The 57671-nt window shown below is 33.4% G+C and carries 47 protein-coding genes (1 of these 47 running past the window's edge); 5 read left to right on the top strand and 42 right to left on the bottom strand.

Annotated features, from left to right (window positions below):
- Together DOS84_RS17180 and DOS84_RS17185 are read right to left on the bottom strand one after the other, a co-directional pair.
- A partial coding sequence (locus tag DOS84_RS17180; protein WP_124020658.1) for a VWA domain-containing protein occupies positions 1 to 3058 on the bottom strand: 3058 nt, incomplete at its 3' end.
- Between the two features lie 57 nt (positions 3059 to 3115).
- Positions 3116 to 3694, bottom strand: coding sequence for a hypothetical protein (locus DOS84_RS17185; RefSeq protein WP_124020659.1), 579 nt, complete (start codon positions 3692 to 3694; stop codon positions 3116 to 3118).
- 1221 nt (positions 3695 to 4915) lie between these two features.
- On the opposite strand from DOS84_RS17185, the gene DOS84_RS17190 reads away from it, so the two are divergent.
- The 4 genes from DOS84_RS17190 (at position 4916) to DOS84_RS17205 (ending at position 9301) form a co-directional block, all read left to right on the top strand.
- Positions 4916 to 5416, top strand: coding sequence for a CAP domain-containing protein (locus DOS84_RS17190; RefSeq protein WP_111411339.1), 501 nt, complete (start codon positions 4916 to 4918; stop codon positions 5414 to 5416).
- Positions 5417 to 5790: 374 nt separating this feature from the next.
- Positions 5791 to 6276 carry a SixA phosphatase family protein gene (locus DOS84_RS17195; RefSeq protein WP_111411340.1) on the top strand — a complete coding sequence of 162 codons (486 nt, stop codon included), beginning with the start codon at positions 5791 to 5793 and terminating at the stop codon, positions 6274 to 6276.
- A gap of 6 nt (positions 6277 to 6282) precedes the next feature.
- A complete protein-coding gene (gene ppk1, locus DOS84_RS17200) occupies positions 6283 to 8358 on the top strand; it encodes a polyphosphate kinase 1 (protein WP_165830461.1) in 2076 nt (691 codons plus the stop codon).
- Positions 8359 to 8410: 52 nt separating this feature from the next.
- On the top strand, positions 8411 to 9301 hold the full coding sequence (locus DOS84_RS17205) for a Ppx/GppA phosphatase family protein (protein ID WP_111411342.1): 891 nt from the start codon (positions 8411 to 8413) through the stop codon (positions 9299 to 9301).
- 99 nt (positions 9302 to 9400) lie between these two features.
- On the opposite strand, the gene DOS84_RS17210 is transcribed toward DOS84_RS17205, so the two are convergent.
- From DOS84_RS17210 to DOS84_RS17325, 25 genes are all read right to left on the bottom strand, one after another.
- Complete coding sequence (locus tag DOS84_RS17210; protein ID WP_207802073.1) at positions 9401 to 10570, bottom strand: OFA family MFS transporter; 1170 nt, start codon at positions 10568 to 10570, stop codon at positions 9401 to 9403.
- Between the two features lie 29 nt (positions 10571 to 10599).
- On the bottom strand, positions 10600 to 11382 hold the full coding sequence (pflA, locus tag DOS84_RS17215; RefSeq protein WP_111411344.1) for a pyruvate formate-lyase-activating protein: 783 nt from the start codon (positions 11380 to 11382) through the stop codon (positions 10600 to 10602).
- A gap of 104 nt (positions 11383 to 11486) precedes the next feature.
- Complete coding sequence (gene pflB / locus DOS84_RS17220) at positions 11487 to 13721, bottom strand: formate C-acetyltransferase (protein ID WP_111411345.1); 2235 nt, start codon at positions 13719 to 13721, stop codon at positions 11487 to 11489.
- Between the two features lie 347 nt (positions 13722 to 14068).
- A complete protein-coding gene (locus tag DOS84_RS17225; protein WP_111411346.1) occupies positions 14069 to 14512 on the bottom strand; it encodes a DinB family protein in 444 nt (147 codons plus the stop codon).
- 2 nt (positions 14513 to 14514) lie between these two features.
- The gene (locus DOS84_RS17230) at positions 14515 to 14988 is read right to left on the bottom strand and encodes a nuclear transport factor 2 family protein (protein WP_111411347.1); all 474 of its coding nucleotides are present in this window, start codon (positions 14986 to 14988) and stop codon (positions 14515 to 14517) included.
- A 185-nt stretch (positions 14989 to 15173) separates the two neighbouring features.
- A complete protein-coding gene (locus DOS84_RS17235; protein WP_111411348.1) occupies positions 15174 to 16868 on the bottom strand; it encodes an Ig-like domain-containing protein in 1695 nt (564 codons plus the stop codon).
- 200 nt (positions 16869 to 17068) lie between these two features.
- A complete protein-coding gene (locus DOS84_RS17240) occupies positions 17069 to 17335 on the bottom strand; it encodes a hypothetical protein (protein WP_111411349.1) in 267 nt (88 codons plus the stop codon).
- Between the two features lie 156 nt (positions 17336 to 17491).
- Entirely contained in the window at positions 17492 to 17758 is a 267-nt protein-coding gene (locus DOS84_RS17245) for a YtxH domain-containing protein (RefSeq protein ID WP_111411350.1), read from the bottom strand.
- Between the two features lie 157 nt (positions 17759 to 17915).
- Positions 17916 to 18071: a lmo0937 family membrane protein gene (locus DOS84_RS17250; RefSeq protein WP_111411351.1), complete on the bottom strand. Its 156-nt coding sequence runs from the start codon at positions 18069 to 18071 to the stop codon at positions 17916 to 17918.
- 69 nt (positions 18072 to 18140) lie between these two features.
- Positions 18141 to 18605: a sll1863 family stress response protein gene (locus tag DOS84_RS17255; protein ID WP_111411352.1), complete on the bottom strand. Its 465-nt coding sequence runs from the start codon at positions 18603 to 18605 to the stop codon at positions 18141 to 18143.
- Positions 18606 to 18697: 92 nt separating this feature from the next.
- A complete protein-coding gene (locus DOS84_RS17260; protein WP_111411353.1) occupies positions 18698 to 18883 on the bottom strand; it encodes a CsbD family protein in 186 nt (61 codons plus the stop codon).
- Between the two features lie 140 nt (positions 18884 to 19023).
- The gene (locus DOS84_RS17265; RefSeq protein ID WP_111411354.1) at positions 19024 to 19470 is read right to left on the bottom strand and encodes a low affinity iron permease family protein; all 447 of its coding nucleotides are present in this window, start codon (positions 19468 to 19470) and stop codon (positions 19024 to 19026) included.
- Positions 19471 to 19569: 99 nt separating this feature from the next.
- Positions 19570 to 19977, bottom strand: coding sequence for a hypothetical protein (locus tag DOS84_RS17270; protein WP_111411431.1), 408 nt, complete (start codon positions 19975 to 19977; stop codon positions 19570 to 19572).
- 15 nt (positions 19978 to 19992) lie between these two features.
- Positions 19993 to 20217, bottom strand: coding sequence for a hypothetical protein (locus tag DOS84_RS17275; protein WP_111411355.1), 225 nt, complete (start codon positions 20215 to 20217; stop codon positions 19993 to 19995).
- A 9-nt stretch (positions 20218 to 20226) separates the two neighbouring features.
- Positions 20227 to 20715 (bottom strand): hypothetical protein, encoded by a 489-nt coding sequence (locus DOS84_RS17280; protein ID WP_111411356.1) that lies wholly within the window; start codon positions 20713 to 20715, stop codon positions 20227 to 20229.
- Positions 20716 to 20849: 134 nt separating this feature from the next.
- Positions 20850 to 21617: an MlaD family protein gene (locus DOS84_RS17285; RefSeq protein ID WP_111411357.1), complete on the bottom strand. Its 768-nt coding sequence runs from the start codon at positions 21615 to 21617 to the stop codon at positions 20850 to 20852.
- Positions 21618 to 21637: 20 nt separating this feature from the next.
- Positions 21638 to 22414: an ABC transporter ATP-binding protein gene (locus DOS84_RS17290; RefSeq protein ID WP_111411358.1), complete on the bottom strand. Its 777-nt coding sequence runs from the start codon at positions 22412 to 22414 to the stop codon at positions 21638 to 21640.
- 3 nt (positions 22415 to 22417) lie between these two features.
- Positions 22418 to 23212, bottom strand: coding sequence for an MlaE family ABC transporter permease (locus tag DOS84_RS17295; RefSeq protein ID WP_111411359.1), 795 nt, complete (start codon positions 23210 to 23212; stop codon positions 22418 to 22420).
- 49 nt (positions 23213 to 23261) lie between these two features.
- Positions 23262 to 23747: a PA2169 family four-helix-bundle protein gene (locus tag DOS84_RS17300; protein WP_111411360.1), complete on the bottom strand. Its 486-nt coding sequence runs from the start codon at positions 23745 to 23747 to the stop codon at positions 23262 to 23264.
- Between the two features lie 147 nt (positions 23748 to 23894).
- Positions 23895 to 26288 (bottom strand): glycosyltransferase, encoded by a 2394-nt coding sequence (locus DOS84_RS17305; protein ID WP_111411361.1) that lies wholly within the window; start codon positions 26286 to 26288, stop codon positions 23895 to 23897.
- A 438-nt stretch (positions 26289 to 26726) separates the two neighbouring features.
- A complete protein-coding gene (locus DOS84_RS19415) occupies positions 26727 to 28181 on the bottom strand; it encodes an OmpA family protein (protein WP_111411362.1) in 1455 nt (484 codons plus the stop codon).
- A gap of 254 nt (positions 28182 to 28435) precedes the next feature.
- Positions 28436 to 29506, bottom strand: coding sequence for an OmpA family protein (locus tag DOS84_RS17315; RefSeq protein WP_111411363.1), 1071 nt, complete (start codon positions 29504 to 29506; stop codon positions 28436 to 28438).
- Positions 29507 to 29673: 167 nt separating this feature from the next.
- Entirely contained in the window at positions 29674 to 30753 is a 1080-nt protein-coding gene (locus tag DOS84_RS17320) for an AI-2E family transporter (protein WP_111411364.1), read from the bottom strand.
- Positions 30750 to 30893 (bottom strand): hypothetical protein, encoded by a 144-nt coding sequence (locus DOS84_RS19145; protein ID WP_165830462.1) that lies wholly within the window; start codon positions 30891 to 30893, stop codon positions 30750 to 30752. The genes DOS84_RS17320 and DOS84_RS19145 overlap by 4 nt, the downstream gene beginning before the upstream one ends.
- A gap of 15 nt (positions 30894 to 30908) precedes the next feature.
- Positions 30909 to 31382: a Dps family protein gene (locus DOS84_RS17325; RefSeq protein ID WP_111411365.1), complete on the bottom strand. Its 474-nt coding sequence runs from the start codon at positions 31380 to 31382 to the stop codon at positions 30909 to 30911.
- Between the two features lie 368 nt (positions 31383 to 31750).
- Here DOS84_RS17325 and DOS84_RS17330 point away from each other — a divergent pair, with 368 nt between their 5' ends.
- Complete coding sequence (locus DOS84_RS17330; RefSeq protein ID WP_111411366.1) at positions 31751 to 31969, top strand: hypothetical protein; 219 nt, start codon at positions 31751 to 31753, stop codon at positions 31967 to 31969.
- 278 nt (positions 31970 to 32247) lie between these two features.
- Here DOS84_RS17330 and DOS84_RS17335 read toward each other — a convergent pair whose 3' ends face one another.
- The 15 genes from DOS84_RS17335 to ggt (DOS84_RS17405) all read right to left on the bottom strand — a co-directional run.
- The gene (locus DOS84_RS17335; protein WP_111411367.1) at positions 32248 to 32442 is read right to left on the bottom strand and encodes a hypothetical protein; all 195 of its coding nucleotides are present in this window, start codon (positions 32440 to 32442) and stop codon (positions 32248 to 32250) included.
- Between the two features lie 91 nt (positions 32443 to 32533).
- The gene (locus tag DOS84_RS17340) at positions 32534 to 32968 is read right to left on the bottom strand and encodes a response regulator (RefSeq protein WP_111411368.1); all 435 of its coding nucleotides are present in this window, start codon (positions 32966 to 32968) and stop codon (positions 32534 to 32536) included.
- Positions 32965 to 35730, bottom strand: coding sequence for an ATP-binding protein (locus DOS84_RS17345; RefSeq protein WP_111411369.1), 2766 nt, complete (start codon positions 35728 to 35730; stop codon positions 32965 to 32967). Before DOS84_RS17345 ends, DOS84_RS17340 begins: the two co-directional genes overlap by 4 nt.
- A gap of 58 nt (positions 35731 to 35788) precedes the next feature.
- On the bottom strand, positions 35789 to 36334 hold the full coding sequence (locus DOS84_RS17350) for a helix-turn-helix domain-containing protein (RefSeq protein ID WP_111411370.1): 546 nt from the start codon (positions 36332 to 36334) through the stop codon (positions 35789 to 35791).
- A gap of 174 nt (positions 36335 to 36508) precedes the next feature.
- Positions 36509 to 40852: a CheR family methyltransferase gene (locus DOS84_RS17355; RefSeq protein WP_111411371.1), complete on the bottom strand. Its 4344-nt coding sequence runs from the start codon at positions 40850 to 40852 to the stop codon at positions 36509 to 36511.
- Positions 40853 to 41118: 266 nt separating this feature from the next.
- Positions 41119 to 41796 (bottom strand): peptidoglycan DD-metalloendopeptidase family protein, encoded by a 678-nt coding sequence (locus DOS84_RS17360; RefSeq protein ID WP_111411372.1) that lies wholly within the window; start codon positions 41794 to 41796, stop codon positions 41119 to 41121.
- 86 nt (positions 41797 to 41882) lie between these two features.
- A complete protein-coding gene (locus DOS84_RS17365; protein ID WP_111411373.1) occupies positions 41883 to 44291 on the bottom strand; it encodes an alpha-ketoacid dehydrogenase subunit alpha/beta in 2409 nt (802 codons plus the stop codon).
- Between the two features lie 187 nt (positions 44292 to 44478).
- On the bottom strand, positions 44479 to 47304 hold the full coding sequence (locus tag DOS84_RS17370; RefSeq protein ID WP_341537937.1) for a gluzincin family metallopeptidase: 2826 nt from the start codon (positions 47302 to 47304) through the stop codon (positions 44479 to 44481).
- 152 nt (positions 47305 to 47456) lie between these two features.
- Complete coding sequence (locus DOS84_RS17375) at positions 47457 to 48185, bottom strand: LOG family protein (RefSeq protein WP_111411375.1); 729 nt, start codon at positions 48183 to 48185, stop codon at positions 47457 to 47459.
- Between the two features lie 204 nt (positions 48186 to 48389).
- Positions 48390 to 51221 carry an excinuclease ABC subunit UvrA gene (gene uvrA / locus DOS84_RS17380; protein ID WP_111411376.1) on the bottom strand — a complete coding sequence of 944 codons (2832 nt, stop codon included), beginning with the start codon at positions 51219 to 51221 and terminating at the stop codon, positions 48390 to 48392.
- Between the two features lie 285 nt (positions 51222 to 51506).
- A complete protein-coding gene (locus tag DOS84_RS17385; RefSeq protein WP_111411377.1) occupies positions 51507 to 53300 on the bottom strand; it encodes a chloride channel protein in 1794 nt (597 codons plus the stop codon).
- A 57-nt stretch (positions 53301 to 53357) separates the two neighbouring features.
- Complete coding sequence (locus tag DOS84_RS17390; protein ID WP_111411378.1) at positions 53358 to 54518, bottom strand: S1 family peptidase; 1161 nt, start codon at positions 54516 to 54518, stop codon at positions 53358 to 53360.
- Between the two features lie 219 nt (positions 54519 to 54737).
- Positions 54738 to 55406, bottom strand: a complete 669-nt coding sequence (locus DOS84_RS17395; protein ID WP_111411379.1) for a DNA alkylation repair protein — start codon at positions 55404 to 55406, stop codon at positions 54738 to 54740.
- 110 nt (positions 55407 to 55516) lie between these two features.
- On the bottom strand, positions 55517 to 57196 hold the full coding sequence (gene ggt, locus DOS84_RS17400) for a gamma-glutamyltransferase (RefSeq protein WP_111411380.1): 1680 nt from the start codon (positions 57194 to 57196) through the stop codon (positions 55517 to 55519).
- Positions 57197 to 57209: 13 nt separating this feature from the next.
- Positions 57210 to 57671 carry the 3' end of a gamma-glutamyltransferase gene (ggt, locus tag DOS84_RS17405; protein WP_111411381.1) on the bottom strand. The gene runs 1224 nt beyond the window's last position, so 462 of the gene's 1686 nt are visible here — the last part of the coding sequence; its start codon lies off the right edge, out of view — the gene reads right to left on this strand; it ends in the stop codon at positions 57210 to 57212.

Raw genomic sequence — 57671 nt, forward strand, 5'->3', positions numbered from 1 at the left:
TGCAGGACAACACGTCAGGTTGTGTGATTGTGATTTCGCATGTGGTTTTACAGCCTTTGGAGTCTGTAACCGTAACGCTGTGTAATCCCGCGTTAAGAGCCGTTGCTTGTTGTGTAGTTTCGCCATTATCCCATAGGTAAGTGTAACCTCCGTTACCACCTATTGGAGTAACAGTTGCTTGCCCATCGCTTAGCCCATTTGAAGAGACGGCTTTGTCTTGGGCTATTGAACAGGTTAGCACTGTTTCTGGTTGTCCAATTGTTACATTACAAGTTGTTTTATATCCTAATTTGTCAGTTACTGTAACGATATGTGAACCTGCGTTTAAACCAACGGCTTGTGCAGTGGTTTCTCCATTATCCCATAAGTAGGTGTAATTCCCGTTTCCGCCAATGGCAGTAACGGTTGCCACACCATTGCTATCACCATAACACTTGGCTGGAGCATTTTGTATAATACTGCAGGACAACACATCAGGTTGTGTGATTGTGATTTCGCATGTGGTTTTACAGCCTTTGGAGTCTGTAACCGTAACGCTGTGTAATCCCGCGTTAAGAGCCGATGCTTGTTGTGTAGTTTCGCCATTATCCCATAGGTAAGTGTAACCTCCGTTACCACCTATTGCAGTAACGGTTGCTTGCCCATCGCTTAGCCCATTTGAAGAGACAGCTTTGTCTTGGGCTATTGAACAGGTTAATGCAGAATTCGGTTGAGTGATTGTGATTGATTTGGTCGCCTTACAATCTTTATCATCGGTTACGGTTACTTCATATGTTCCGGCACCGATTCCAGATAAATCTTGGGTGGTGGCAGCTATTGCGTTTCCGTCTTTTTTCCAGGTATAAGTATAAGGAGAAGTTCCTCCGGAGACAGTCAAATCTATTGCTCCAGTAGTATCATTATAGCATTTAACATCGGTTTGCGAAGTTAATGCAATACTTAAACCAGCACTCGGTTGATTTATTGTGATTGATTTAGTCGCCTTGCAACCTTTGTCGTCGGTTACGGTTACTTCATATGTTCCGGCGCCGATTCCAGATAAATCTTGGGTGGTGGCAACTATTGCGTTTCCGTCTTTTTTCCAGCTATAAGTATAAGGAGAAGTTCCACCGGAGATAGTCAAATCTATGGCTCCAGTAGTATCGTTATAGCATTTAACATCGGTTTGCGAAGTTACCGCAATACTCAAGCCAGCACTCGGTTGAGTGATTGTGATTGATTTAGTCGCCTTGCAACCTTTGTCGTCGGTTACGGTTACTTCATATGTTCCGGCACCAATTCCAGATAAATCTTGGGTGGTGGCAGCTATTGCGTTTCCGTCTTTTTTCCAGCTATAAGTATAAGGAGAAGTTCCTCCGGAGACAGCCAAATCTATTGCTCCAGTAGTATCGTTATAGCATTTAACATCGGTTTGCGAAGTTACTGCAATACTTAATCCGGCGTTTGGCTGATTTATTGTGATTGATTTAGTCGCCTTACAACCTTTATCATCGGTTACGGTTACTTCATATGTTCCGGCACCAATTCCAGATAAATCTTGTGTGGTGGCAGCGATTGCGTTTCCGTCTTTTTTCCAGGTATAAGTATAAGGAGAAGTTCCACCGGAGATAGTCAAATCTATGGCTCCAGTAGTATCATTATAGCACTTAACATCGGTTTGCGAATTTAATGCAATGCTTAAAGCGGCACTTGGTTGAGTAATAGTAATTGATAATTCGCTTGATGCACAACCGTTAGCATCTGTAGCAATGACTGTATATGTACCGGCTCCTAATCCAGTTAAATTTTGAGTGGTTGCATATGCAGACCCATTTTTTTTCCATGCATATGTATAAGGGCCTGTCCCTCCTGTGGCATTATTTATTGTTATTGCACCAGTAGTATCACCAAAACAATTCACATTAGTTTGCGAAGCTAAAGTAACGGAAGGGCAGGGGATATTTGTGGAAGGTGTTGTAATGTCCAAGAATGTATTGGTACATGCTGAATTTTTATAATCAAGTCTTGAAGTACTAACAGTTTTAGTTCCACATACATTTGATTTAGGAGTCAATTCATATTTTAAGGTAATAGTTTCAACATTTAAGAAATCTATATTCCAAGAAATCACTTGTCCAGAAACAGATGCTGTTCCTTTCGAAGGGGTAATCGCACCAATTGTAAAATCAGTACTTACGGTTTCTTTGTCAAATGGCGTACCAGTAATTTGTTGGGCTACCCAAGATAGTTGTGTAAATATAGTTGAGTATATACCAGTAAGATCTGCTCCAGTTTCCGTGAAGTATTCTCCTGCAGATTGAATATTATGCAAGGTGTATTCAGCATTAGTTTGATCAGTACCAGAAATAGCACCAAAAAGACCTACGCTAAATATTTGATTATTATATACCACACTTGAAACTGTTGTTGTTTTAGCATCAGTGGCGGCTGTTATAGCTGACTGGATACAACTCCCGCCTTGACCTGCCGTGCAAGATTGATCATTACCAGTTCTGTTGGCAACACCGTCTGTTAATAAAACAATACTTCTAGAAGTTACACAATCAAATGTTCCATGGGCTGTTAGCTCATCGTCTGCTTTTTTAATACCATCTTGAATATTTGTACTACCATTTGCGGTCAATGCATTTATAGCACTTATTAAATCGGCTTGGCCGCTTGATAAAGTCAATGGCTTTACAATTGTAGCCGTATTACTATATTTAACGATGGAAATTTTGTTTTTCCCAGTTGGATTATTAGCAGCTAGAAAAGTTTTATTTATAAAATCTATGGCCGCATCTTGTGCATGGGCTAAAGGTTTTGGGTTGTTACCATCACCCATACTTCCAGAAACATCGATTACCAAAACTACTTCAAGAGGTCTTGAAACTGGATTTGCGCCTTGAATTTTTAGTTCTACATCAATTTTTCCACAAACTCCTGGTCGGACCGTCACTGTTTTTGTGGGGGTAATTGTTTGTGCAGAACTAAGTACAGTTGTCAGAATTAAAAGAATTACAAATAATTCTTTTTTTAATCCTTGTATATAATTGCTGAAGTGTAAAAGTTTTTTCATTTTTTTAACTATATTAAGGTGAATAACCTAAGTATTATAAGTATGGATTCTTAACAATTATTCTTGATTAGGATCACTAACTAAAGTGTGTAGAATTGTACTGACTTTGTAAGAAGAGCAAGCTGTGGCTGTAGCGGTTATTTCAGTACAGTTCCATTTGCTGACAGCCGTTCCCGTTGGAATTTTTACGTTTACAAAAAAACTGACTGTTTCTCCAGGACTCAATGAAATTTCGGAGATTGGATTTAGAGCAATGTCAGAAAAGGAGATGTTTAAATTTACATTGCCAGAGACATTACTTCCGTCATTATTTGAACAATTGCTATTTACATTTGAGGAACTCAAAGTGTAGGTTGAATTTGATGATCCAGTGTTTGAAATTTGCATTGTATAGGATGTTCCTTCTGGAGGAACACTTTGAGTAAATCTGTTTTTTTCTGCTTGAAGTGTTGCTTTACAAGAGCTAGACTGAGAGTAAGTAATAGAGCTATTTAATACAAAAATTATAGCATAAAATAACATTGAAGGTTTCAGTGATACTTTTTTAAAGGCAAATGCTAAAAACAATAAAATATGTTTTTTAAGTTCAATTGCTAAAAAGTTTTTGAATAGGTTTAGCGTAGTTTTAGGTTTCATATTCTTAGTTTTTTTAATTGAAATTATAGTTAATAATAGAGTTGAAAATTTGATTGATTTTGCCAAATAATGAATAGGCAAACTAAAAGCTAATACATGTAGTAGGTTCGAGAAAGACAATTTTGACTTGATTTGGATTTGGGTAAGAAATCAAATTAAAATTTTGCTTTGTCTCCTGGAAAAATGAAACACAATATCAGTTAACAATAATATTGAAGTAGGTTTTTTACTAATTTTATTTTGATTCAGATTTGGGAATTAAATCAAATTAAAATTTTGTTTTGTCAAAATTGAAACTGATGTCAGTTAACAATGAATTGAAGTAGGTTTTTTTGACAATTTAGTTTTGATTGAGATTTGGGATTACAATCAAAAATCTTTTTTTTCTTATAAGCTAACAAATGTTTGCTTAACAGACAATTGTAGTAGGTTTTTGCATTTAATCTTGATTGAGATTTGGGAATACGATCAAAATTTTCAGTTTCAGGCTTAAAGCTTGTAGCAGGTTTTTATAAAGTTTTTTATTTGGGGTTAAAAAACTAATAAACTATTTCTATATCAAATTTATAAAGAATGTTCATAATACAATCTGATTGTCTTTGAAAAACCTAAATACTCGTTGAAGAGTTAAAAATATAAGTAAAATACCTTAAAAAAATATGTATTTTTTAGGATGTTTTTACTTTTTTATAACAAAAAGATTCTTAAAAATGTTAATTATATTTAATTGTCTTTAAAAAAAGATGTCTTCTGATACGAATAGTTTAAGAATGTGCCACTTTTAATATAAAAAATATGCTTATAATAAATGGTGACAATGGAATAATTAAAATCCTTAAATCAGCTGTAAATCAATGTTTTGACTTTAATTTAAAAGATTGTTTAGTTTATTGTTTAAAACTAAAATGATTATTAAAAAGTTAGGCAATCTTAAATTTAAACGTACTACTGAAAAGTATGATTTAGCATCTTCGAAATTTCTAATTTTTGAAGAGATTATAACTTGAAATTTTATTAAAAATCTGTTTAAGGTTATCTGTTTGTAAATTAATTAGTTAAGTTTAAAATTACAGAATTTATCCTTAATAAAAGTAAATATTATGTATTTCGTCGATTATTTTTTGCACTTAAACGAATATGTTGTTTATTTGAATAGTGAAATTTATTAATAATTTAAGCTTTTTGCCCCACATCTACCTTAAATTCAAATCTATAATAGTTATGAATAAAAGATTTTTTCGTTTTGTTGTCATTGGCTTTTTGTTTGCCATTTTGACATCTTGTTCATCTGAAGATAGTTCAAATAAAACCGAAGCAAAATTACCAATAATTACTGTTTATGATTATAGTCCTATGGAATTGGAAACAATGAAATTAATAAATAATTATAGGGTGAGTATCGGATTAAACGCTCTGGAAAAAATAAACCATGTTTCCTATAAATCAGAAGAACATGATGCGTATATGATTGCAAATAACGTTGTCAATCATAACGATTTTGTAGCACGATCAGAAAACATAATAAAAGCATTAGGTGCAGTGAAGGTAAGTGAAAATATTGCATATAATTATAATAGTGCACAAGCTGCATTTGATGCCTGGATGAATAGTCCCGGCCATAGAGAAAATATTGAAGGTGATTTTACCAATTTTGGATTGTCTATAAGAGAGAATCCGGTTAATGGAAGAAAATATTATACAAATATTTTTGTAAAAATCTAAATTTTGGTTGTTTTGTATGTTTGTAATGAGGCTGTCAATTTTTGACAGCTTTTTTTGTTAATTAATTTAAATGATATATGTGAAAGAAGAATTTTTCATTGTTAATTCTTCTCAATAACTAACAATGAAATTGTATTGTATTATTATTGCTGGAAGTTTATTTTTTAAAACTTGATCAAATTTCATATTTAGCTTTAAATGAAAATTAAAACTAAGATTCTAAACTTTTTTTTGTAAATTGTATCTCCCTAAGATTTTCTAGTTAATTTATATAATTGAAATCTAGCCTAATTAAAATAATTAATTTATTGATTTTCAAATAATTATTTTTATTGTGAGGTCTTTTTTGTTTTATAAATAAAAAGTTATGATGTATGAAAAATTTAATTTTAATTCGGCATGCAAAGTCTAGTTGGGAAGCACCTTTACATGATAAAGATCGGCCGTTGACTTCACAAGGAATGCAAAGTGCTCATTTAGTTTCTTCTCATGCTGTTAAATATTTGCCCAAAACTTTTAGCATCTGGAGTAGTACAGCTGAAAGAGCGATAGAAACGGCATTAATTTTTGCTCAAAATATAAATTTTCCCTTGGAAAGCATTATATATAAGGATGAGCTATATACTTTTGATGAGAGAAAATTGGAAAAAGTTATCAAATCATATAATAATGGTTATGATAGTATAATTATATTCGGACACAACGAGGCTATTACAAATTTTGTTAATAAATTTGGGGATGTTTACATAGATAATGTTCCTACAGCTGGATTTGTTCATATAGAATTTGATAATGAGAGTTGGGACACTATTAGTAAAGGCAAGACAAAAAAAATACTATTCCCCAGAGATTTAAAATAAATAAAAGTGTTTGAACATAAATATATTGATAGAGAGAAAAGCTGGTTGGCTTTTAATGCTCGAGTTTTACAAGAGGCTGCAGATGATTCAGTTCCATTATTAGACAGGTTAAGGTTTCTCGGGATTTTTTCCAATAATTTAGATGAATTTTTCAGAGTTCGTTTTGCTGCTATAAGGCGCTTGAGTTTGAGTGGTATTTCTGGCGAAAAATATTTTGGCGGGGTTACTGCGCAACAATTAATTAAAGATATAACAGAGATTGTTATCCAACAGCAATCCGAAAGTTTAAGAATTCTTAGTAATATAGAAGAGCAATTAGAAACCGAGAATATCTTTATTATCCACGAAAATGACATTAATAAGGAGCAAGAAGCTTTTTTAAAAGAATTTTTTATTCAAAAGCTGAGTCCAGAGCTTGTTACCATTATATTAAATGATTTAGCAGAATTTCCTGTTCTTAAAGATTCATTGGGATATTTGGCCGTAAAACTCGTGATGAAAAAAAATCTAGAAGTTCGTTACGCCATTATTGAGATTCCTAAAATGATTAATCGTTTCGTGGTATTGCCTTCTAATAATGAAAAGCAATATGTCATTCTGATTGACGACGTCATTAGGATGCACTTGAGCAGTATTTTTAATATTTTCAATTACGAAAGTGTTTCGGCTCATATGATTAAAATAACAAGAGATGCTCAGTTGGATATTGATAGTGATCTGAGCAAAAGTATGCTTGAAAAAATATCATCCAGTGTAAAAGACAGAAGAATAGGGGAACCAGTTCGTTTTATTTATGATCAAGAAATCGATAAGGACACATTAAAATTTTTTCTGGACAAAATGAGTATTGATTCTACGGATAGTATTATTCCGGGGGGAAGATATCATAATAGAAGGGATTATATGGATTTTCCGAATCTTGGTAGATTTGATTTATTATATAAAAAAAATGATCCTCTCCCGATACCTGGTTTAAGTCTTGAAGGCAGTATTTTGGAAAAAATTGCCCAAAAAGATTATTTATTGAACGCACCATATCAATCGTTTGCATATTTAATAAAATTTTTGCGTGAAGCTGCTTTGGATCCAAAAGTAACTTCAATCAAAATTACTTTATACCGATTAGCCAAAAATTCTCAAATTATAAGTTCTTTGATTAATGCGGCCAAAAATGGAAAAAAAGTAATTGTTCAAATAGAATTGCAGGCCAGATTTGATGAAGCATCCAATATTTCTTATTCCGAACAAATGCAAACTGAAGGGATTCAACTTATTTTCGGGATAAAAGGATTGAAGGTTCATAGTAAAGTTTGTGTGATTGAAAGAATGGAGAAAAACAAAATAAAACGATATGGCTTTATTTCGACTGGAAACTTTAATGAGGCAACTGCAAAAATTTATACCGATGTAACACTTTTTACGTGTCATCCTCAAATATTAAAAGATATATCAAAAATATTTGAATTTTTTGATATCAATTATAAAGTGCAGCGCTATAAACACCTTATTGTGTCGCCCCAATATACAAGACATCGATTTGTGAAACTGATTGATCGAGAAATTGCGCACGCCATAGCGGGCAGAAAGACTTACATGAAATTAAAAATGAATAGTTTGTCTGATTTGGCTATGATCGATAAATTATATGAAGCGAGCAAAGCTGGTGTAAAAATTCAATTGGAAGTAAGAGGTATTTGTTCATTAATTCCTGGAGTTAAAGGATTGAGTGAAAATATTGAAGCTATTAGTATAGTTGATAACTATTTAGAACATTCAAGAGTCTATATTTTTGGTAATGCTGGATTTACCGAAGTTTATATTTCATCAGCCGATTTTATGACTAGAAACATAGATGCAAGAGTAGAGGTTACATGTCCAATTTATGATCAAGAAATAAAAAATGAATTGATTGAAAATTTTGATATTGGTTGGAAAGGAAATGTAAAAGCAAGGTTTCATTCCTATAAGCTAGATAATAAATATAGGATAAGAAATGATAATCCAATTTTTAGAGCCCAGCTGGAAACTTATAACTATTACTTGAGAAAAGTTGAATTGATAGGGGAATTAAAAGAAGATTAAAATAACGCAAGAATAGAATTTATTCTAAACCATAAATCGCATCCTAGAGAATATGATTAAAATTAAAAAATACGCTGCTATTGATATTGGGTCGAATGCTATGCGTTTATTAATTACCAATATTGTAGAAGAAGAAGGGAAGGAGACACAATTCAATAAGAGTTCACTAGTACGTGTGCCAATTCGTTTGGGGCAGGATGCTTTTACAGTAGGGGAAATTTCCCCTGAAAATATTGATCGAATGATTGATGCCATGAAAGCATTCAATCTGTTAATGAAAGTGCACAAAGTAGAGCGATATATGGCATTTGCAACATCGGCAATGCGTGAAGCCTATAATGCAAAAGAAGTGGTGGCTTTAATAAAAAAGAAAGCAGACATTAAAATAGAAATTATTGACGGTAAAAAAGAAGCAGCCATTATAGCTTCCACAGATTTGCATCATTTATTAAAAACTGACGAAACCTATCTCTTTGTTGATGTTGGCGGGGGAAGTACTGAATTCACATTGTTCTCTAACGGAAAAATGGTGAATTCAAGATCGTTCAAAGCAGGAACGGTTCGATTGCTAAATGATATGGTTTGTGACGTAGTCTGGGATGAAATTGAAAAATGGATTAAAAATAATACTGCAGATTATGAAGAGGTTACCTTAATAGGATCTGGTGGAAATATTAACAAATTGTTCAAAATGTCGGGTAAAATTCAAGAAAAGCCTCTATCATACATATATATGAACTCTCAATATGCTTATTTAAGTTCGCTATCCTATGAGCAACGAATCTCTCAATTAGGTTTAAATCCTGACAGAGCTGACGTAATTGTTCCAGCAACTCGTATTTATCTAAATGCTATGAAATGGAGTGGGGCCAGACAGATTTATGTTCCAAAAATTGGACTTTCGGATGGGATTGTAAAAGCTATGTACTATGGAAAAGTATAATTGAAATTGATTCATTAATCATATTATAATACCAGAATAAATATAAAAGCAGTCTAATTGTAGACTGCTTTTTATTTATAAACTATTTTCTGAATAGTATTAAGTAAGTTTTAATAAAAGACTTTTTAGCCACAATCCAACAAACAAAGCGATAACAAGCAATATGGCAAACAGATAGAAAATTGTGATTTCGGTGCTTAAGCCTAATAATAATGGTCCCACAAAAGCTGCGGCTGACCAGGCAGTTAATGTGTAACCAAGAACCTGACCATATTTTTCAGTTCCGAAAATATTTTTTACAAAAGACGGCATGGTTGCAAAGCCAGCCCCATATCCTGCAATAATAATGAATGTCAGTGCTTGGAACGAGATTCGATTGGTTGAAAAAGTAGGTATTAATGCGAAGCAGGCAGCGTTTATTCCGACAAAAATCATAAATGTTCTCCAACAGCCTATTTTATCCGAAATACTCGACCAGAACAAACGCCCCAATCCATTAAACAAGCCGATGATAGCCACAAACATTGTAGCTTGTGTAGAACTCATACCAACAACTTCTTCTCCTAAAATTGCAGCTTTAGAGATTATTGCAATTCCTCCACATACGTTTAGGAATAGTAATAACCATAATGCAATAAAACGTTTATCTGTTATAATTTGTTTTGGAGTTAAATCTATGTGTGCATATTGATTTTTAGTGGTGATTATTGGGTCGGACAAATATAAAGCACTCAATAGCATACAAATTCCGTAACCGATCCCTAATGTAGAAAAAGCGCCAGACAGTCCCATTGAAGTATACAAAGGACCTATTAAGAAAGAAGCCAATAAAGAACCCAATGCAAAAGACATAATGATAATCCCAGAAGCCGTTCCTGGACGGTCAGGAAACCATTTTACAACAGTATAAACAGGAACGATATAGCCAAATCCTAAACCAATTCCCTGTAAAACCCCAAAAGTTAAGTAGAACAAATAGATGGAACCCATTTTGACTGCCAAAGCACTGCCCAATAAGCCAATAGTTAAAAATAGGGTTGCTATTAATCCAGCTTTTGTTGGTCCAACTTTTTGAGCAAATTTGCCCATAAAAGCAGCTGTTAATCCTAAAAAGCAAATAGCTAAGCTAAAACCTGTTTTAGTATCGTGAGCATCCCAGTTTAATTCCTTTGATAAGGGTTCGATCCATTTGCTGTAAGCATAAATAGACCCGATTGACAGTTGCATAATCATTCCTGCCAATACAATCAAATATTTATTTTTTGACATGATTGTAATATTGTAAAGTTATAAAGACCTTATTTGATTTTTACATTTTTGAAATAAAGTCTGAATATTTCGGCAGCTTTGTTTACTTCTTCTGCAGTAGGCGGAAGTGTATCAGCTAATTGATATTCTAAACCTAAAATTTCCCATTTGTGTTTTCCCAATTGATGGAAAGGAATAATTTCAACTCTTTCTATTGTTTTATATGAAGTGAAATGTCGCCCCCATTCATGCAGATATTCTTCTTGATCGCTCCAACCTGGGACCAAAACATAACGCAACCACATTGGTTTACCAGTACTTTCTCTGTATTCCGCTACTCGCAAAGTGGTTTTGTTTTTTAGTCCTGTTAACTTTTTGTGCCATTCTTTGTTAATGTGCTTGACATCCAAAAGCAATAAATCGGTTCTTTCCAATAATTGTTCTGTTTTGGAGTCTAAAACTCTTCCATTAGAATCTAAGCAGGTGTGAATTCCATTTTCATGTAAACGATCGAAAAAGTGAATTAGTTTTTCGCGTTGCAATAAAGGTTCCCCTCCTGAGACGGTTATGCCACCTTTTTTTCCAAAATAGGATTTTTGGTGTAATGCCTTTTCGATTAATTCCTCTATAGGCAAAAAAGAACCACCATGAATATCCAAAGTATCAGGATTTTGGCAATACAAACATCTGAATTGGCACCCTTGTACAAAAACAACCATTCTAATTCCGGGCCCATCATGGGTTCCTAATGTTTCTATGGAATGGATTCGTAATAAGTCTGGATTGTGTGCGTCGATGGAATCGTCAATATATTCTTGCTGTGGAAAGTACATTCGAAAAAGAAGATTAAAAAAAACTGTCTAAAAATTAAACTAAATTAGTTTTCTTTAGACAGGTTAATGTGGTTTAATTCAAAAATTTATAGTTCAGTGTTAATTTACATTGTTTCGTGAAAAGTTCTCGTAATAACTTCCAATTGATGTGCTTTGGATAATCTAACGAAATTCACTGCATAACCAGAAACTCTAATGGTTAATTGAGGATAGTTCTCAGGGTGATTGTAAGCATCCATTAAGGTTTCTTTATCCAAAACATTTACATTCAAATGGTGTGCATTTTTTCCAAAATAACTGTCTAAGATAGTTTCCAAATTTGAAATTTGTTCTTCTTTGTCTGATCCTAAAGATTTTGGTACCATCGTAAATGTATAAGATATACCATCTTGAGCATCTTCATAACTCAATTTACTTACAGAATTTAAGGAAGCAATAGCGCCATTTACATCTCTGCCATGCATTGGATTTGCTCCAGGAGCAAAAGCTTCACCAGCTTTACGGCCATCTGGTGTCGAACCTGTATTGGAACCATACATCACATTTGAAGTAATAGTCAATAAAGATAGGGTAGGAGTGGCATTTTTATAGGCTCTGTGTTTTCTTAATTCGTCAATAAAAATAGTAGTGATTTCTTGGGCAATGCTATCGACCCTGTCATCATCATTACCGAATTTTGGAAAATCACCTTCTATATTAAAATCTACTGTCAATCCGATATCGTTTCTTACTGGAGTTACTTTAGCATATTTAATTGCTGAAAGTGAATCGGCGATGATAGAAATTCCAGCGGCTCCATAAGCAATATCAATGTTTGGGTCACTATCGATCAAAGCCATTTGAGCTCTTTCGTAATAGTATTTATCATGCATATAATGAATGATGTACATTGATTTGGCATAAACTCTTGCTACTTCAGCCAAAGTAATTTTGAACATATTCATTACAGAGTCATAGTCTAAAACACCATCCTCCATTTGTGGAATATTTCTAATAACGACTGATCCTTTATCTTCTTCTCTACCGCCATTCAAAGCCATAAGTAGGGCTTTTGGTAAATTGGCACGAGCTCCAAAATGTTGAATTGTTTTTCCGATTTTTTGGTAAGAAACACAGCAGGCAATTCCATAATCATCAGAACCCCTATTGGTGCGCATCAAATCATCATTCTCATATTGAAGAGATGATGTGTCGATAGAAACTTGAGCACAAAAATCTTTAAAACCAATTGGTAAATTTTGAGACCACAAAATAGTCAAATTTGGCTCAGGAGAAGCTCCCAAGTTATAAAGTGTTTGCAAAAATCTAAAAGAGGTTTTGGTTACTTTAGTTCTGCCATCATTAAGTTGTCCACCGATGGCCTCTGTTACCCAAGTTGGGTCACCACCAAAGATTTCATCGTATGCACCTGGACGCAAGTGACGAACCAAACGCAGTTTCATAACGAACTGGTCTATAAACTCTTGCGCTTCTTCTTCGGTGATTAGACCTGATTTTAAATCATTTTCTATATAAATATCCAAAAATGATGATACATTACCAAGTGACATAGCAGCACCATCTTGTTCTTTTACTGCGCTCAAATAAGCTAAGTAAGTAAATTGAACCGCTTCTTGGGCGTTTGTAGCAGGAACAGAAATATCAATGCCATAAGAATTGGCCATAATTTTCATATCCTGCAATGCTTTGATCTGCTCTGAAATTTCTTCTCTAAGACGCACTTTGTGATCGGTCATCTCCCCAGATACAGCTGCAAAATCATTTTTCTTGTGTTCAATCAAACGATCCACTCCGTAAAGCGCAATTCTTCTAAAATCACCAATGATTCTTCCTCTAGCATAATTATCAGGCAGACCAGTTAATAAGTGTTTTGAACGATAGGCTCTAATTTCGCTATCATAAGCACTAAAAACAGCTTGGTTATGGTCTTTTGCGTAATTGAAAATTTTAACCACTTCGTCAGAAACCTTCAATCCTCTTTCTGCTACTGCAGATTCTACCAATTTAATACCGCCGAAAGGCTTCATAGCTCTTTTTAAAAGAACATCGGTTTGTAAACCTACAATAACTTCATTTTCTTTATTAATGTATCCTGGTCCGAATGAGGTTATATTTGAAATAACATTGGTGTCAATTGCCAAGCAGCCATTGTTTTTTCTTTCCTGAAGTAAATTTTCTTTGCAAACATTCCACAGTGTTTTTGTCTTCTCTGATGGTCCCACCAAGAATTTAGAATCTCCTTCATAAGGAGTAATATTTTTCAATACAAAATCATAGACATCAATTGTATTATTCCAATTTCCGGTTTTAAAATATAGTGTTTCTGTTGTACTTTTCATTTCGATAATAATTATCAGTTAACGTTTTAGTTTTGTAAAAAACTGGTTTTACACTAGTAAATTTACTAATTTTTCAGACTGAATGGACGTGCAGATTAATTTTTAGATAATAATTAAAATATTCATTTGTAAGTAGTTGTTTGTTTAAATATTACTTTGTTTTAATGACTATTCTTAAAAGCTATTACGTTATCGATAAAAATTATAGTGAATATATTTAATCAGTTTATTTGGGTTAAAATTTTTTAAATTTCAAATATATTATCTCCACGAGAACTAGCTATCAATAAAATTAAGATTATATAATTAAAAAAAATATTCTTGATAAAAGGAATTAGGTTTTGAACTCAATTATCAAGTAATCGCCTGTGATAATTTATTTGTCCTAAGTGATAGGCAAGATGTGTTGTGAGGTGAACTAAAATAAATTCTGTTGAAGTTTTACCTTCAAAAACTAAAATTGGATATTCTTTTTTTAAATCTTCTTCCGTTAAAAGTGAAAGAGCATCATTAACAATTTGTATTGTTGCTTCTATTTGGGCAATGAGAGTTTCTTTTGGAATGTCTTTATTGGAAAATTCCATTTCACGATTTCTGATATAACTTGTTTTCCCAATTTGAGCTCCTATATAGGTATTTAAATTCCCTATTAAATGCAAGCAAAGATTTCCGGCAGAATTGGAAATAGATTTTTCAATATACCAAATTTTAGTTTCTGTTTGGTATGATTCAATTTCTAGTTTAAGTCTATTTAGGTCTCTGATAAACAAAGTTTTTAAGGTCTCTATCATTTCTATGAAATTGTTTTACTATAATTTTTTAAAGAAGTTAACGCTTGTTCTTGGATTTTCTTTTGCATAAAACCAGTCCATCCCAACAAAAAACCTTTCAACCCTAATGCTTGTTTAGACCATTTCCAAAGGTCAAAATTATCGGTATGTCTAATAATTAAACCATTCTGAAACTTAAATTCAGCATGAATAACATTAACTACTTTTCTATTGGTTTTACTAAAATTATAGGTGGCAATCCATTTGGCTGTCCCAAAATAATCATCCGCTTTAATATCTGAAAATTCAATTTTGATATTTCCTTTACTTTTTTCAATTAACATATTCCACATTTGGCAAGCATCATTTCCTTTTAAAATGCCAAATGCAGGATCTTGAAATTGAATATTGGGATGATAACATTCACACATTTTTTTGGCATCAGCATTTGCAAAAGCAGTATAGAACTTAAGTATTAATTGTTCGTGTGGATTCATTTTAATAAAATTTAAAAGTAAAAATAGTATTTTTTTTCATACTAATTGAACCATTTTCTTATCAATATTTGAAACACAGCCCTTATTGTATACTTGGCAACCTTATTTTTTTCCAAACAAAAAAGGATAGGCTTTTTAAATTACCTATCCTTTGTATTATGAGTTGCTATTTATGGCCAAAATATTTATGGCTTAGAGATAATGTTAGTATGTGTCATTACAATAGAACCATTTCGCGCTAACAATCTTCCTTGGACCGTAGCATGTGAATTCAATGTTATGGAAGTCAATGCCAAAATATTTCCTTTAAAAATGGTATAGTTCCCAATTGTTGCAGATCTACCCACTTGCCAAAAGATATTTTTGGCTTGAGCACCTCCGCTTAGAATTACATTTCCACCAGCTCCGCCAACAGTTGTGAAGTCTGAGGCTACTTGAAAAATCCAAACTGCGTTAGCATCTCCTTGTGCGTCAAGAGTTAAATCTCCAGATTGTATTAAAAGTGTAGAAGTCGATTTATAAATACCTGGAGCCAGTGTTTTACCTCCTTGGTCACCAGATACAGTTGCTGGTGCTGGTGTTGAAGCGCCTTCAGCAAATAGATAGGCATTTGTCAAATCCTGTTTGGCTTTTATCAGCATCGCACCTATCCCAGGAGGAGCAATATCATCAGATGCATAAATAGCACCTTCAACTATGATTGCAGGTGGAAATCCAGTTACCGAAGAACGAACCCCTGGACTTATTCCTACATCCATATTTCTAATTTCACTAAAACCTGCATTATTACTTACTCCAACACCCGCCAGAATTCCGAATCTTTCTGCTGATCCAAGATTTACGGTGTTACCGACTAATGATGAACTTGTGCTAAAATTCCAAACATAATCGTTGGCCAATGCAACACCCGCCATGTTTTTGGCACCAGAAATTGTTGCTGTATAAATAGTTCCAGGCAAAAGATCAGAACTTGGATCAAAAGTAGCTGTCGTACCTGAATAGCTAACAATTCCTACCAGTGCTGTAGTTCCGTTTTTTACAGTAAATGTTTTGTCATTTATGGTTTTAGGATCTATAGCGATACTGAAAGTAGCAGATATCGATTTATTAAGCAGTGTTGCTGTCGCATTATCCAGAGGATCAGTAGAGACTACCGTTGGTGCAGTTGTGGCGCCAGTAGTAAACGTCCAAACATAATTGGAGCTTAATGCCGTTCCTTGTATATTTTTGGCTTCTGTGGTAATTGTAGCTGTGTACAGCGTGTTTGCCATTAAAGAAACACTTGGTTTAAAATAAGCTGTTGTTCCTATATATGAAATACTTCCTGTAACAACTGTTGCTCCTTGTTTAACTATAAAGCTATTTGTGTTAATTGTAGATTGATTCATACTCATATTAAAATTAGCAGCAACTACTTTATTAAGAACTACATTGATACTTTTATTGATAGGATCCGTCGAAAGCACCATTGGGTTTAGTGTGGTTCCGGTGCTAAAAGTCCAAACATAATCTGCCTCTAGGGCTTGATCAAGTAGATTTTTTACAGTTGTTTTAATAGTACCTGTGTACGTTGTATTGGCGGTAAGCGGAGCAGTTGGAATAAACGTAGCTGTTTTTCCACTAATTGAAACTGTTCCGGCAACTAATGTTGATCCTTGTATTGTAAAAGAAGATGAATCGAAAGTAGAAGCTTTCATCTCTTGACTGAAATCAACTGAGATAGCTTTACTTAGAGGAACATTTATAGTTCCATTTTCTGGATTAACATTTGCTACAACTGGCGATTCGCCAATAGTTTGCTGTACATCATCCTTTGAGCATCCGGTTATTAAAACAACAAGTGCTATTGCAATTGTCGTTATTAGTTTTTTAGTATTCATTTTTTTTGGGATTTAATTATTTATGCACAAAGATGAATGGATTACCTTAAAAGAATGTTACAGAATTACATGTGGTAGTTGCATAATTCACAGTAATCAAAAAATTAATTGCTTTACTATTTACTCCATAAAAAAAGTCAAATTGTATTTCGTACAATTTGACTTTTCATTTTCTTAGATAAAAAAATAATATACTACCTTTATTTTACTTTTTCTTTATTTTGCATAAGAAGTTCTCTATTGGCAATAATCAACTCTTCATTACACATTTTATTTTTCTGGTAATGAAACATTAATACTTTATTGATATTTTTTAATTCTGCAATACATTTTTCATTTTCATCATTTTTACAGACTAATTTTTTGTTATCTAAAAGCAATTTTACAACTTTATTTTCATTCTGTTGAACTTGAAAAACTAATTTTTTATTGACGTTTAACAACTTATCTTTATTTATTGAATCCATACATTTTGTTTTTTTAAAATTTAACCGCAAATCTGCATAGAATACAATCCAATAATAAAAGCGAGCTTCATTTATTTATAATAAAAAAAAACAGTAACAATAGCGTATTTTTTTTTAAAAAAATATTTCTATTGTTACTGTCGTAATAATTAAAGTTTATGGATTGATGCTTTTAATATCATCAAATTTTGATTTGTTTTCAGCAACAAAGTCTTTTCCAGTATGAACTATTTTATCATAGTTACTTTTTAATGATCCAGATAGATTTTCGAATTTATCTTTCAAATTATCGGCATAATCACTGCCTTTTTGCTGAATTTTTTTTCTTGTATCTGCACCTTTTGCGGGAGCAAACAATATTCCTACTACTGCTCCTGCGGCCAAACCACCCAAAAGTCCTAATGCGATTTTATTTGCTTTCATAATATGTAAAATTTATTTGTTAAAGATATATTATCACCTTTTTTGATTAGTGTTTATGCCTTACTATTTTATTTTCACGTTTTTTGATGAACTTCAATTGTTTGCAACAAACATGTTGTTAGTGGCGATTTTATATTTCTGTTTTTTTTAAGATTTATTATAAAACTTTTCTGCCTTGAATTATTCTTAATATTATTGCAATTACTGCAATAACAAGCAATATGTGAATTATGGATCCTACACTATAGGCAAAAAATCCTATGGCCCAAAAAATAATTAGTATTACTGCTACTGTATAAAGAAGATTGCTCATGATTTATGTTTTTTAGAAAATTAATAATTAGTTGCAATCATCACTATTACAACTATATAACGTTTTTGTTTAATTTTTATTATTTACGGTAAAGTCTTTTAAGCTTTGTCCAAGTTCGTCCATATCATGGTTGAATTCTCTCTTGAAAGATTGCCAATCACTATTAGCATCATTTTTATAGGAATCCATTTTTGCTTTCAGATTCTTGTTTTTTTGTTCAATTGTATCAATGTTTCGTTGATATGCTTTATCGATGTCATTTCCCGTTTTTTTGATTTTCAATTTCAATTCGGCTATTTTGGCATTGTTTTCTTCGATTTTTGCGTCAGTAGAATCTTTGAATTCTTGCCATTCTTCGGCTGTTGCGGTTCTTTTGGCTTCGTCCAAATCCTCTTCGGCTTCTGTTACGGCAACTTTCGCGCTGTCAACACTATCTTGGGCAGCTTGCTCTTTTTCTGTATTTGGTTTACAACTCGTGACTACCGATCCAATTAGGAAAGCTGCAATTGCAAGGGTTAAAATTGATTTTTTCATATTAATATATTTAAAGATTATATTTTTTTGATAAAAATTGTATCCATCTTATACGATTTAAGAATCAGATGGATACAATTTATTGCAACTAACTAAAGTGCTTGAATAATTTTGTGAAGCTCTTCTTTGGTTTTTCCCAATTTTACTTGAAGTTTTCCCAGCATTTCATCTTTTTTTCCTTCAACAAATAATAAATCATTATCCGTCAAAGCAGCAAATTTTTGTTTCAATTTTCCTTTTTGCTCGTCCCAATTTCCTTTTAGTTCTGTTGTGTTCATTTTGTTATAATTAAGTGTGAAACCATTTTCACAACATTACAAAGTTGGGGATATTTCGAAATAAAAAGGTTACAAAATTTTCGCAAAGACTTATATCATTTACGGTTTTTTGTATAGTAATCTTTCATCGATATCATATTTTATATAATTTCTTTTTTATCAAAAGCTTTCTCCTGTTCTTTATTGAACTCATCTGTAAATTCTTCATCCAACTCTTTGATTTGTTCAGCCAGATCAGAATATTCTTTGGATAATTCGGTTATTTCTCTTTCTGTTTTGATTTCTGCATTCATAACTGCATTACTAGCGGTTTCATGTGAAGAAACTAATTCGTTTACTTTTAGATGTAATGAAGCCGAGAATCTATTAAACGATTTTTGGATAATGAATAAACTCAGGAAAGTAACTCCAAAAATGATATCACCTATAATAAGATGCGCATCATTTTTTATGAATAAACTATTGATCCACCAAAACAGTACTAAGCATAATGCAATTAAAAACGAAATTGAGTTTCCTAATATTGTTGTTGCCACAGAGACCAATTTTTCAAAAAGATTTTCCGTATGGCTATATATTTTATTCATGATATTTTATTTTAGAAAGTATAAAAAGCTCTGCTAATTTAATAGCAGAGCTTTTCCTAAATTTTTAACGAACGATCAGGTTGTCTTAAATTTAATTTTTTATGATAACGTTGAAGCTTTTTCTTTTTCAAAATAGTTTGAAATAAAAATTTTCTTTTGAGTGGTATTCATTTTATCCGCTTCTTTGATCGTTATTTTTATATCGGTAAATCGTTTATCTTTTTGAGTTCTATTGAATAGTTCAGTTTTGGCATTCGTCGCACCGAATAGCAATACATCATCATAATTCAAGATAACATCTTCCAATTTTTTATAAAATTCTGCTTGTAATTGTTGTTCTTTGTTATGAAAAAGAGATTCACTTTTCGCAAGGCTATTTGCCTTATCATGATGCGTAAAATTAGATTCAATTGTTTTTAACTCATTCCATTGATCTGTAAATACAATAATGTGTGCTATTGAATGATCCATCCAAATGCCTAATTCTTTATTTGTTGTCGTTTTCATTTTCATTTTCATTTTTCAAATTTTTGCAATATCAATTCCGTGATTTGGAGCATATTTATCTAAAATTTCTTTTAAAGAATTTAGATATTCATTTAGAACTTTTTTGTTCATTTCAGGATTGTCAATGACTGGAATGGTTTCTGGCATTTCTAGAAGATATTTTGATAGTTCAGGATAGTCCATTCGTATCAACATTGTGGTCTTCAAGATTCGGTTGTTTAGTTCACTTACAGCTTCCATTTTTGCTAATTAATGTTTACCGTTTTTATGACCTTTGTTGCCATTGCCATTATTATTACCATGATTGTCGTGGTTTTCATTATGATTACCGTTATCATGTTTATTGTAATTAGATGCTGTTCTATAGTTTTCCTGATGTCCCTTATTATAGCCTTTGTAGTATTTTACTTTATGCTCTTTGTAATGGGTATAAGGTCTTGAACCATGATAATCATTTAATACTACTTTGTATCCATTGTACAAATCATAATTTCTATAACGATTAGGCAAATTGCGAGATCTGATCCAAACTCCATTGTTTAAAAAGATAAACTGTTGTGCATGTATATCATAATAGGATTGCACATCTGGTATATAATAATACGATACTTCTTGAGTATAGCCAACGGGTCCCCATTGAGGCGGCGCTCCTATATTTACGTTTACGGATACTTGCGCATGATTTGCAGTTGATGCAAAAAAGAATAGGGCTAGGGCAATTAGTTTTAGTGCTTTCATTTTTGTGTTTTTATTTTTTTATCATTCATTAATGAGGCTATTTATTCTCCTTATAAATCTGACAGTACAAAGTTCATTCACAAACACTCAAACGTTGTTATATCATTTCAAGTAAAGATTTCATAATTCACTGATTATTTTTCTTTTGATTCCAAATCTTCATCTTTTTTCTTTTCTTCTTGTTTTTTGGCTTTGTCTTTTTCTTTTTGGATCTTTTCTTGTTTCTTGGCCGCGGCTTTTTCTTTTTTATTAAAATAGCCTTTCAGCAAAAAGTTGTGTTTAGCTGCTTCCATATTATCATCAAAACCCTTGGTTCCTTTTTCTAGGTTCGTCATGGTTGCATCCAGTTTATTGCCCATATGCTCATCCATTAACAGTTTGGATAAAGTGCCTTTTCCGTTGTTTATTTTAAAACTGAACTCTGCTAATTGGTCTGTAATTACAGCGGCATTATCAACTGTCGTTTTTACCCCTTTCATTATATCCTCTATTTCTATTGCTGTGACAGAGGCGATCGTGGCATTGTCTTTTACGGTATTTTTTGATGTTGTTCCTGGCGATATTGTCAGCACTTTATCACCCATCAAACCATCAGAACCGATACTGGCTTTGGCGTCTGTTTTTATAAAGCGTCGCACATCTTCTTTCAAAACTAATTTGACTACAACAGCAGAATCAGTAATAAGTTCAATTTCACTTACGGTTCCCACATTTATACCTGAGAATCGAACATTATTTCCCACCTTTAGTCCTGTTACAGTTTTGAATTGTGATTGCAGTGTAAAAGTTGAACCAAATAAATTTTTCTGTTTACCAACAAAATATATTGTACCAACAAAGAGAATCAACCCGATAGTTACAAACATTCCTAATTTCCATGTAAACCCTGATTCTTTATACATAATTTGAGTATTTTTATTTGTTAGATGAAAAAAGAGCGAACCCATTCGTCTTCGCTTTTTTCTAATTCGGCATAACTGCCTTCTGCGCAGATTACACCATCTTTTAAAATCATAATTCGGTTAGCCGTTATTTTGGCGCAGGCCATATCATGCGTAATAATGATAGAAGTTGTTTTGTATTTTTTTTGAACATACAATATCAGTTCACTAATTTCTCTTGAGGTTATAGCGTCCAATCCCGTGGTAGGTTCGTCATACAAAATAATTTCAGGTTTAATAATAATTGTTCTGGCTAAACCAATTCTTTTTCGCATACCGCCAGACAATTCGGATGGCATTTTGTCAATGGCTTCTTCTAAGCCTACACTTTCCAGTGCTTCTAGAATGGCTTCGTCAACTTCAGCAGAGGATACATTCGGAGAGTGATGTTTTAAGGTAAATTCCAAATTTTGTCTAACAGTCATGGAATCATATAAAGCACCATTTTGAAAAAGAAAACCTATTCGAACTCTGATGTCGTTTAAATCATCGTTCCTTAATTCGGTGATATCAGTTCCGAAAATTTTGATTTCACCTTCATCTACATGAATTAAGCCTACTAAACATTTTATAGCTATTGATTTTCCAGAACCTGATCGGCCTAAAATAACCAAATTCTCGCCTTTTTTTACAGATAAATTTAGGCCTTTTAGAACATCATTATCTCCAAAAGATTTGCAGACATTTTTTAGTTCCAGAATTGTTTCCGCTGAATCTGTTGTCGTTTTTTTATTCTTTAATGGTTTTGCCTGTGTCATAATTTAATAAAATAAGTCGGTTATTTGCACGGCAATCATATCAAGGATGAAGATGCTTAAAGAAGCGGTAACGACTGCTGTGTTTGCTGCTTTTCCAACACTTTCGGTTCCGTTTTCGGCATTAAATCCTTTATAGCAGCCCACTAGACCAATAGCAAATCCGAAGAAAAAAGTCTTTACTATCGCTGGTAGAATGTCCAGAAATTCTAGATGTTCTAATACATTGGAGAAATAACGGTAAAAGCCCATGTTTTCGTGAATGTTGTAACCAATATATCCACCAAAAACGCCAATAAAATCAGCGTAAATAACCAAAATTGGAATCATAATTGTGGTTGCCATAATTCTGGTTACCACTAAATATTTATAAGGATTTATAGCCGAAACTTCCATCGCATCAATTTGCTCAGTAACTTTCATAGAACCTAATTCGGCTCCTATTCCAGACGCAATTTTACCGGCACAAATTAATGCCGTGATTACGGGTACAATTTCCCGTATTAGTGAAAGTCCAACCATACTGGGTAACCATGACTCGGCACCAAACTTCGCCATTGTTGGGCGAGATTGTATGGTAAGCACTAAACCCATTATAAAAGCAGTTATACTTACAATGGGTAAGGATTTGTATCCAATAGCATAACACTGCCAAAGAAATTCTTTGAATTCGAAGGAGGTCTTCACAACTTCTTTAAAAAATCGTGTTGCGAATAGTGTAGCCTTTCCAATATCTTCAAAAATGTTTTTCAGATAGGTTTTTACAATCGATACTTTTATAATTTTTGCAGAACTATTCATGATTTAAAAAAAATGGAGTTGTAGAGTTGATTAAGCAATTGGATAGTCGTTAAGTTTGAGTTTCTAAATTGAATTTTCTGCAAGTCACCAACAAATCACCAAGACCTTGTAAGGTATCATGATCTTTCTTTATGGATTGATGTTGCGCTTTAATTATGTTTAGATGTTTCGGAGATAAATGATCTATATTATCACTCAAAACTTTGGTGTATTTTTTTAGGGTGACATCAGCATCGTATTCACATCTATTTAGAATATCTTCACGATCTTTAGTTCTAAATTTTGATCTCACTTCCCTGTAAATTTTAGAAATTAATAAAATTACGGGGGATTCCATAGTCGGTTTTCCTTCTAATTTTTGTATTTCAGAAACCAATTCGGCTTTGTATCGTTTGTTTTTTTCTTGAAATCCTGTAAACAACGTTATTAAATCGTATTCATTGATTTGTTTTGCGGCCATTATGTAACTTTCAAATCGGTTGTTATTTATCTGGATAAAAGCATTTAAAGCATCAATAGATTTTTTCTTATTCATCGGATTCAAATTTAGATTGGACTGTTTGATATCATTTAGATTGGACTGTTTGATATCAAAAAAGCAAAATTTTCACTACACAAAGTTCAATAGTTTAGTACCAATAAGTGTTTCATAACTTTAAGTAAATCTTATATATTTCACACATTATACCAATGTTTTTTTATGGTTTAATTTGGAATAAAGTTCTTTTTGAGAACCATTTAGTGTATTTAGAAAAGACTTTCGAGTATTTTTTTCTATGCATAATCTCGCCATTAAATAGCTTACGGTGGATTCAGCGCCTTGATTCAAATTGACGTAAGTATCTTCTAATCCATCATAACAACCGCCAGTACACGGGTTATAAATAATTTGGTGAAGATGGTTGTTTCCCAAGAACCAACTGAAAGCAATTTTTATTTTTCGCTTGTATCCCGGGTCATTAAAAGCTTTTGAAAATTTGCTTAACGCCAAAATAGTATATGCAATATCTATGGGTTGTTCCCCTCCAATTGCTCGAGTTTTTGCACTGTTATCTTTCATCATCCATCCTTTATTGGATATTACTTTGATGCTGTTGTCTATAAAAATTTTGCCCAAAAGAAAGTCAAATGAAGTTTTGGCTACAACTTTATAGTTTGTCTCACCGGTAGTCAAATAAGCGCAAAGCATTGCTTCTGGCAAAATGCTGTTGCCGTATGTCAAATAACTTTCGAACCAGTTCCAATTGGGTTTCGATTCATGTTTGTACATTTGAATCATTCTGTCGGCAAGTTCTTTTATTATTGCAGTATTTTGCTTTGATTTTTCTTTTGTATTGGCATAATAAAGGCCTTTGATGACAAAAGCCATTGCACGTGTCGAATGCATTTTTAAAATATTGACAGAAGCTCGTTTTATAGTCTTTTTTGCTTTTTCAACCAATGCAACCGGTAAAATTGGTTCTAAAGAAATCAAATAACCTAAAGCCCAAATGGCTCTACCATTAGAATCTTCAAGATTAGTCTCGTAGTTTTGGGTTGTAAAATCACCATCCTCATCTACATAATTTAGAAAAGAACCATCGTCCTGTAGACAAGAGGTGATAAAATTCAAGTAGATTTTGATGTACTCTAAATCGGTTTTATCTTTCTTTAATTCAAAATGTTCGCACATTGCTACCATGGCACGAGCATTGTCATCTATGGTATATCCTGATTCTGGGTCGGGTTGATTGATAATAGAAAACTGGATCATACCAAAATCGGTTGTTAATCTTTTGATGTGGTCTAAATTGATTTCAGGAATTTTATATTCTAAAGTCAAATTTTTATCACCTATTTTTTCGAATAATAAAGCATGGGCGATTGCTGAGTTTTCCCAGGATGTGGGCACAATTTTATGCAATCCGGTTGCGCTTATGTTTTTTCTTAATTTATTATTCAGTAACAAACGATTTACTTCTTTGGCCAATTGCTTTGAATTTCCAAAATCGATTATGACTCCAGCACCATCACTTAGCACTTCGCATGCATGTGGAATGGGAGTGGAGATAATTGGACAACCACAACTTATGGCATAGGAAAAAGTTCCACTTACGGCTTGATTAGGATCTTTTGAAGTGAACAAATAAATATCCGTAAGCTGCAAAAAGTCTAAAAGTTGGGGGAGAGGTAAAAAGGCGTTCACAAATAATACGTGGTTTTCCAATTTTAAGGTTTTAATTTTTTTGTTCAGCATCCCTCTATATTTTTCGCCTTCCTCTTTTACTATAGTTGGATGTGTTTTACCAATTATTAAAAACAAAACATCCTTGTTTTTTTTGATAATGCTTGGCATAGCATCAAGTGTTGTCTCGATGCTTTTACCTGAATTTAATAATCCAAAAGTTGAAAGTACTTTTTTCCCTGACAAATTATAATTTTCTTTCAAAAGTTCTTTATCAGAATGGGGTACCAAATGAGTTCCATGAGGTATTATCGATATTTTTTCTGGATCGACCCCATAATCACTTTTCAAGATTAAAGCTGCGGAATGGGTCATCACAATTATCGAATGAGCCAGCTGTGCTAAAAGTTGAACATTTTTTTTTAAAGAATCATTAGGATTATGTAATACAGTATGAAATACAATTATAGAAGCCTTTGTAATTTTATATAAAAACTGTATCAAATGATCTTCATTATTTCGAAAAAGCCCAAACTCGTGCTGAAGCAATACCATTTGAATCAAATTATTGGCATTGATTTTTTCGGACAAATTGCTGAAAGAATTTGGTTCATCGGTGTTGAGAATATATTTTACTGGTTCAGTATAATGATGTTTTGCATCATCCGATTCCAATGCACAAATTTTTACGCTGAATGAATTCCTAAACTTATTATTTAATGATTTAATCAAATCCTGGGAATAGGTCGCAATACCACATTCTCTAGGAGGAAAAGTGGTAATGAATAATATTTCGGGAAGTTTTGCGACAGTATTAGGGATCAAATGATTGATAACTGTGGGTTTAAGTTCTGTATTTAATACTCCTATTGGAAGGATTTTAACTTTCTGTGTGTCGATACTATTTCTCATCTTTAAAGGTATTAAGCATTAATTCTTTTTTGAAAAACTTGGAATTACAAGGATTATAAAGGTCTATTTATAATAATTAAAACGATTATGAAACTTTTTAAATTAGTTACATTATTTACATGTTGTTAAGTAGTTATGATATTGTAGTAACTGTAGTATTATTGCTGTCACTCCTTGTATTGATTATAGCAAAAAGTAGGATGTTAACTTTTAACTATGATTGCTTCCGTGGTTGGTTTCATTGTTGCAGATTGAAAATTATTTTGTTAAGACGTTCGATTCATTATATTGCAACGGATTGAATCTCACTGCTACATAAATTAACAATTGGAGTCGGATTATTAGCTAATAATTTTTTTTCAATAGAAAAGGGCTGTTGTTTCCAACAGCCCCCTTCACCCAAACCTTTTCCGAAAACATTCAAAAAAAATGTATTATTTAATAAGTTGTTTTTAACTCTACTCTTCTGTTTTTGGCGCGACCTGCAGCAGTTTTGTTTGTTGCTATTGGTTTACCTTCTCCAAATCCTAAAGCAAGTAATCTAGTTTCAGCGATACCTTTGCTAACTAAATATTGTTTTACTGACTCCGTACGTTGTTGCGATAATTTTATGTTATACGCATCACTACCATTACTGTCTGTATGACCTTGAATTTCTAAATTGGTTGCCTCGTAACGGTTTAGTATAATAACCAACTCGTTTAGTTGAACGTAAGAAGATGTTTTTAACTTAGCACTAGCATTCTCAAAGAAAAGTTTACCAGCGATAGAGGCAATTCTTTTAACGTCTTTCGGCGCAATTTCTGGACATCCTTTGTTTATGATGTTTCCTTTCACGGTAGGACAACGATCATCAATATCTGGAACACCATCACCATCTGAATCAGGACACCCTTTTAGTGCAATTGGTCCAGCAGCATCAGGACATCGGTCTTCACTGTTTACAACACCATCCTTGTCATTATCCATAGGACATCCAGCAGCATCAACTTTTTGGCCTGCAGGTGTATTTGGACATTTATCATCGATATCTGCAACACCATCATTATCTACATCTGGGCAACCTCTTAAAGCAACCGGTCCAGCAACATCAGGACAACGATCTTTGGCATCTGCAACACCATCTTTGTCTCTGTCAGGACAACCATTTAAGGCTGATGATCCTGCAATTTCAGGACATTCGTCTAAATAATCGGCAACACCATCATTGTCTTTATCAAGAGGACAACCATTTTTGTCTACAACTATACCTGCTGGTGTGTCTGGACATTTGTCATTTCTGTCTGAAACGCCGTCTTTGTCAGCATCTTTTTTCTCTCCTAAGTTGAATGACAATCCCACAGTATGCATCAAAAATGAATCTTTGCTTCCACCAGAAACACCATCTCTATCATCTCCATCAGTAAACATAAAGGTTTCTTGTACATTAAGCATAACAACGGGGCTTAGCCTAAAGGTTAATCCACCACCTGCTGTTGGCAAAATATAATCGATTTTTTTACTGTCAACATCTAGTTTTTTATCAAAGAGCATAACTCCTAATCCTCCAAATACATAAGGTCTAACCACGTAATCTGGATTTAATAAATTGATTTTTAAATTCAATGCAAGAGATGAAAATTCACTGTTAAAATATCCATCTGGGCGATTGTAAGCTACGGTTCCTTTATTTGCAGCTAAGTTCAAATCAAAATATTTTCCTAAATATCTGGAAACTGACAAACCTGCAACTCCATAAAAAGTCATATCGGTTTTATAAAAGTCATTTCCAAGATCTCCGTTATATTGTGTTGCTCCACCAGATATTCCGATATTCCATTTTCGGTCTTCTGTTTGTGCATTCATAATAAATGTAAATGCTAAGCAAGTACATAAGAATAGTAATTTTTTCATTTTGTGTTGTATTTAAATATTTATTCAAAGGTGATTCATAAATCGAATTTTTGAGTTACAAAACTTTTGTTAATATTTGCATCATTCACACCTTTCTTGAAAGAATTAAAAGAGTTAATTAATTTTATGCATTGATAATCAATTATTTATTGTGATTCTGTAAAATTGTAATATATTCCACTTTACGGTTTTAACCAAAAAAGAGAGACCGTTTTACAACGGCCTCTCTTTAAAAAATACATCCAAAAAAATCTTTAGTAGGTTGTTACCAATTCAACTCTTCTGTTTTTGGCTCTGCCTGAAGCAGTTTTGTTATCGGCAATTGGTTTACCGTCCCCAAATCCTAAAGCAGTAAGCCTGGATTCAGGTATTCCTTTACTGATTAAATAAGTTTTTACGGATTCGGCACGTTGTTTTGATAAGTCTATATTAGCGAGGTCACCACCCACATTATCAGTATGTCCACCAATTTGCAAATCAGTCGCATTATAACGTTTTAATATGACCACCAAATAATCAAGTTGAACATATGAAGATATTTTTAGTTCAGCACTACCATTTTCAAAGAAAAGTTTACCTGCAATATCAGCTATTTTTTTAACGTCTACAGGTGCAATTGTAGGACAGCCTTTGTCAATGATATTCCCTTTTTCGGTTGGACAACGGTCAATATTATCTGTTACACCATCGCCATCCGTATCTGGACAGCCTTTTAGTGCTAATGGCCCGGCTGTATCAGGACAAAGATCTACTTCATTCGCTACACCATCATTATCATTATCCAAAGGACACCCAGACGCATTTACTTTGTAACCTGCAGTTGTATTTGGACATTTATCATCAATGTCTGCGACACCATCTTTATCGACATCCTGACAACCTTTCAAATTAACTGGTCCAGCTACATCTGGACAACGGTCTTTGTCATCGGCTATTCCGTCTTTATCGGTATCAGGGCAGCCATTCAAGGTTCCTAATCCTATTACATCAGGGCATGCGTCTAAATAATCGGCAACACCATCTATATCTTTATCAAGAGGACACCCTGTTTTGTCAACAGCGACACCAGCTGGAGTGTTTGGACATTTGTCATTTCTATCGGAAACACCGTCATTATCAGTATCTTTTATTTCATCTAAAAGGTAAGTTGTTAAGTCTATCAGTCCAAAAAACGAAATATCTTTTTTGTGAAAATCATTTTCTAAATCACTAATAGGTAAAGTTTTAGAATCAGAAATTTTAATATCCAATTTTGGGTTTCCTGTTTTTGCTTCTGTAATATATGTAAATGCTAAACACGTACATATAAATAATAGTTTTTTCATTTTGTGGGTTTTTATTGTTTGTATCAAAGATCTTCCACAAAATGGTATTAAGTGTTACATAACTTTTTTTATTAGTTGTATGATTCACACCTTTTTAAATGAATTATAAAATAGGCTTGGATGGTGGAAGTTCTTTTTTGGAATAATAAACTGAATTTTGCTATTAGTTATACTAAGGCTTTTATTTTTTTAAAAAAACTGGAATTTGTAGATTTTTTGCTTTCAATTTCTCCTATCAAGAAACCATAAGGCTTCAATGTTTCAACATGATCACAGATAATTTTTAGCATGGCAGTTAATGGTATCGCCAAAATAATTCCAGGAATTCCCCAAAGGAGTTCACCTAATACTAGTGCAATAATCGTAAACAAAGGATTAATTTTTACTTGAGGACCTAGCATTAAAGGCTCTAATAACCAGCCTTGTATAAATTGAACGACCCCATATGTAATAGCAATACCACCAATTAGAATTAGATTGCCTCCATGCATGGCCGCAATTAAAATAGTAAGTGCCGTTCCAGTGATGTTACCAACAAAAGGAATGATTTCCAGAAACCCGCATAATATGGCAAAAAAGAGTGCGTTTTCTAATCCAATAAAGCTAAAACCAATATAGTACATAATCCATAAGCAAACAATCATTTTTGAAAGACCAATCAAATACTGTTGCGATACATTGGCCACTTTGTGTATTATTTGTTCCATTGCTTGTTGCTCTGAAATGGCAGTAAGTTTTAAAATAAACTGCTTGATATGAGAGCGATAATATAGCAAAAACAAAAAATAAGCCGTGACTAAAATAAGATTAGTCAATGTAACAGCCAGCGAACTTAACAGCATCTGTACCATATTTGAATAAGAAGGTTTTTCCTCTTTCAAAATTTTATATTGCTCTTCTATCGAAATATTAAAATGACTGTAAATGTATTTTTGAATAAAGACAACGGTATCACTAGCCTTATCTTTCAAAAGAGTAATGTCATTAATCACTTCAGATATTTTCCAACTTAGTAATGCCACTAATCCAGAAAGAAAAAGGAATAAAGTAAAAAAACAAAGAAATACAGCTATTCCTTTGGGAATTTTCTTTTTCTCCATCCAATTGCAAAAAGGTAAAAAAAGGGTAGCCAGAATTCCTCCAATTACAAAAGGCATAAGAAAAACTTTCCCATAATATAAACCCGTAATAATAAGAAAAAATAAAAATAATTTCTTTGCGATAGTTGTTGAGGACGAGGTTATCATTTTGATTTTTTAGAAGCTTCTGTTTTATAATCAAATGAAATGGAGCCGGTATCAACAGTAGCGTTTTTTCTGTAAGTTATTTTACCGACTTTGCAATGGCTTTTGGAATTGACTCCTAATTTTTTTTCTACTTTATACATTATATTTTTTTTTACTTAACTCAAGTATCTTCTAAGTTTCCATGCCATTGTTTCGTGATCTTCCATTAAGCCAGTCAAAAAATCTGCTGAACCAGCATCATTATTTTCTTCAGCACATACTGTTTCATCTTTTCGTTGTTGAATAATAATAGTTTCATGGTCTTCTAATAATTCCAGTATCATATCCTTTTGTGAAGGATACTTATTTGGGCTTTCTTTAAGTCTTGTCAGTTCTGAAAATTCTTTCATAGTACCAATAGCTTTCCCTCCCAATTTACTAATCCGTTCTGCAATTTCATCAATTGAAGCTTCTAACTGTTTGTATTGGTTTTCAAATAGTATATGTAATTCCATAAAACTATTCCCCGATACATTCCAATGGAATTTTCGCATTTTAATGTATAAAGTCATTTCATCTGCTAAAACTGAAGATAAGATTACAATGCTTTTTTGCAAATTTTGTTTAGTAATTCCAATGTGTGGTTCCATATTTTCTTGTTTTTATATTATTATTTTCAATTTTCTGATTAGAATTATTTGAATTCAGAAATTTCTAGATTGCAAAGATGACAACTTAAGTGTAAAGTTTGATTACATAACTTTTGAATATAATTATAGAATTTACAGCTATTTTTCTTATCTATAGGGTTGTCTTACATTTTTAAAAGAAAAATTTATCCTGATTTATGTAGATATTTAACAGAAATTAGAGTAGTAAATTTCCAATTATTTTTTGGTGTGTTTTGGCTAAAAAAAGGCACTAAAAATATGCACGACTATAGCAATACTTATTAGCTACCGTCACTAGATCGTTAATTATTCAGGAAATATTGATAATGAACTCACTCACTTTGGAAATGAATAACCTCAAGAGTGAAGGAATTAATTTGGAAGGATTTGAGTATGGCTTTGCCCTTATTTCTGTTCTAAAACGAGCAGAGGAATCTTTGAAAATAATTTTGGAAGTATATGACAAACCAAAATTTATTTATAAAAAATTAAATGAAATTAGGTATACAATTTACAAGAAAAAAGCAAAGTCAAGCTTGCCAATAAATAAACTGCTGAGCAAGTAAAAATTGAAGAAGAAGTTATACAGTTAGCTTACCAAATGGCAAAAATTTAGCCAAGATTTATGTTTGGACATTAAAACAACTGTGAGATTAATTCAGTAAGGATAGTATTTACTGATTAACGGGTATCAAGCTCATCTAATTTTTTGTTGTTCATAGATGGAAGGTTGTTAAACTTCTTGGTTCTTGATCCCGTCATGCCAATCTGGCAAATCAGAAAAAGTATTATGTGATTAAGGAATGTGCATTGAACAAATCCTTTTTACAGAACGATTGGAGATTTATGATTCATCTTTTGTAGTTCGCACTAAACTAATTCCTGCTATAAAGAAAACAGTTCCTAAAATTCCATAGATGATTAATGCTTTAATGTCTCTTTCACTGCCTGAAGTGTTTGTAAATATAACCGCATCGTAGATAAGGCCTCCAATTCCTAGAGCCGTTAATAATGCACCGAAAATTCGTTTGATATTCATGATTTTTTTATTTAGTTATTTATATGTTCTATTTTTTGTTTTTTACGTTTTTTTTTAAATCGATATTTTTTTTGTCGCTTTGAAAGTTTTTTTACATTCTGTCCATATACCAACTCAGTTCCTTTTTCATTTTTCTAAACTCATAAAGAGATGATATTATTTTTTGCAAACGTACAAATGCAGTTTCGCTTTTAACCACATAATCAAAGGCTTGATGGTGCATACAATCGATAGCTACATCAATTTTGTCCTGGGAAGACAACATTATTACCGCTATTTCTGGATTGAATGCTTTTATCTTATCCAAGGTCTCTATACCATTTATAGCATTTATATCTATACCATCAAGATGATAATCCAAAATAATTACATCTGGACTGTTAGGCAGATTAGCAAGACAAAGTTCTCCGGTAGAGTAGGTCTCAATTTCAAAATCGGCATGTTCCAAAAACTCAATTTCCAAAGACTTCAAGAATAAGGCGTCATCATCGACTAAGAACAGTTTTATTTTGTTTATGGTATTCATTTTAAGGATTTTTTAAGTGTTTCTAATTCTAGTTCTAATTCTTTACAGGCCTCCGTACATACATTTTCAAGTTTCAATATCATACTTTCCATTTCATCATTTTGTTGTTGTATAGCTACAAATTCCTGAATCCTTTTTGCCATATTTTCAAAATCGGAATGAATTCCCATAATTGAAAATGAGGGAATCATTTTGTGAATGGCAGCATTTAGCATACTCCAATCTTGATCCAACAAGCTTTGTTTTAATGTATTAATCAATTCAGGAGTCTGTTTGAGATAGAGACCGATCATTTCAATCATCAATTTTGGATTGGATTTGGTGCGACGGTTCAAGTAATCTAAATTGATGTATTTTACTTTTGCTATTTTTGAAACCTCCGTTTTGATTGTATTGTTTAGTTTTAATTTTTTTGGTTTTTGTACTAACCCAACGATTTTACTGTACAATACTCTTTCATCAATGGGTTTTGCAATATAATCGTCCATACCCACAGCTTTGCATTTAGCCAAATCTACAGTGGTTACATCTGCCGTTAGAGCAATGATTGGAATAGTCATTTTCAATGTCTCTCTAATGTATTCTGTGGCTTCAAAACCATTCATTTGAGGCATTTGTAAATCCATCAAAACAATATCGTATTGATTTGTTTTGAGTTTTTCGATGGCAATTTTGCCGTTTTCAGCAATATCCCGTTCAAAGCCAAAATCATCCAATACGGTTTTCATCAACAATTGATTGAGAGCCATATCTTCAACAACTAAGACTTTAATGTCTTTGATTTCATTATCCAATTCCATTATTTCATTTTCTAATGCTGCATTTTCTTTCGTTTTTAGAAAAGGTAAAGTAAAACTAAAACGGGAATACTCGTTTATTTCACTTTTGACCCTAATACTTCCTCCTTGAGATTCTACCAGTTGTTTTACAATAGCAAGTCCAAGGCCAGTTCCTCCGTATAATCGGGAAGTTCCATTTGATGCTTGTTGGAAATTTTCAAAAATTCGGTCAATTTTATCTTCAGAAATGCCTATTCCAGTATCATTGACAGCAAATTCAATAATTACTTTTTCGTCGTCTTCAAACATTAAATGAACGCTGACGGTAATGACACCTTTATTTGTGAATTTTACTGCATTACTAACCAAATTTAAAATAATTTGGTGCAAACGAATTGCATCTCCAACTAAGACTTCAGGAATTTTATCGTCGTATTCAGAAACTAATTTTAAGTTTTTTTCCTGAATTTTTGTTTCAAATAAATGAAGCATAGAAGATAATGATTTTTTTATTTTGAAAGGGCTTTGTTCAAAAGTCATTTTTCCAGCATCTACTTTTGCTAAATCCAAAATGTCATTTATAAGCACGATTAACGCATCACCACTCATTTTTATCGCCATCAAATATTCCTTTTGTTTAGCCGATAATTCCGTTTTTAAGACCACTTTTGTAAATCCAATAATGGCATTCATTGGTGTCCGTATCTCATGACTCATGTTCGATAAAAATTGCTGCTTTGCTTTTACTGCATTTTCAGCAATTTTAGTAGCCAATTCTGCTTTGCTTTTTGCTTCTTCGGCTATTACTGTTGCCAATTCAGCAAAGACTTTGGCTTCAAATAATTCTGTTGCAATTCTTTTTTGTTCTGTAATATCTCTGGCAACCATTACGGCTCCCACAACATTTCCTAAATCATCTTTGTAAACTGAACCGTTAAATAAGACATTTGTGAAATTTTCGTCTTTTATAGTAAGCGGGTAATCAACTACAAAACCTTTTGAAAAAACTTTTTTATATCCATCACGTGCTTTTTGGGGCTCTGTGAAATAATCAAAAAAATCGGAACCAATTAATTGTTCTCTTGATACGCCAGTAACCTGAACTGTTGCCTCATTTGTGTCCGTAATTTTTCCTTTCGGTGAAATGGTAAATAATGGATCACGACTTGCTTCAATCAAACTCAAAGAATACTGAGAAGCCAATTTAAGGGAATAACTATGTGCCTCTAATTCTTTGTTGGCAATCTCGCGTTTTTCTTTTTCTTTGTTTTGAAATTCAAGCTCCAAATCAGCAATTATCAATTCAGCAGCTCTATTTTCTTTTTCACCTGTTTGAAAAAGAAGCTCTTTGTTGGCAATGCATAATTCATCTGCTCTTTTTTCTTTTTCATCATTTTGAAAGGCTAACTCTTTGTTGGCAATAACTAACTCAGCTGCTCTTTTTTCTTTGACTTTATTTTGATATGCCAACTCTTCATTAGCGATAACCAACTCTGCAGCTCTATTCTCTTTTTCATCATTTTGATAAGCCAACTCTTTGTTGGCGATGAATAATTCTGCTGCTCTTTTCTCTTTTTCATCATTTTGAAAAGCTAATTCTTTATTAGCATTCCTCAATTCCAACGCCCATTTTTGTTCGGCGATGTCTCTGGCTACAATTACAACCCCTTTTATATTCCCATGAGCGTCCCTAAAAATCGAGCCATTAAACAATACTTCCGTCAGTCTTCCATTTTTATGGCGAAAGGTAAGTGGAAAATCAGAAACTGTATTTTTGGCAAAAACCTCTTGGTAGACAGCGTGGGCTTTATCAGGTTCTGTAAAATAATTTTTGAAATAAGTATCCATTAAGTCATCTCTGGCTAAGCCTGTAATCAATGTAAGCGCCTCATTCATATCCGTAATTTTGCCCTCAGAACTTATGGTTACTAAGGGATCCAAATTGGCTTCTATTAAACTTCTGGCATATTGTGATTCTTGCATTAGGAAACGTGGTATTGCTTGTTAAATTTATAGTGGAATTTTAAAGATGATATTGTAATTAGTTTCCGATTTCTTCAATTGGACTGCGCCTTTTGTCTTTTAATTGTTTAAAGTGGGTAGGAGATAAGCCTGTTACTTTTTTGAATTGACTCGATAAGTGAGCTACACTGCTATACCCCATTTTCCAAGCAATCTCAGTTATATTGAGTTCGCCGTAAATAATCAATTCTTTAATTCTTTCGGTTTTGTGCGAAATGATAAATTGTTCGATTGTAGTTCCTTGTACTTCCGAAAAAAGATTGGACATATAGGTGTAATCGTGATTTAATTTTTCATGCAAATAATCAGAAAAATTGATTTTAATGTTTTCATCTGTATGATGAACCAATTCAATAATTACATTTTTTATTTTCTCGATAAGCATGGCTCTTTTATCATCCATCAATTCGAGCCCGGAATCTATTAAGCCTATTTTGAGTTGCTCTCTTTGGTACATAGAAATAGTCTCCATGATTTCCACTTCGCCTAAATCAACTACTATGTAGTGCAGGCCAAGTTTTTTCAACTCTTCTTTCACCGCCATTTTACAGCGATTACTAACCATGTATTTGATATATAATTTCAAGTTATTCTTTTTTAAAGGATCAAGTAAAGGTCGCTCAAGAATCAAAAATCCGTGTTACACAACTAAACAAAATTGTTGTATAATTCACTGATTATTGACTTGTTTGTGAATAGGGAATGGTCAATATTGAATTGACTATTCATTACTCAATATTCACTTTTTTTTAGGCATTGATTTCTTAAGCTGTTTGATTATTTTGTCGTACAAAAGCTTTTCATCAATGGGTTTTGAAATGTAATCATTCATCCCAATTGTTTTTGATTTTTGTACATCTACAGTTGTTACGTCGGCGGTTAGCGCAATGATAGGAATTTTGGAATTCATTGTATTCCGAATGTAATCTGTAGCCTCAAACCCACTCATTTCAGGCATTAGTATGTCCATCAAAACAATATCATAGTTATTTTCTTTTAGTTTTTCTATGGCTACTTTACCATTTGACGCAATATCACATTTAAAACCAAATTCCTCTAAAATAATTTTTATCAAAAGTTGATTCAATGGCATATCTTCTGCCACCAAAATTCTTATATTTTCTAGTCCGTCAATTGTATTGTGAATATTTTCTTCTTCAGCGGGAGCTTCCACACAGAATTTATCAAAATCCATAACAAAGCCAAAAGTGGAGCCCTTACCTTCTGTACTTTTTACAATTAAGGTACCGTCTTGATGTTCCACTAGTTGTTTTACAATAGCAAGTCCTAAACCGGTACCTCCGTATAATCGTGAAATTTCGGTAGAAGCCTGTTCAAAATTATCAAAGATGTGGGCCAGCTTGTTTTTTGCAATTCCAATACCAGTATCAGTTAAAGTAAATTCAATTGTCGTTTTTTCTGAATCTTCTTTCAGCATTTGAACACTTAATATTATTTTTCCTTTCGCAGTAAATTTAATGGCATTACTAATCAGATTCAAAATAATTTGTCGCAAACGCATGCTATCGCCCACAATATATTCGGGAATCCGTTTATCATATTGTTGCTCCAGTTTTAAATTTTTCTCTAAACACTTAGATTCAAATAAATATAAAATGTCAGCAATAGACTCAAATATATTGAACCTTTCTTTTTCGAAAGTCATTTTTCCAGCATCTACTTTAGCTAGATCAAGTATGTCATTAATTAAAACAATCAATGCACTTCCGGAAGATTTAATTGCCGTAATAAATTCTTTTTGTTCTTTATTCAAATTGGTTTTTAATGCCACATTTGTAAACCCAATTATGGCATTCATCGGAGTCCGAATCTCATGACTCATATTCGACAAAAATTGTTGCTTAGATTTTAATGCATTTTCGGCAATTTTTGTGTTTTGTTCCGCTACGTGTTTTGCTTCGATTAATTCGGACTTTAAATTAATATGAGCTGTAACCTCGTAAGCAATAACGGTTACCCCCAAAATGCTTTCATCAGCATCGAGATAAGGTTGATAAACAAAATTGAAATAGACATCCTCAAATCGGCCATTGCGGTTTAAGGGAACAAGGACCTCATATCCTTCTTGTGGAATACCTGTTGTATAAACATCTTCAAGCATTTTTGGGATTGGACCATCTTTTAATTCTGGTAAAACCGTAAGAATTGGTTTGCCTTCTATGTCATTTCCTTTTCCCCAAATTTCTTTAATACTAGCATTGGCAAGTTTGATGACCATATCTTTTCCTTTTAATATAACAAAAGAGAAAGGTGAGTTCATCAGCATCATACTATAACGCTTATTACTGTCTTCAATTAATTTTAGTGCTTTTTTCTCTACCTCAAGTTGTACTTCCAATACTTTTTTCTCTTTGATTTGGAGTTCAATTGCCAGATTTCGAACATCGGTAATGTCAATAATCGTAAGGACAATCAAATTTTCATTTTCTCGTGCTTGGATGATGCGGTGGGCATTGAGCAACATTATTTTTTTGCCGATAATTGGAAAAACATGCTCTACTTCAAAATCATGAAAGTTCTTATTTTCCGAAACAATTTCTTCTATTAGCGCTTTTAATTTTGGAATATTCCATTGGTTATTCCCTAATTTATATAATGATTTTCCAATGCATTCTTCTTCGGTTACGTGAAATGTTTTGCAAAATGATTTATTGGCTGATTTTATTTTTATGTCTTTATCAAGAACAAGAACAGGTTCATGAACTGTGGAGAGTATTGCTTCATTATAGTGATTTAATTCTTCTACTTGCTGAATTCTTGAATGTAATTCTTGATTACTGGTCACCAACTCCTCATTGGTTGATTCAATCTCTTCTTTGGAGGTTTCAAGTTCTTCATTCAAGCTTTGCAGTTCTTCGTTGCTCGAGACTATTTCTTCGTTAGCACTTTGCAGCTCTTCATTGGCTGCTTCTTGATCTTGGGTTATAGAACCCATATCTGCTCGGGCAGCGGCAAGTTCTTCCTCCAGTTTTTTTATTCGGCGATCCTTTGCAATCGTGTTGTTTTTTTGCCCTTTTATTGATTCTTCTTCGGTTTCATGCTGTATGTATCCAGTAAAAATAACAATCAATAATGGCTCTTCTCCTTCAATATTTAGCGGAATGACTTCAATATTCACAATTTGAATAGTGTTGTCTATTGGATTCCGATTCATTTCAATCCCCATTTTTCGGATCGGGAGTTTTGTTTTAATGGCATGATGAATGGCATTACGCAACTCAAATGTGATTTCGATATGTGCCATTTTCAAAATATTAAAACTGGCCTTACCTGGAGAATGTTGCAAATACGACGAAGTAGATCCCCGAAATTGGAGGATTTCCAAATCGTAGTTTATAATGACACTGGCAGGAACGTGATGTTCGAGTAAAACAGTGTCAAATGCCATTGCAATTGTGCCGTTTGCTAATGTAGATACTTTTTTGAAGGTAGAAGGTTGTATAGTGTTTTTATCAGGCATGGTAGAATGGGATAGACGTGAAGTGAGGTCAGGAATGGTGCGTAATCCTGAATTTTTTTTTCGAGAATAAAATTTGAATTTTTTATCGAGAATAGTAAAAAGTTGGGCTGTTGTTCCAATTGTTTCCGATTTTCCCAACATCAAGCAGCCTCCATCGTTTAAGGCATAATGAAAAGTAGAAATGGCTTTTTTCTGTGCAGTTGTGTCTAAATATATTAACATATTCCTACAACTAATAAAATCCATTCTTGAAAATGGAGGATCACGTAAAATGTTGTGTTTTGCAAATACGCAAACATCCCTTAACTGTTTAGAAATACGGTATTTATTTTTTGATTTCACAAAAAAACGAACTAATCTTTCTGGTGAAATTGTTGCCAATTGCGAAGCAGAATATTCTCCAATACGAGCAATCCGAATGGCTTCGGCACTAAGATCGGAAGCAAAAATTTGAAAAGGAATACTGTTAAGATTGTCTTCTTGAATTTCGAGTAATAACATAGCTATCGAATAAACTTCTTCACCGGTTGCACAAGCGGCAACCCACAAGCGAAGAGTCTCACCTGTTTTTTTACTTTCAATTAATTTAGGCAGAATTACATTTTTTAAATACAAAAAAGGTTCGGAATCTCTAAAAAAAGTAGTTACGTTAATTAATAGATCCTGATAAAGAATATCAATCTCATCGCTTTGATTTATAAGTATTTCTATGTATTCTTTTAAAGTTTTAATTTTATAAACTAACATCCTGCGAAGTATTCGCCTTTTGATAGTATTCATTTTGTAGTGACTGAAATCTACATTTTTTCTTTTGTGTAAAAGCTGTAGAATAACTTTCAACTCTGGATTGCTGTTTTCTATTTCGGCCTCGGGTATTTTTTTTATGGCTGTACTAATTACGAAAGGATGTTGACTAATATGTGTTAATTGAACTCCAATTTCTTTTGGAGATAATACAAAATCAACAACACCTTCTGCAATTGCAGAATTGGGCATACTGCTAAATTTCGCCGAGTCATCCTGAGCGAAAGTAATTCCTCCAGCCTCTTTAATTTCTTTCAATCCACGTGTGCCATCATTTGCCGATCCAGATAGAATAACGCCAATAACATTTTCATGATGGGTTTCTGCCAGAGAAGAAAAAAGTAAGTCGATCGAGAAGTTTGACGTTCTGTTTTTGGGACGGGGAATTAATTTTATATGTCCATCAGTCACCTCAATTTCTTTATCATTAGGAATCACATAAAAGTTATTGGGTTCCATTTTCTCCATGTTGTCAATTACCTGAACTTTCATTTGAGTTACTTTGGACAAAAGTTTATCAAGTAAACTTTTATGATCAGGACTTAGATGTTGGACATAGATAAAAGCCATACCTGTAGTAGGAGAAAGGTTTTTCAGTAATTGGGTTATTGCTTCAAGACCACCTGCAGAGGCACCAATAGCTACAACAGTAAAAGATTTTTTTTTGAGCTCCTTGTTTGAAAACGAAAGTTTTTTTGCAGGGAATTTTGAGATTTTTATTTCTTTAGTTGTTGTTATTTTGTTGTTGGTTAGTGATTTAGGCAAACTGTTTTTTTCTATGGTCGGAATTGATTTCATGATACCAATATTTATTTTGGACAGTGGTATTAAAAAGAAGCATTCTCCTTATTACATCCATAAATAGGGTATACCTATACCAAATGTAGTTATAAATACAAACAATAACTATTAATACAAGACTTATCTTTTTGGAATTGGAAGGTAGTAGTTTGATTGTGTCATTGGAAAACAATAAGAAAGCTTATAAACAGTAAAGAAGTTGTTATAAACTGAAAAGCGCATTTTTTATTTTCCACTTAGATAAAAGACAAAATATCAGATTATTAGTAAATCTTTAATAGTAAATTGGGATCAGGGCAGTTTTCTAAATAGTAATCCAGCTTGTTTTTATTGCAAACTCCTGGATAATCTCCATAATTATCTTCTATATTTTTTATAATTTGGAAATGCAAATGCGGAGCATAATCACCATTTACGCTATTATCTCCCAATGTTGCCAATTGTTGTCCTTTTGAAAAAGAATCACCGTCTTTGACAAATGCAATACTTTCTAATGACAAGTGGCCATATAAAGTATAAAAAACATGCTTTTTTAATTGGTGCTCCAGAATAATTGTTGGACCGTAATCTCCTAAATTATTGTTGTATTGAAAACTATGGACTTTTCCATCCAAAGCTGCCAAAACAGGGGTTTCTGCCTTTATCCATAAATCCAATCCGATGTGAATATTACGTTCCTTTGCATTTGGATTATTAAAAACAGTACTTCGTTTATACAAATTACGAATTTCGTTGTAACCACCATACGCCACTTTTGCTTTGTTTTTATTTAATATATGTTCTACATAAGTTTCAAATTGTGAAGAATCAGTAATGTTCAGTTGATTCAATTCTAAATTGGAAGCCGATAAATCCAATGAAGTGTATTCTGAGTAGGGGATAGTGCTATCAATTACTTTGATGTCATTTAAATCTAAAAATAAAGTTTCTAATGGTCCCATATAAAATAGCGCTTATAGTTTTGAATAAAGATAAAAAAAATCCCATTTGCTCTGGCAAATGGGATTTTGAATATTACATTTTAATTTTAATACAAACTTGGAAATTTCGAAGGATTTACTTCATGCATCATTTCATACACTTTTTCGTAAATGTCTTCTGCTGAAGGTTTTGAAAAATAATCACCATCTGTTCCGTAAGCAGGTCTGTGTGCTTTTGCAGTCAAAGTTTGTGGTTTACTGTCCAAATGATTGTAGGCATCTTGTTGCTCCACGATTTGTTGCAAAATGTAAGCGGAAGCTCCACCAGGTAAATCTTCATCAATAACCAATAATCGATTGGTTTTGGCTATACTTTTTACAACATCTTGATTGATATCAAACGGAAGCAATGATTGTAAATCGATAATTTCGCAATCAATACCAACTTCAAATAATTCTTTGGCGGCTTGTTCCACTAATCTCAATGTAGAGCCATAAGAAACAAGCGTGATATCAGTTCCTTTTCTCAATGTTTCCACAACACCAATTGGAGTTTTGAATTCACCGTAGTTCAAAGGTGCTTTTTCTTTTAATCGGTAACCGTTCAAACATTCGATAACCAGAGCAGGTTCGTCACATTCCAATAAAGCATTGTAAAAACCAGCTGCTTGTGTCATGTTTCTTGGAACTAAAACATGGATTCCTCTAATGGCATTGATAATCATCCCCATAGGAGAACCGGAATGCCAGATTCCTTCCAAACGGTGACCCCTTGTACGTATAATAAGTGGTGCTTTTTGTCTACCAACAGTTCTGTATTGTAAAGTAGCCAAATCATCACTCATGATCTGAATAGCATACAATAGGTAATCCAGATACTGAATTTCGGCAATTGGACGTAGTCCTCTCAGCGCCATTCCTATTCCTTGACCTAATATAGTAGCTTCACGAATCCCGACATCGGCAACTCGCAACTCACCATATTTCTCTTGCATTCCTTCCAAACCTTGGTTTACATCACCAATATTTCCTGCATCTTCTCCAAAAATTAATGTTTCCGGATATTTCGAAAAAATGGCATCAAAATTATCTCTCAAAATCATTCTGCCGTCAGTATCTTCAGTGGCATCACTTGGATATTGAGGTAAAACTTCTTTAACTGAAAAAACGTTTTTATCCGACTGAGAAAATAAATTGCTACTGAATTTAGGTTGTGTTTTTTTGATATAATTAGTAATCCAACTGGATAATTCTAATTTATCTTCTTCATTGATAATCAAACGCAATGTTTTTCGTGCGACTACCATTATTTCCTTTTTCAAAGGAGATTTGATACTTTTTAGAGTCGCAGCATTTCTAAGAATTTCTTCTTTTTTGTCACTTGTTACAGCTATTCTTTCTAAAATAGCAACTAATTCGTTTTGCTCTTCAACTATTGGTCCAATAAAAGCATTCCAAGCGGCTTTTTTACCTTCGAAAACTTCCTTTTTAACTTCCAAATCAATAGCCTCAATCTCTTCCGGTGACGCAATATTGATGGCAATCATCCATAATTTCATTTGACGAATACAGTCAAAATCTTTTTCCCATGCCAATCGGGCAGCATTTTTATATCTTTCGTGTGAACCAGAACTAGAGTGTCCTTGAGGTTGTGTAAGTTGATCAACGTGAATTAAAACTGGAACGTGATTTTCACGGGCGATTTCAGCTGCTTTTTCATAAGTCGCAATCAAATCAACATAATCCCATCCTTTTACTTTTAGTATTTCAAAACCATTCGAATTTTCATCTCTTTGGTATCCTTTTAAGATTTCCGAAATACTTTCTTTGGTGGTTTGGTGTCTTGCATGTACAGAAATTCCATACTCATCATCCCAAACACTCATTACCATGGGAACTTGTAAAACTCCGGCTGCGTTTATGGTTTCAAAAAATAATCCTTCTGATGTACTTGCGTTTCCAATAGTTCCCCATGCAATTTCATTTCCATTTACAGAAAATTGGTCCGAATTTGGAATGCCGGGAACGTTTCTGTATATTTTTGACGCTTGTGCCAGTCCTAGTAATCTTGGCATTTGCCCCGCAGTTGGGGAAATATCGGCACTAGAATTTTTTTGTTGTGTTAAGTTTTTCCAAGATCCGTCTTCGTTCAAACTATGGGTTACAAAGTGCCCCCCCATTTGTCTTCCTGCAGACATTGGCTCTAAATCAATATCAGTATTACCATATAGACCGGCAAAAAATTGTTCAATAGTCAATTCACCAATAGCCATCATAAAGGTTTGATCGCGATAATATCCTGAACGGAAGTCTCCGTTTTTAAAGCATTTGGCCATGGCAAGCTGTGGAACTTCTTTTCCATCTCCAAAAATACCAAACTTGGCTTTTCCAGTTAATACTTCTTTACGTCCTAATAAACTACACTCTCTGCTTACTATGGCAATTCGGTAATCATTTAAGACTTCTGTTTTAAAATCTTCAAATGTTAAACTAGTATTGACTTTCTCTTTTATCATAATTTAAAAGTATAGCTTTAATGGTGCAAAAGTAATCAAAAACTACGTATATATCATTATGTGATTCTGTATTTTTATAATTTTTTATGAAATAATTTCCAATAAATTGAATGTATTTTTATGATATATTTAATTTAAACTTAAAAAATCATGAAATAGTTTAATATTTTAAAGTTTTTGTTTTGAATTAAAACCATTTTCGGGTAAAAAGATTAATTAATGATTTTGGGTTAAAAATAAGTATAAATCGTATTTTTTCACTGTAATTTTTTTGGGTTGCTTCAAATCCATTCGAAGAATACACAGGAAAGAATAATTCGAAGTAATCTTGAACCAAATTAAGCCGTATTCCACTATCATAAACAAAGCTATTATGAAACCCTTTATTTTTTACAAAACCAAAATCAGCATAGGCATCTACCCAATTCCATAATAGACTATAGCTCAGATTTGTCGTTGCTAGCCATTGATTGGATTCAGAAGGACTAACGAATGATTTGAAACCTCCTTGTCCCATAATGTATTGTTGACTTAATAAGCCAGTTTCATCGGAGCGTGCATAAAGAGGATAATCAAACAAATAATCATTTACTCTGGAAACCCCAAAATTATAGTTTTGAGTGTTATTGCTGTTGTATAAAAACGTACCAACAAATGCACGAACATTAAAATAACGATTATCATTAAACAGCTTACGATATTCCATTTCAGCTGATATTTTACCAAAATAACCTGAAAACTGTACATCGGTCAAGAATTTAACATGACTGGTAACCTCCGTTTTAACATTAGAATATTTAAGGTTCAATATAGAATAATTGTCTGTACTATCAATTACTGTAGCAGAGGGCTCTTTGTAAATGATATTGTATTTTACAAATATGGCTTGTTTTCTATTATCTCTGTAACTGGGTTCCCGAAAGTATAATGACAAACTTGGATATAATTTTAAATAAGCGGCATCATCGGCATAATGATAATATGAACCATTCAAAGAATAGCGCATATTATATAATTTACTCTCTCTTAAATAATGATTCAGGATAAATTGATAACTACCCACAATTGATTTGGTATTGATGGAGTACATTGGATTCAAAACAAACATAAACGGTTTGTCAAAGAAACTATAATTGTAAAAACTGATTCCAGGTGCAAATCCATCGTATTTATTGTAAAATAAAGTGGGAACATAAAATAATTGGGAGCGGTGTGGATCCTCTAAATCCTCAAAAAAAGTAAGTTTCAATGGACGATTAAGTGAAAAAGAATACAATGATTTCCAATTGTTTCTCAAATTAAACTCAGGTACTTCGTTCTTGTAATTCAATACCAGTTTATCAATACCTTTTCTCTCAAAAGTAAGCGTAGTATCTATTTCATTAGTCTCAATCCATTTTTTGAAAATAATTTGTTTGTCTTTGATACCGAATAGTGGTATTGGGACCAATGGAACTCCTTTGTTTTTTACGCTAAAAGTAATGCTGTCTTCCGTTTTGGAAAAATCTCCAAATTTATAATCAATTGGCTCTCGGCTATCGATAATGTATTTAAAAAACCAGTCTATATTTTTTGGCGCTTTTGATTTCAATATATTTTCAAAATCACTCCTGTTCGTTTGCCCTTGTTTATTGAGTTCTTGAAATTGCTGAATCCCGGACAAAACCAAATCATTTCCAAGGTAATCATTTAGATACTTTAAACTCAAACCAGCCTTATATTTGTTCGCAATTTGCACGTTAAATTTTATTAATGTGTTTTTTGGCTCATTAAGTGCTTGGTCTAGATTTTTTCGTGCCATCAACATATAATAATAGCTGTATTGCTCATTGAAATCAGTTTGCGCCATTTTGAATCCCCTGAATAGAAAAAACTTAGAAGCCGATCCCATCATCTTACTTTCAGGATTATATTGGTCAATATAATTCATCATGGTAAACACCTGAATACCGTCATAAATCCAATTGTCTTTTCTAGCATCAAGCAGCAAACTATTTTTAAGAAAATTATTCAAATAAGTTTTTAGAAATTTTATTTCGAATATAAAATCAGAATGAAAAGGACGCATGAATTTTGGTAATTGATTTAGCCCATAAAACGGATTTTTATCGTAATCTTCCTCCGAAACGATGATTTTGCCAAAAGGATATTGTCCGATTTGAGTATTGGCAAAATCAACCACTCGTTTTATAATTGCTGTTTTCAATGAGTCATCAAATCTTCCTGAACTTAAGTTGGTCATGACTTCAAAATCACCAATTTTATATTTTCTGTAACTTGACTCTTTTTCAATAATTAGATCAAAATCGGTTCTGTTCTTTCCTGAAAGATTGACATCTGTTTCTTGTTCGGTTGCGGTAAAATTATTAACTGTTAAATCTGTTGTTACGGTGTTTTTATTGTTGATTTTTAAATCAATATCAAAATCCGAAACTCCATTTGCAATATCGTCAAGGCTTTCATTACTGTATTTAATGAATTGATGATTCTCATAACGGGCGGGGGTAAGGAACCAGTTTTTGAGATGCATACCGTATTTTTCAAAATGTCCGTACTTGGTAAATTTGTTGCTCGGAATCATTGAAACATACGTGAGATTCAATTTTACCTTTTGACCAGGGGGCAATATTCGATGCAATATAACCTTTATATAATCAGGATTTTTTTTGGTTCTTTCCCATGTGAAAACATTTTTATCTTTATCCTCGATAATTAAATTAACGGTTCCACCGCGATCTTCAGCTAGTGCCATGTGAAACTTATTGTAGAATTCATCCGAAAAACGTTTTCCCAATGGACTCTCTCTATCCGAAAAAGCATTGTTCCAATCATTCAATACTATAGAAGTTAATGTGTCATTTGTTTGATTATAAAAGGTAATTTCTTGATCAACTGACAGTGTATTTGAATTCATGTTCACAGCAACAGTCATTTTGGAGTGATGCTGTGCATATTGCTTGTGGAAAACCAACAAAACAATTAAGAATAAGATGATTTTACCGTGAGTTTTCAATCTGGGGCAATATATAAGTTGCTAAAAAAGAATAAATCTAATACAATTTACAAAAAATTAAGAAAACTTCAGTATTTAATGGTCAAAATACACTAATAGACGCTAAATGAAAAAAGCCGTCTCGTCCACAAAAGACGAGACGGCTCTTTGTATTAAAAATTAGGACTTAAATCGTACTTTTTATAGAAATTATCGAGTACCGCAACTACTTCATCTTCCGTATCCACAATTTTGAATAGATTCAAATCATCAGGACTTATTGTGTGTTCCCTTTCTATCAACACTGTTTTTATCCAATCAATCAAACCAGACCAAAATGCAGTTCCCACCAATATAATCGGGAATTTGCCAATTTTCTTTGTCTGAATTAAGGTAATCGCCTCAAATAATTCGTCCAAAGTTCCAAATCCTCCTGGCATCACCACAAATCCTTGGGAATATTTTACAAACATCACTTTTCGAACAAAGAAATAATCGAAATTCAAGTTTTTATCCCTATCGATATATGGGTTAAAATGCTGTTCGAAAGGCAATTCGATGTTGAGTCCCACCGAAGTTCCTCCACCCAAATGCGCGCCCTTATTTCCAGCTTCCATAATTCCGGGACCACCGCCCGTAATTACGCCATAACCCGCCTTACTAATTTTAAAAGCAATTTTTTCAGCCAGTAAATAATAATGATCCTCCGGTTTTATCCTTGCCGAACCAAAAATAGTCACACAAGGCCCAATACGGCTCATCGAATCATATCCGTTTACAAACTCGGACATGATTTTAAAAATCGCCCAACTATCGTTTGTTTTTATCTCATTCCAAGTTTTTCTTTTTAATTTATCTTGGATTACTTTGTCTTCATCGTTGTCAAAATCTCCTAATCTCATATTTAATTTATTTTTTTGGAGCTATATTGTTTGTCAGTTCTCTTCGTTCATGTATTGTTATTCATTTCAAAGCACGCCCGATAGCGTGGAATTATAACTTCAATCGAGCGAAGTAAACTGATGTAAGGCATCCGTTTTTTAGTTTAACTTTTGTTCTGAAAATTAATCTTTGTCAAAGTTTTGAACTTTGACAAAGATGTTTAACTAAGATAATTCTTTTTTCAAAAACTGCGCTGTAAAGCTTTTTTTATTTTTCACAATTTCCTCAGGTGTTCCTTTTGCTATAAGCTGTCCGCCACCTTTTCCTCCTTCGGGACCAATATCAATAATATAATCGGCGAGTTTAATTACATCCATATTGTGCTCAATAATCAGGATCGTATTTCCTTTGTCAACCAATTTATTAATTACATCCATCAATACTCTAATGTCTTCAAAATGCAAACCGGTTGTCGGTTCGTCAAGAATGTAAAATGTATTTCCGGTATCTTTTTTGGACAATTCACCCGCCAGTTTGATGCGTTGTGCTTCACCTCCTGAAAGCGTGGTACTTTGTTGACCAAGCGTGATATAACCCAAACCAACATCTTGAATCGTTTTTACTTTTCGGTAAATTTTCGGTATATTTTCAAAAAAAGGAACGGCTTCATCAACGGTCATATTTAGTACATCCGAAATGGATTTTCCTTTATATCGAATCTCCAATGTTTCTCTGTTAAAGCGTTTTCCTTGACAAGTCTCACATTCCACATAAACATCGGGCAAAAAGTTCATTTCTATCGTTCGAACACCAGAACCTTCACAGGTTTCACAACGTCCGCCTTTGACATTAAAACTGAAACGTCCCGCTTTATACCCTCGAATCATGCTCTCGGAAGTCATTGTAAACAAGTTTCTGATTTCGGTAAAAACCTCGGTATAGGTTGCGGGATTGGAACGTGGTGTTCTTCCAATCGGGCTTTGGTCGATATCGATCACTTTGTCGATATGTTCCAAGCCTTCTATTTTTTTATACGGCATCGGAATTTTAACACCGTTAAAATAATAAGCATTCAAAATAGGGTAGAGGGTTTCGTTAATCAATGTCGATTTTCCACTTCCAGAAACTCCCGTAACGCATATCATTTTACCCAAAGGCAATTCAATTGAAACATTTTTCAGATTATTTCCCGTAGCTCCGGTCAGTTTCAGGAATTTTCCATTGCCTTCTCTACGTTTTTTGGGAATTTCCAATTTCATTTTTCCGTTCAAATACTGTGCTGTTATCGTATTTGAAGCCAAAGTTTCGGCCGGAGTTCCGATACTGATGATTTCACCACCATATTTGCCTGCTTTTGGACCAATATCAATCACATAATCCGCGCGTTCAATCATGTCTTTGTCGTGTTCTACTACAATTACCGAGTTACCGATGTCTCGCAATTGTTCCAAAGAATGAATCAGTTTGTCATTGTCTCTTTGGTGCAAACCAATACTCGGTTCATCCAAAATATATAAAACACCCACCAATTGCGAGCCAATTTGTGTCGCCAATCGAATGCGTTGTGCTTCACCGCCCGAAAGTGATTTGGAACTTCGGCTTAAGGCCAAATAATCCAAACCTACGTTCATCAAAAAGGCCAAACGGTCTTTGATTTCTTTAATAACCTCGGTTGCAATTCTTTTTTGTTTGTCGGATAAATGATGGTCAAGTCCTAAAAACCAAGCCGTCAAATCCGAAATATCCATATCGCACAACTCGGATATGCTTTTTTCGTTTATTCTAAAATAATTAGCTTCTTTTTTTAAACGGGAACCTTCACAAACCGGACATTTTACTTCATCCATAAATTCCTTGGCCCAACGTTTAATGGTTGTCGAACCACTTTCATCATGTTGGTTTTTTATGAAATGGGAAATCCCTTCAAAGTCAATTTTGTATTCGCGCGCAACTCCCAAAACTTCAGAATTGATGGTGAATTTTTCTTTTCCGCCATTCAAAATCATTTCCATTGCTTCGAAAGGAATTTTTTCTATGGCATCGGTCAATTTAAAACCATATTTCTCTCCTATGATTTCCATTTGTTTGAAAATCCAAGATGATTTGTATTCGCCCAAAGGTGCAAATCCCCCCGCTTTGATGGACAATTTAGGGTTCGGAATAATTTTGCCAACATTGATTTGATTGACAGTTCCCAATCCGTTGCAATGATCACAAGCTCCTTTCGGAGAGTTGAAAGAAAATAAATTCGGTTCCGGATTTTGATAGGATATTCCGGTAGTTGGACACATCAAATTCCTACTGAAATATCTTACTTCATTCGTGTCCTGATCCAAAACCATCAACACATTTTCGCCGTGATACATGGCAGTGTCGATACTTTCGGATAAGCGTTTTTCGTTTTCAGGGGTATCTTCGATAACCATTCTGTCCACAACAATCTCTATATCATGGGTTTTGTAACGGTCCAATTTCATTCCTGGAACTATGTCCAAAATATCCCCATTTACACGAACTTTCAAGAATCCTTGCTTGGTAATTTGCTGAAAAAGCTCGGCGTAATGTCCTTTTCTCGCCCGAATAACCGGAGCGAGAATATTGATTCGTTTCCCCGTAAAATCCTGAATAATCAAATCTTTGATTTGGTCATCGGAGTAGGAAATCATTTTTTCGCCTGTATTGTAGCTGTACGCATCGGCACCACGGGCATAAAGCAAACGCAGGAAATCATAAATTTCAGTAATTGTTCCTACCGTAGAACGAGGGCTTTTGCTTGTTGTTTTTTGTTCGATGGCAATAACAGGGGAGAGTCCGTCAATCTTATCGACATCTGGACGTTCCAAACCACCAAGAAACTGCCTCGCATAAGCTGAAAATGTTTCTACATAGCGGCGTTGTCCCTCGGCATAAATAGTATCGAAAGCCAACGAGGATTTTCCAGAACCCGAAAGTCCAGTAATAACTACCAGTTTTTCTCTAGGAATGGAAACATCTATATTTTTTAGATTGTGAACGCGTGCACCTTGAACTTCAATCGTATTGTCTGTATCTAGCATAATTTTTGCAAAAAAGCAAAGTTACCATTTTGATTGCTACTTTTGATAGAACAGTATGGAAGATTGTGTTAAAAAAAGAAAGGATTTATGATTTAACAATAACGATTTTATATTTCAGATTTGAAAAAATTGAAGCTCTTTAAAAACGAAAAGACTTCATTTTTTATGAACTTCTTGTGTTCGCGTGAGGGATAGACGGAAGCTACCAAAGTAGCCCAAATAGCCCGACGCTGTTCCTTAAATTACTGTATATAAGCCCATTTAAGGAACGGGGTCACGCCCAAATTATTCTATCGTCATCGATTTTAATTTTGTTCTATAAGCTTCGAGCGCAACAGATTTGGATATAAAACCATAATATTTATCATCACTTATGACAGGTAGAAAGGCTTTTTTGGAAGCTTCAAATTTGTCCATGACAATTTCCATACTATTGGAAGGATTTACAACTGCTACGGGTTGCACCATTATTTCTTTGACCAAAGTGTATTTCACTCTGTATGGATTGAAAATAATCTCCCGAATATCATTAAAATGGACAATTCCCAATAATCTATTGTCAGTTGAAACCACAGGAAAAATAACTTGGTTTGAGTGGGATATTAAATCAACCAATTTTTCAAGATTTTCATCTGGACTTATCTTCAGATAATCAGTTTGAATTATTGATTGTGTCTCTAATGTCGATAAGACGTTAGAATCTTTATTGCTGGTAAACGCATGTCCTTTTTTCGCAAGGTTCTTGACATCCAACGAGTGTGTTTCAAACCGTTTGGAAATGGCAAAACTGATGGAAGCAACAATCATAAGAGGAATCATCAATCCATAACCACCTGTTATTTCGGCAATTAAAAATATTGCCGTTAAAGGTGCATGAAATAATCCGCTCAAAATACCTGCCATTCCCACCATTGTAAAATTACCGACAGGTAAATTTGTCAAACCTATCAAATTCAATAATTTTGAAAAGAAAAAACCAACATAAGAACCCAAAAATAGGGAAGGAGCAAAATTACCCCCATTACCGCCACTGCCCAAAGTTATTCCAGTAGCAAAGGCTTTTAACATAAAGGAACAACCTACAAAAGCCAGTAGTGCCCAGGTGTTATTTCTAAATCCACTAAAAAAAGTATTTTCCATTAATTCTCCTGGATCACTCCCGGATAAGGTTCGGATACTTTCATAACCTTCTCCAAAAAGTGTTGGAAAAATAAATATTAAAAGCGCCAATATAGAAGCGCCAATCAACGCTTTTGTATAAAGAGGATATCGAATATGACCAAAAAAATGTTCTGTTCTTTGGAAATTTCGAGCATAAAAGACTGCTACAAAACCAGTAAATACGCCAAGAAGTATATAATATGGCATATTATGGTAATTGAAAGTTTGTCTGCTTGGGAAATTTAATAGTATCGATTCATCTAAGGCAATTGCCGATACTAAGGCACCAGTGGCAGCGGCTATCATTATTGGGGTAAAAGCCGAAATACTGACATCAACCAATAGAACTTCAATAGCAAATAGAACTCCAGCTATTGGGGCATTAAAGGCAGCTGCTATTCCGGCAGCAACTCCACAGCCAATGAGCAATGTTCTGTCTTTATATTGCAGTTTATATCTTTGGGCATAATTAGAGCCAAAGGCCGCCCCAGTAACTACGATTGGACTTTCAAGACCTGCAGAGCCTCCCAAACCTACGGTAAGCGAACTTGTCATGATTTGGGCGTACATCTGTTTCTTGGGAATAATACTCGCCTTTTTGGCTACAGCATACAAAATTTGTGAAGTTCCCTTTTCAATAGTTCCTCCCAAAAAACGTTTTACGACAAATACCGTAAGCATAATACCAATTACGGGTAATAATATCTTTATAATCCCTATCTTAAAAAAATTGGTATGAATTGTTATATAGGTAGCAAACCTGAAAACCCAATGGGCAAATGTTTTCAATATTATAACAGCTATAGCCGAAGAAATTCCAACTAAAACAGAGGATAAAAAGATAAATTGCTTTGGGCTGAAAGCAGATTGTGATAAAGCAAGCAGCTGTTCTATTTTTGAAAAAAACTTTTTAAACATTATCTCTTTAAAGTTGGTCTTTGACAAAATTAAGCTTTTTAATGCAAAAAGTACCAACTATTCCATCAAAGACATAGCATGTTTGGCAACAATTCCAAAATTATATCCTTGAGCTTCATCATAGCCTGCATAATTGATTGCGATAAGTTGACCACATTCATTGAATACAGGAGAACCACTGGCACCATGAGTAGAAGTTACATTATACTGCACACTAACACCGTCTGATTCTTTATTAATTTGACCTTCATAAACTTGGACTTTTATACCCTTGCGAGTGTTAGCCAATTGTAAGCCCATCGGATAGCCAATCAAAATTGCATTTGTTCCTGGTTTTATACTGGAATCATCTTTTACGGCATCATCTAAATCAACAATATCTGAAACCGAAGCTGGCAAACTTTCGCTTATCAATTGCAAAACGGCAACATCAACTTCATCTCCATCTGCTATTTTGAATACTTTGCATTGTAACCAATCGTCTTTTGAACCGTGCAGCGCTATACTAATTTCAACGGTTTTAGGAACAATTGATACATCATCAATGTTTGTAAATGTAATTTGGCTTGTTACAGCTTTTTCTTCTGTTTTATTATCTGAGATCAAATCATTTACTTCACTATTTACACTCGAAGAATCAACATTGGCAACAGCTGCGTTGTTTTCTGCTACAGCTTCTTCTTCAGAATAATCTCCTTCGCCTTCTTCATCATAGTAGTCATTCCAGTGTGACTCTAGATAAGTTTTATAGTCTTTTTTATCTATGGAATCAGGCAAAATAGATGCGATGTGGTCTTTTAAATCGCTAAAATCTTCATCTTTAGATTCAGTATACTTCCAAGGTTCCGCAACATGATGATTGGTAACTATTTTTCCATCCTCAGATACAAAAAATCCTGTTCCTGAAATTGTTTTTTCTCCCAATGAACTATCGTCAACAGAAATTTGGAAAGGTTCGGACCCTTTGATTGAAATTTGCAAAGCATAAGTGTGCTTAACAAGTACTACTGCATCTTTATATTTTTCATAAATCTGAGTTTGATTATTGAGGCAGATAACTTCTTTTTTATTGAATTTGGCCCAAATTCTTGGAACTATGATTAGTCCCAGAACAAATAGTATTCCAATGATTAATGCAATTTTTTTATTTCGGCCTTTATTATTCATTTGCACGATATTCTCGTTATTTTTTTCTTCTGAAGTTTGGTTTTCCAACATTGTATTTAATTTTTGAAAGCAAATTTAATAAAACAAAACGTACTAATTATGGAGTGCTTTGTTTTAATTGAAACTATTTGTGATTTTTTAATTAAGTATCGGAATATCAAATAATTGTATCTTTTAAAAACTTCTTAAAAAAGATCAATTCATCAGTTGTGATTATATCATACAACTGTTGTATCAATGGTTATGAGCTAAAAATGAAGGGTATAAAAACTATTTAATGTTTTTCAATGCTTCTTTTTCACTCAATTTTTTTAGATTGGAAGCGGACACAAAATCCTTCACTGCTTCGGGATTTGTTTTTGCATATTCCCGCAATGCCCAGCCAATGGCTTTTTGAATAAAAAATTCAGTTGAAGTTTTATGTTTCTCGCAGATCGATTTTAATAAATCAAAATCTGTTTTTTCTTTATAACCAAGCTGAAAAAGAATAGCGCTTCGATTCAGCCACATATTCTCTGAATTTGAAAAGCGACTAATTACAGCATCAGTTTCTAAAGGAAAGTGCAGCAAATAGCCGCCCAAAATAAATTTGGCAATAACATCAACACTATCCCACCAAGAATTTGTAATTATAAGTTTTTCGATAAGCTGAATATCCTCTTTTTTATACTTATTTTTAAGATTTTTAATCAGAATTTCTAGCGCACAGTAATGCAATTCCCTTTCTTTTTTAAAATACAATGACAATGCAATTTCTCTTGAATTATTAGAAACTTCTTTTTGGTTTTCAGTCCAAATAGCTTTGAAAATTCGTCTTCGGTCATCTGTTTTTATTCCGAAGAACTGAAAATTATTTTTCATGTATTTTGACATAGCAGCAGCATTTTCGGTATTGCCGTTTTCTTGGAAGGCTTTTTCTAAAGAAGGAATAAAATTCATAATAATTAAAAATTCAATGGGAATAACAATGACAATCTCAATGACAATGAGAAAATTTAAATTCCAAAATTAAATACAGAAACTGAAATCTATACTCTAAAATATGCATTCTAAAACCCAACCGCCTTATCATCTCCTCTAAAATCAGCGCCACCTTCAATTTTACCGTCAGGGAGTACCAAAATGGCATCTACTTTGCCAATTACAGGCGTTGTTTTTTCATTGATGATGTATCCTTTGGCTTTTAATTTTTCAAAAGTGCTTGTGTCGAAAGTATTAGGTTCAAATGTAATGATATCCGGCAGCCATTGATGATGAAATCTTGGAGCATTTACTGCTTCCTGCATGCCTAAATTGTATTCATGAACATTCAGAATCGTTTGCAAAACCGAAGTAATGATGGTGGATCCTCCTGGAGAACCAACGACTATATACAATTTACCGTCTTTCTCAACAATTGTGGGTGTCATGGAACTCAGCATTCTTTTTTGGGGAGCTATGCTATTGGCTTCATTTCCGACCAATCCAAACATATTGGGTTCGCCAGGTTTAGCACTAAAATCATCCATTTCATTATTTAAAAAAAAGCCCAACTCATCACAATAGTACTTGGATCCATAGCCGTCGTTTAAAGTTGTGGTTGCCGCGACTGCATTTCCAAATTGATCCACAATAGAGTAATGGGTAGTTTCGGTACTTTCATTGTAAGTTACTTTTCCTTCCTTAATTTCAGAGGATAAAGTGGCTTTATTTAAATTAAAACTTGACATTCTTTCTTTTAAATAATCATCTGCCATTAATCCTTTCAAAGGTATTTTTACAAAATCCGGATCGCCTAGAAAATAGCTTCTGTCCGCATAAGCACGTCGCTCGGCTTCCACAATTACCTGAATCGATTCTGCCGAGTTATGTCCCATTTTTGATAAATCGTATGGTTCGATCATTTTTAAAATTTGTGCCAAACAAATACCGCCGCTACTTGGAGGCGACATAGAAATAACTTTTAAATTTTTATATTTAAAAGATAGGGGAGTTCTCCATTTGGCTTCGTATTTTGCCAAATCTTCCATTGTGATTATTCCACCCTTTCCTTGAAGATATTTTACTAGAGTTTTCGCGGTTTGCCCTTTGTAAAATTCATTTCTTCCATTTTTGGCAATCCTTTTTAATGTTGCTGCCAAAACAGGATATTTGATAGTGTCGTTCTGTTTGTAAATAGTGGCGAATTTGGTGTTTTCTCCATTCGCCTTGATAATAGCAAATCTATAATCATTTAGCCTTTTTTCTTGCCTTTGAGTCACAATCACACCTTTTTCGGCTAATGCAATCACGGGTTTCAAAATTTTAGACATTGGCATTGAGCCAAATTTTTTATGAACTGCAAAAACACCTGCTATAGTTCCAGGAACCCCGATTGCAAGCGGACTTTCGGTGCTTTTTCCTTTAATTACTTTTCCGTTTTTATCCAAGAACATATTTTTGGATGCAGCCAAAGGCGCTTTTTCTCTATAATCTAAAGAACCAATTTCTCCATTTGCTTTGCGAAAGACCATAAATCCTCCACCACCAAGGTTTCCTGCATAAGGATAGGCAACCGCCAAGGCTAATTCGGTTGCTACCATAGCGTCAAAGGCATTTCCACCTTTTTGCATAATTTCAGCTCCAATTTTGGAAGCTTCTTCCCGTGCCGAAACTACCATGGCTTTGTCAACAATAAGACCTTTGACTGTTGTGTTTGTCTGTGCAAAACTATTTAAACAGATAAATAGTATGATGTATATTTTTTTCATTTTTTAAAATCGATTAATATCCAGATGCGTTATTATCTCCTCTTTTATCAGCACCACCTTCTAATTCACCATTTGGAAGTACCAAAATAGCATCAACTTCACCAATAATTTGATTATTTTTTTCATTGATGATGTAGCCTTTCTTTTTTAAATCTTCCAATAATGATTTTGAAAAAGAATTGGGTTCAAAAACGATTTCATCAGGCAACCATTGATGGTGAAAACGTGGAGCATTAACGGCTTCCTGCATACTTAAATCAAACTCGTAAACATTCAAAATAGTTTGTAAAACCGAAGTTATAATGGTGGATCCTCCCGGAGTTCCAACGACCATAAAGAGTTTTCCGTTTTTCTCAACAATAGTTGGAGACATAGAACTCAGCATTCTTTTTTCAGGAGAAATACTATTAGCTTCAGTTCCTGTCAAACCATATAAATTGGGAACTCCGGGTTTAGCACTAAAATCATCCATTTG

This window comes from Flavobacterium aquariorum (assembly GCF_003254745.1).
Lineage (GTDB): Bacteria > Bacteroidota > Bacteroidia > Flavobacteriales > Flavobacteriaceae > Flavobacterium > Flavobacterium aquariorum.

Excerpts from the sequence above, each read along its gene's own strand:
- DOS84_RS17185 (WP_124020659.1), bottom strand. The coding sequence starts at position 3,694 with ATGAAACCTAAAACTACGCTAAACCTATTCAAAAACTTTTTAGCAATT.
- DOS84_RS17190 (WP_111411339.1), top strand. The coding sequence starts at position 4,916 with ATGAATAAAAGATTTTTTCGTTTTGTTGTCATTGGCTTTTTGTTTGCC.
- DOS84_RS17195 (WP_111411340.1), top strand. The coding sequence starts at position 5,791 with ATGAAAAATTTAATTTTAATTCGGCATGCAAAGTCTAGTTGGGAAGCA.
- DOS84_RS17205 (WP_111411342.1), top strand. The coding sequence starts at position 8,411 with ATGATTAAAATTAAAAAATACGCTGCTATTGATATTGGGTCGAATGCT.
- DOS84_RS17210 (WP_207802073.1), bottom strand. The coding sequence starts at position 10,570 with ATGTCAAAAAATAAATATTTGATTGTATTGGCAGGAATGATTATGCAA.
- pflA (WP_111411344.1), bottom strand. The coding sequence starts at position 11,382 with ATGTACTTTCCACAGCAAGAATATATTGACGATTCCATCGACGCACAC.
- pflB (WP_111411345.1), bottom strand. The coding sequence starts at position 13,721 with ATGAAAAGTACAACAGAAACACTATATTTTAAAACCGGAAATTGGAAT.
- DOS84_RS17225 (WP_111411346.1), bottom strand. The coding sequence starts at position 14,512 with ATGATAGAGACCTTAAAAACTTTGTTTATCAGAGACCTAAATAGACTT.
- DOS84_RS17230 (WP_111411347.1), bottom strand. The coding sequence starts at position 14,988 with ATGAATCCACACGAACAATTAATACTTAAGTTCTATACTGCTTTTGCA.
- DOS84_RS17235 (WP_111411348.1), bottom strand. The coding sequence starts at position 16,868 with ATGAATACTAAAAAACTAATAACGACAATTGCAATAGCACTTGTTGTT.
- DOS84_RS17240 (WP_111411349.1), bottom strand. The coding sequence starts at position 17,335 with ATGGATTCAATAAATAAAGATAAGTTGTTAAACGTCAATAAAAAATTA.
- DOS84_RS17245 (WP_111411350.1), bottom strand. The coding sequence starts at position 17,758 with ATGAAAGCAAATAAAATCGCATTAGGACTTTTGGGTGGTTTGGCCGCA.
- DOS84_RS17250 (WP_111411351.1), bottom strand. The coding sequence starts at position 18,071 with ATGAGCAATCTTCTTTATACAGTAGCAGTAATACTAATTATTTTTTGG.
- DOS84_RS17255 (WP_111411352.1), bottom strand. The coding sequence starts at position 18,605 with ATGAAAAAATCAATTTTAACCCTTGCAATTGCAGCTTTCCTAATTGGA.
- DOS84_RS17260 (WP_111411353.1), bottom strand. The coding sequence starts at position 18,883 with ATGAACACAACAGAACTAAAAGGAAATTGGGACGAGCAAAAAGGAAAA.
- DOS84_RS17265 (WP_111411354.1), bottom strand. The coding sequence starts at position 19,470 with ATGAATAAAATATATAGCCATACGGAAAATCTTTTTGAAAAATTGGTC.
- DOS84_RS17270 (WP_111411431.1), bottom strand. The coding sequence starts at position 19,977 with ATGAAAACGACAACAAATAAAGAATTAGGCATTTGGATGGATCATTCA.
- DOS84_RS17275 (WP_111411355.1), bottom strand. The coding sequence starts at position 20,217 with ATGGAAGCTGTAAGTGAACTAAACAACCGAATCTTGAAGACCACAATG.
- DOS84_RS17280 (WP_111411356.1), bottom strand. The coding sequence starts at position 20,715 with ATGAAAGCACTAAAACTAATTGCCCTAGCCCTATTCTTTTTTGCATCA.
- DOS84_RS17285 (WP_111411357.1), bottom strand. The coding sequence starts at position 21,617 with ATGTATAAAGAATCAGGGTTTACATGGAAATTAGGAATGTTTGTAACT.
- DOS84_RS17290 (WP_111411358.1), bottom strand. The coding sequence starts at position 22,414 with ATGACACAGGCAAAACCATTAAAGAATAAAAAAACGACAACAGATTCA.
- DOS84_RS17295 (WP_111411359.1), bottom strand. The coding sequence starts at position 23,212 with ATGAATAGTTCTGCAAAAATTATAAAAGTATCGATTGTAAAAACCTAT.
- DOS84_RS17300 (WP_111411360.1), bottom strand. The coding sequence starts at position 23,747 with ATGAATAAGAAAAAATCTATTGATGCTTTAAATGCTTTTATCCAGATA.
- DOS84_RS17305 (WP_111411361.1), bottom strand. The coding sequence starts at position 26,288 with ATGAGAAATAGTATCGACACACAGAAAGTTAAAATCCTTCCAATAGGA.
- DOS84_RS19415 (WP_111411362.1), bottom strand. The coding sequence starts at position 28,181 with ATGAAAAAATTACTATTCTTATGTACTTGCTTAGCATTTACATTTATT.
- DOS84_RS17315 (WP_111411363.1), bottom strand. The coding sequence starts at position 29,506 with ATGAAAAAACTATTATTTATATGTACGTGTTTAGCATTTACATATATT.
- DOS84_RS17320 (WP_111411364.1), bottom strand. The coding sequence starts at position 30,753 with ATGATAACCTCGTCCTCAACAACTATCGCAAAGAAATTATTTTTATTT.
- DOS84_RS19145 (WP_165830462.1), bottom strand. The coding sequence starts at position 30,893 with ATGTATAAAGTAGAAAAAAAATTAGGAGTCAATTCCAAAAGCCATTGC.
- DOS84_RS17325 (WP_111411365.1), bottom strand. The coding sequence starts at position 31,382 with ATGGAACCACACATTGGAATTACTAAACAAAATTTGCAAAAAAGCATT.
- DOS84_RS17330 (WP_111411366.1), top strand. The coding sequence starts at position 31,751 with ATGAATAACCTCAAGAGTGAAGGAATTAATTTGGAAGGATTTGAGTAT.
- DOS84_RS17335 (WP_111411367.1), bottom strand. The coding sequence starts at position 32,442 with ATGAATATCAAACGAATTTTCGGTGCATTATTAACGGCTCTAGGAATT.
- DOS84_RS17340 (WP_111411368.1), bottom strand. The coding sequence starts at position 32,968 with ATGAATACCATAAACAAAATAAAACTGTTCTTAGTCGATGATGACGCC.
- DOS84_RS17345 (WP_111411369.1), bottom strand. The coding sequence starts at position 35,730 with ATGCAAGAATCACAATATGCCAGAAGTTTAATAGAAGCCAATTTGGAT.
- DOS84_RS17350 (WP_111411370.1), bottom strand. The coding sequence starts at position 36,334 with ATGGTTAGTAATCGCTGTAAAATGGCGGTGAAAGAAGAGTTGAAAAAA.
- DOS84_RS17355 (WP_111411371.1), bottom strand. The coding sequence starts at position 40,852 with ATGAAATCAATTCCGACCATAGAAAAAAACAGTTTGCCTAAATCACTA.
- DOS84_RS17360 (WP_111411372.1), bottom strand. The coding sequence starts at position 41,796 with ATGGGACCATTAGAAACTTTATTTTTAGATTTAAATGACATCAAAGTA.
- DOS84_RS17365 (WP_111411373.1), bottom strand. The coding sequence starts at position 44,291 with ATGATAAAAGAGAAAGTCAATACTAGTTTAACATTTGAAGATTTTAAA.
- DOS84_RS17375 (WP_111411375.1), bottom strand. The coding sequence starts at position 48,185 with ATGAGATTAGGAGATTTTGACAACGATGAAGACAAAGTAATCCAAGAT.
- uvrA (WP_111411376.1), bottom strand. The coding sequence starts at position 51,221 with ATGCTAGATACAGACAATACGATTGAAGTTCAAGGTGCACGCGTTCAC.
- DOS84_RS17385 (WP_111411377.1), bottom strand. The coding sequence starts at position 53,300 with ATGTTTAAAAAGTTTTTTTCAAAAATAGAACAGCTGCTTGCTTTATCA.
- DOS84_RS17390 (WP_111411378.1), bottom strand. The coding sequence starts at position 54,518 with ATGTTGGAAAACCAAACTTCAGAAGAAAAAAATAACGAGAATATCGTG.
- DOS84_RS17395 (WP_111411379.1), bottom strand. The coding sequence starts at position 55,406 with ATGAATTTTATTCCTTCTTTAGAAAAAGCCTTCCAAGAAAACGGCAAT.
- ggt (WP_111411380.1), bottom strand. The coding sequence starts at position 57,196 with ATGAAAAAAATATACATCATACTATTTATCTGTTTAAATAGTTTTGCA.